We start from the raw sequence: 54,507 nt of genomic DNA, 5'->3' as shown, positions 1-54,507 counted from the left end.
TGGCCGCCCTCTACGGCCTGTTCGACAGCGCCTTCGTCGCCCTCCAGGGCTGGCTCCTGCGCTGGAGGGCCTGAGAATGGCCGAGATCGTGGACACCGCCCCCGTCATCGACATCGAGGGTCTGAGCCTCGCCTACGAGCGGGGCGGCACCCGCAACGTCATCCTGTCGAACCTCGACCTCGCCGTGCCACGGGGCGAGTTCCTGGTCATCGTCGGCGAGTCCGGCGTCGGCAAGTCGACGCTGCTGCGGGTGCTGATCGGGCTCGCGGAGCCGAGCGGCGGGAGCGTGCGCCTTTCGACCCGCCCCGGCTGCCGCACGCCGATGGGGCTCGTCTTCCAGGATTCGCGCCTGCTCGGCTGGCGCAAGGTCGTCGACAACGTCGCCTTCGGGCTCGAAGGCAGCGGGCTGTCCAAGGCCGAGCGCCGGGCGAAGGCGGCCGAGATGCTCGCCTTCGTCGGGCTCGCCGATCTCGGCGGGCGCTGGCCGCATCAGCTGTCCGGCGGGCAGCGCCAGCGGGTGTCGCTGGCCCGCGCGCTCGCCGTCGACCCGGACGTGCTGCTCATGGACGAGCCGTTCTCGGCGCTCGACACCTTCACCCGCGAGGGGCTGCAGGACGAGCTGCAGCGGGTCCAGGCGGAGACGGGCAAGACGGTGATCTTCGTCACCCACGACATCGACGAGGCGGTGACGCTGGCCGACCGGGTGATCGTGCTCGCCGGCAAGCCCGGCCGGATCGCGGCCGAGCTCAAGATCGACGCGCCCCGCCCCCGCCGGCGCCGGGACCCGGCGCTGACGGAGGCCGCCCGCTACCTGCGCTCGGAGCTGTCGAGGCGCTCGGCGGAGCTCTGAGGCGCCATCGCCTCGGCCGGGTGTGCGAGAAGCTCGGCGAGGTAGCCCTTCCAGAGCCCGGCGTAGCGCAGGGACTGGTGGCCGTGGGTGTCCGGCGAGACCGGCACCAGCACGAAGCGGCCGTCCTTCAGCTTGGCCATGGCCGGGTTCATCACGTCGAGCTGCGGCGGGTTCAGCTCGTCGTCGGCGAAGTTCACCGCCAGCACCTTTGCCTCGATCTTTCCGAGATCGGCGAAGGGGTCGTAGTCGTAGGAGCTATCGAACCAGTACATCCAGTCGTTGGCGTCGGCCTTGCCCTCGTAGCTCGTGACGAGCCCGTCGAAGAGCGCGTCCGCCTTGGCCCGCGTCGGCGCCTTGCCCTGGAGGCCGAGCACGCTCTCGGTCATGATGTTGAAGATCGGCAGGATGTGGCTGAGGCCCTTGGGCTGCTCGGTGTAGTCGCCGCCCTTCCAGTCCGGGTCGCTGCGGATGCCCTCGATGAGCAGGCGCCGCCACAGCGCGTTGCGGCCGCTCACCGGGATCGGCTGGCTGGCCACGGCCATGATCAGGTCCATGCTCTTCGGGTAGCGCTCGCCCCACATCCAGGCCTGCATCCCGCCCATGGAGGTGCCGAGGATGAGCCGCAGGTGCTTCACGCCCAGCGCGTCGACCACCGCCTTCTGCCCGGTGACGACGTCCCCGTAGCCGTAGCGGGGGAACTTCGCGCGCAGGCCGTCGGAGGGTTTCGTGGAGCCGCCCCGGCCGAGCCCGTCCGGCAGGATCACGTAGTACCTGCGCGCGTCGAGCGGCGCGCCTTCGCCGAACAGCTCCGGCCCGAGCGTCGGCACGAAGAAGGCCTTGCCGGTGCCCGTGGTGCCGTGGAGCGCGAGCACGGCGTTGTCGATCTCGCCCTTCTCGTTGCGGTGGGGCGTGCCGATGGTGGTGTAGTGCAGCTTCACCTCGGGCAGGCTCTGCCCGTCCGCGAAGCGGAACTCCTTGACCGTGACGTCGCCCTCCTTCTGCTCCGGATAGGCGGCGGGCGCGGCAAGCGCGGGCTGGAGATAGCCCAGCAGTGCCGCGGCGAACATCGCCCCGCGTAGGGTGGCTCTCATCCTTCTTCCTCCCGTTTCCAGCCGAGGGAGCGTTCCACCGCCCGGCCCCAGGCCGAGAACAGCGCCTCCCGCCGTGCTTTCTCCATGCGCGGATGCCAGCGCCGGTCGACGCCCGCCTGCTCGGCGAGCGCCTCGACGCCGGGCCAGAACCCGACGCCGAGCCCTGCGGCGTAGGCCGCGCCCAGCGCGGTCGTCTCCGACACCTTCGGCCGCAGCACCGGCCGGCCGAGGATGTCCGCCTGGAACTGCATGAGCAGGTCGTTGACGACCATGCCGCCGTCGCAGCGCAGGGCCTCGACGGCGATGCCGGAGTCCGCCTCCATCGCCTCCAGCACCTCGCGGGTCTGGTAGGCGGTGGCCTCCAGCGCCGCGCGGGCGATGTGGCCCTTGTTCGAGAAGCGGGTGAGGCCGGCCAGGATGCCCCGCGCGTCCGCCCGCCAGTGCGGGGCGTAGAGGCCGGAGAAGGCCGGCACCAGGTAGACGTCGCCGTTGTCCTCGACGGAGCGCGCCAGCGTCTCCACCTCGGCGCTCGCGCCGATCAGCCCGAGATTGTCGCGCAGCCACTGCACGAGCGCCCCGGCGATGGCGATGGAGCCTTCGAGCGCGTAGACCGGCGGTGCGTCACCCAGCCGGTAGCCGACGGTGGTGACGAGCCCGCAGGTCGAGGCCACGGGCTCGGTGCCGGTGTTCATGAGCGCGAAGCAGCCAGTGCCGTAGGTGTTCTTGGCCTCGCCCGGCCGGAAGCAGAGCTGCCCGAACAGCGCCGCCTGCTGGTCGCCGAGGATGCCGGCGATGGGCACGCCGGGGAACGGCGCCCGCGTCTCCCCGAACACCTCGCTCGACGAGCGGATCGCCGGCAGCACGCTTCGCGGCACCCTGAAGGCGTCGAGGAGCGCATCGTCCCATGCGAGCCGGTCGAGGGCCATGAGCTGGGTGCGGCTGGCATTCGTCGGGTCGGTGACGTGGAGCCCGCCCTCCGGGCCGCCGGTCATGTTCCAGACGAGCCAGGTGTCGATCGTGCCGGCCAGGACCTCACCGGCCTCCGCGCGGACACGGGCCTCGGGCACCGCGTCGAGGAGCCAGGCGAGCTTCAGGGCCGAGAAGTAGCTCGCCAGCGGCAGCCCGGTCCTGCCCCGGAAGCGGTCGATGCCGCCCTCCCGCGCCAACGCGGCCACGGCAGGGTCGACGCGGGTGTCCTGCCAGACGAGCGCGTTGTGGAGCGGGCGGCCTGTGCGCCGGTCCCAGATCAGCGCGGTTTCGCGCTGGTTGGTGATGCCGATGGCGGCGAGCGCCGAAGGGTCGAGCCGGGCGGTGGCCAGCGCCTCGCGCATCACGCTCTGGCTGTTGCGCCAGATCTCGGCGGGGTCGTGCTCCACCCAACCGGGGCGCGGGAAGATCTGCTCGTGCTCGCGCTGCGCGTGCGCCACCGGCCGGCCCTGCCGGTCGAACAGGATGAATCGGGTGCTCGTCGTGCCCTGATCGAGGGCCCCGACATGCGAGCCGCCCGCCATCGGCGCCCTCCTCTCCCGTATCCGTTATTCTACGCCGCTCAGCCTATCGAGCCGATGCGCCGCACGGAAGGGCGATCCCTGACAGGACCTTCAGCCTTGTCCGCCGAGATGGGCGGCGAGGCGCGCCTGCGTCTCCGGCGGCACGTGCAGGCCGAGCTTCGAGCGGCGCCAGAGGATGTCCTCGGGGGTGCGCGCCCATTCCGCCGCGATGAGATAGTCGACCTCGGCCCGGGCCAGGCCCCCGCCGAAATCCTCGCCGAGGTCGGAGAGCGCCGCGGCGCCGTCGAGGAACCGCGCGGCGCGGGTGCCGTAGGCGCGGGCGAGGCGCAGCGCCGTGGCCTCGGGCAGGAACGGGTAGCGGGATCGGAATCCGGCGAGAAAGTCGGAAAAGCCCTTCGGCATGTCGCCGCCGGGCAGCGGCGCGGTGCCGGTCCAGGCCGGGCCGTGCTCGGGAAGATGGGGCCCGAGCCGTTCGAGGACGTGCTCGGCGAGGCGCCGGTAGGTGGTGAGCTTGCCGCCGAACACCGAGAGCACCGGCGCCTCCCCCTCGGGCGCGTCGATGTCGAGCACGTAGTCGCGGGTCACCGCCGAGGCGTTCGCCGCCGCGTCGTCGTAGAGGGGGCGCAGGCCCGCGTAGCTCCAGACCATGTCCCCCGGCTCGACGCGCTTGGCGAAGGCGCGGTTCACGCAGGTGAGCAGGTAGCGCGTCTCCTCCTCCGAGATCTCGACGGGCCCCGGCGCGCCGGCATGGGCGACGTCCGTGGTGCCGATCAGGGTGAAGTCGCGCTCGTAGGGGATCGCGAAGACGATGCGCCGGTCGGGCTGCTGCAGGATGTAGGCGTGATCGCCCGCGTAGAGCCTTCGGGTGACGATGTGGCTGCCCTTCACCAGCCGCACCGCGGCGCGGCTGTTGAGCGAGAGCGTGCCTGACAGGGTCTCGCTCACCCAGGGGCCGGAGGCGTTGACGAGGATGCGGGCGCGGGCCTCCGTCCCGTCCGAGAGGGAGGCGCGCCAGAGCCCGTCCTCCCGCCGGGCGGAGACCGCCCGCGTGCGGGTGCGGATGTCGGCGCCGCGCTCGCCGGCGTCCATCGCGTTGAGCACGACGAGGCGGCTGTCCTCGACCCAGCAATCCGAGTAGGCGAAGCCCTCGGTGAGCCGCGCCTGGAGCGGTGCGCCGAGGCTGGTGCCGGAAAGGCGCACCGCGTGCGAGCCCGGCAGGGTGCGCAGCGCCGAGAGGTTGTCGTAGAGGAACAGCCCGACCCGCAGCATCCAGGCCGGGCGCAGGCCCGTGTCGCGGGGCAGCACGAAGCGCAGCGGCCAGACGATGTGGGGCGCGATGGCGAGCAGGCGCTCGCGCTCGGCCAGCGCCTCGCGCACCAGCCGGAACGCGTACTGCTCCAAGTAGCGCAGCCCGCCGTGGATCAGCTTCGTCGAGGCCGAGGAGGTGGCCGAGCCGAGGTCGCCCTGCTCGCAGAGCAGCACCGAGAGGCCGCGGCCGGCGGCGTCCCGGGCGATGCCCGCGCCGTTGATGCCGCCGCCGATGACGAGGAGGTCGAAGGGCTCGCTCACCGCGCCCTTATGCGAGCCCGGCGAGGCGCCGGGCAAGCGCGATCGCGATCCCCGCGAGGACGAGCCCGCCGAGGAGGCGCCGCCAGGGGTTCGCGCCGGAGACGATCTCGGCGAGCGCCCACCAGCTCAGGCAGCCGGTCGCGGCGAGCGCGAGCGGCTGCGCCAGCGATCCGTCCGAGGGCAACGCGAGACGGGCCGCCGTCAGGCCGAGGAACAGCCAGAGGGCGAGGTTCGGCCACTGCGCGACCGTGATCGCGCCCGTCTCCCGGTTGCGGAACAGCCAGAGGGCGGCGCGGCGGACCGGCCCTTCCGCGCCGCCCGCCACGGGAGGACGGATCAGGCGCCGTCCGCCTTGCGGATCGGCTCGCAGATCTTCGCGGACAGCTTGTCGAGATGGACGCAGGCGTTGTCGCGATACCAGGCGCGCAGCTCCGGCTGGTTCGGCGCCACGTAGATGCCGACGAGGAGGAAGGCGGCGGCCAGCACGACGAGTAGGCCGATGAGGTTGCGCATGGTGGTCTCCTTGTGCCTCGGGCCGCCCCGAGGGCTCGCGGGCCGGCCTGACCGTTTCCCCGCCGGATGTCGAGCCTGCAACGGCCCGCGCGGCGAACCGATCCCTGCCGGCGGCATCGGAACGGGCCCGGACTGGAACGTGCGATCGGGCACCGCGTTAGGGGATCGTTAAGATTAACTCTTCGTTTCAGGCCTCAAAGCTTAACAGCTCGTGAAAAGCGGCTGCGCAAGCTCTGAAGATCGATTAATGTTCGTTCATCCCCGGCGGTCGACGGGGAGTGTAGCGATGCGTAGGAGCTCACCGTGAGCAGGTTCGAAGATCTCAAGTTCATCCTGACCTTGGCCTTCGTCGTCTTCTGCGGCAGCGGCCTCGAAGCGATCCTTCGCTAGGAGCGCGCCTCGCTCGACTCCGCCGCGTCCGACGCGGCGCCGACCTTCGCGGATCGACGCGCAGCGCCCTCCCCGATCCTTTTCGGGCGCCGCGCCGGTTCGACGGCCGGGTCTCCCCGATCCGGCCCTGTGTTCGATGTCCCAGCATAGACTCCGGCCCGAGGCCGGGTGGAGCGGCCGCAGCCCGGCCCTTCCGCCCCGCGTCGGGCCTTTTTCTTGGATCGCCCGAACCGATCCTCAGAGCCCCGGCCCGCGGGCGAAGGCGAGGATGCGGCCGGGGCGGCCGCCGGGCATCGCCTGCACCAGCACGGCGTAGGCGTCGGCGAATCCGGCCCGAGCGGCGGTGCGGGGCACCTCGAAGCGCACGGGCGTGCCCTTCCAGCTTCCCAGGCGGTGCAGCCCGCGGGCGACGTTGACGTAATGCGCCGACTGGCCGGCGGTCTCGCCATGCTCGATGGCGATCCGGCGGCTGCGCAGGACCGGCACCAGGAAGACCTCGCCCCGCGCCGAGGGGTCGGCCGAGGCGCCGACCTCGACGACGAGCCGGTCGCCCTTCTCGGAGACGCTCACGGGCGCGATGGGCGCGTCCGCCGTCCGCAGGCCCGTCTCGATGGCGCTCCGGTCGGAGCCGTTGGCGGAGGTCAGGCCGTCGACCATGGCCTGCGGGGTGAAGACCGGCCGCTCGCCATGGGCGGCGGCGTAGCCCCGCTGCCGCTCGGCGAAGGCGGGCAGCGCCAGGGTGTCCTTCCAGCCGAGATAGTCCCAGTAGGGAACGGGCAGGGTCAGGACCAGCACGCTCGGCCGCCGGGCGAGCTCGCCGGCGACGGCTTCCGCCGAGCGGCAGGCGGCGCAGCCCTGGCTCGTGAAGAGCTCGACCACGACGGCCGCCGTCTCCGCCCCGCCGGCGGGCAGGACGAGGCTGAGGCTTCCCACGAGGGCGGCGGTCACGGCCATGATGCCGAGGAACGGGCCGCGCCGGGCGGCGGAGCGGCGGTCAGCGGGCATCGGCATGGGCGACGCTTCTCGTGAGCGCCTGTTTCCGGATCATGTCCGGGCGCCAGCGCCGATGCATCCAGAGCCACTGGCCGGGGTTCTCCCGCACCCAGGCCTCGACGACGCGCGTCATCGCCTGCATGGCGCCCTGCACGTCGATGAGCCCGTCCGCGTCGCGGGGCAGGTCGAGGGCCTCGGTCAGCTCCAGGCCGAAACGCTGGCCGGGGCGGCGGATGACGCGCACCCCGTGGACCGGGCAGTCGTAGTGGCGGGCGAGCTTTCCGAGCAGCGGGTTGGCGAGGCAGGGCCGGCCGAAGAACTCCACCACGACGCCGCGGGTGAAATGCTGGTCGACGAGCTGGCCGAGATGGCCGCCCCGCTCGATCACCCCCTGCATGGCGAAGACGGCGCCCGGCCCGGCGGCGGCGAGCCCGCCCATGGTCTCGCGGCGGACCTCCTGCACGAGCCGGGCCGCGGCCGGGTTGTTGGGCGGGCGGAACACCGCCGTCGCCTCGAGCCCGTACTTCGCCGCGCAGATCGCGGGCAGCTCCCAGTTGGCGAGATGGGCCGAGAAGATCAGCCCCGGCCGGCCGTCGTCGCGCAGGGATTCGAACTGCGCGAGGCCCTTCACGTCCATGCGCTGGCTCTCGGGCACGGCCGGGTCGAAGTCGAAGAGGGTGTGGAGATGGGCGTACTCCGCCCCGGTGCGGCCGAGATTGTCCCAGGCCTCGCGGGCGATCGCCTGGAGCGCCGCCTCGTCCCGCTCGGGGAAGGCGGCGCGCAGGTTCGCCATGGCCGTGGCGTGAGCGGGCAGGCGCGGCCCGACGCGCCTGAAGAGCGCGCCGCCGGCATCGCTGGCGCGGGCCGGCCCGAGGAGGCGGGCGAGCAGGAACAGGCCACGGATCAGCGGCAGCGTCGCGAGCCCCGCGATGCGGGGCCAGTGGCGCTTGAGAATCAGGGCGAGGCGCAGCAACGGTCCACTCCGGCCGGGGCGTCCCGCGTCCCCCAACGCCGTCCGAAGGCCACGCTTAGCCTATTTCCGCCCCTCTGCCACCGTCCCGATGATCGCCTCACAGCGAGACGAGGATCTTTCCGAACACCTTGCGGGATTCGAGCCGGGCGAGCCCGTCGGCGAAGTCGGCGAGCGGATAGACGGTGTCGACGACCGGGGTGATCCCCGCGGCCATCTTGTCGAGGCTCTGGCGGATGTTGGCGAGCGTGCAGCCGAAGGAGCCGGTGATCCGATACTGCTGCTGGAAGAGCTGCATCAGGTTCATCGTCGTCGAGACCCCGGAGGTCGAGCCGCAGGTGACGAGCCGGCCGCCCCGCTTCAGGCAGAGCAGCGAGCCGTTCCAAGTGTCGGGGCCGACATGCTCGAAGACCACGTCGACGCCCTTGCGCTTCGTCAGCCGGCGGACCTCGCCCTCGAAGCGCTCCTCCCGGTAGTTGACGACGTGGTCGGCGCCGAGCGCCTTCGCCTTCTCGCCCTTCTCGTCGTCGCCGACCGTCGTGTAGACGGTGCAGCCGATGGCCTTGGCCATCTTGATCGCCGCCGTGCCGATCCCCGAGCCGCCGGCATGCACCAGGATGCTCTCGCCGGGCTCCAGCCGCGCGTTGTCGAACAGCATGTGCTGGACGGTGCCGAAGGCGATGCCGGCGCAGGCCGCGTCCGTCATCGAGACGCCCTCGGGCACCGGCACCACGAGCCGAGCCGGCATCGTCACGACCTCGCGGGCGAAGCCGTCGATGTGGAAGCCCATGACGCCGGAGACGTCCTCGCAGAGGTTGTCCCGCCCCTCCCGGCAGGCCCGGCAGACCCCGCAGGTGCGTGCCCCGTAGAGGGCGACGGGCTGGCCGGCGGAAACGCCCTCGACGCCCTCGCCCACCGCCTCGATGGTGCCGGCGGCCTCCGCGCCCACGGTGAGCGGGAGCTTGCGCTTGGCGAAGGCCATGCCGCGAAAGCCCCAGACGTCGATGAAGTTGAGGCCGACCGCGCGCACCCGCACGTTGACCTCGCCGGGACCGGGCGGGGGCGGCGGCGCGACCTCCTCCAGGCGCAGGTCGCGGTCGCCGAAGAGCTGAAGGGCTTTCATGGCGGGGTCTCTCATACCAGCGCGCTTGTCGCCCCGACATCGTCGGGCCGGAGGCGTTCCGCGCACGGGCGCGGGCGCCCGTTCGGGCTTGCCTTGCGTCGTCGAACGATCTCGTTCGACGACGCGGCGGTCCTTACACCGCTACTCCGGCGTCAGGTAGCGCCGTCGCGCCCAGCCGAGCGTTCCGTCGAAGCGGACCCGGCACCAGGTCGTGGCGCTCGGCGTGTCGTTGGTGCAGCCGAAGCCCGTCACCCGCCGGCCGACCGGGATCTGCCCGAGGACGGGACCGGCGGCATCGGGCGTCTCGCGGATGCTCAAGGTCTCGCCCCGGGGCAGGCCGTCGACGCGGTAGATTTCGGCGGCCTGCGCCGGCAGGGCCACCAGCGCGAGGACGAGCATCAGCAGGGCGAGGCGCAGCATGCCTGAGGCCTTCAGGAGCGGTGGACGCCCATCATCGCGGTGAGCCCGCCGTCGACGGGGAGCACGGCGCCGGTGAGGTAGCCGGCCCCCTCCCCGATCAGGAAGGCGGCGAGCGCCGCGACCTCCTCCGGCCGCGCGAAGCGGCCGGCGGGGATCTGGCGCTCCATGCCTTCCCGATGGGAGGCGTAGGGGGCCATCATCTCGGTGTCGACGAAGCCCGGCGCGATCACGTTCACGGTGACGCCGCGCCTGGCCGACTCGACGGCGAGCGTGCGGCAATAGGCGATGAGCGCGCCCTTGCTCGCCGCGTAGGCCGCGTTGCCGGCGTTGCCCCGCAGCGCCGCCACGGAGCCGATCGCGACGATGCGGCCGGTGCGGGCGCGGGTCATCGGCCGCACCAGGCTCTTGGCGAGCCGCGTGAAGGACCAGAAGTTGACCTCCATCGCCGCCTCGGCGCGCTCCCGGTCGAGGAGCGCCGCGAGCCCGTCGCTCGACTGCCCGGCATTGTGGACGAGGCCGTAATAGCCCCGCTCCTCGGCCGACCCGCAGAAGGCTTCCAGCGCCTCCCGGTCGGCGAGGTCGAGGGGTTCGGCGTCGAAATCCGCGCCCGGATGGGCGGCGCGCAATTCGTCTAGCAGCGCCTCGGCGGGCGCGACGGAGGAGCGGTAGGTGAAGTCGACCCCGTGTCCCGCCGCGGCGAGCGCCCGCACGATCGCGGCCCCGAGGCCTGAGGCGCCGCCGGTGACGAGCACCCGGCGGGAGGCGTTCGCCGCGCCGCTCATGCGGGCTCGGCCCCGAGCACGAGGCAGGTGTTCTGCCCGCCGAAGCCGAAGGAGTTCGAGAGCACCGTCCTCACCGGCACGTCGCGGGCCTGCGCCACCACGTCGAGGGCGATCGCGGGGTCGGGCTGCGCATAGTTGATCGTCGGCGGGATGCGGCCGTGGAGGATCGTCAGCAGCGAGACGGCGGCCTCGATGGCCCCGGCCGCGGTGAGCGTGTGGCCGATCATCGACTTGTTCGAGGTGACCGGCAGGCCGGCCGTCCGCTCGCCGAACACGGCGGTGAGCCCGAGCGCCTCCATCTTGTCGTTCTCCGGCGTCGAGGTGCCGTGGGCGTTGACGGTGTCGATGCCCTCGGGGCCGAGCCCGGCGTCTTCCAGGCTCGCCCGGATCGCGGCGACGACCGGCGCGCCGTCCGGCGAGGAGCGGGTGCGATGGAAGCCGTCGCCCTTCTCGCCGCAGCCGAGCACGTAGCCGAGGATCCTTGCTCCGCGCGCCGTCGCGGCTTCGGCGTCCTCCAGCACGAGGGCGGCGGCGCCCTCGCCCATCACGAAGCCGTCTCGGTTCTTCGAGAAGGGCTTCGAGGCGCCCTCGGGCGGATCGTTCTGGGTGGAGAGCGCCGAGAGCAGCGAGAACCGGATCAGCGATTCCGGGTTCACGGAGCCGTCGGTGCCGATGCACAGCGCGGCCCGCGTCTCTCCGCGCCGGATCGCCTCGACGCCGAGCTGGATCGCGGTGGCGCCGGACGAGCAGGCGGTGGAGAGCGAGATCGGCGAGCCCCGCGTGCCGAAGCGCTCGGCGATGCGGTCGGCGACGGTGCCGAAGATGAAGAGGTCGTGCCAGTCGTCGAAGCGCCGGGAGGCCGCCGCCCGCTGCAGGCTCGCGTAGGTGACGTCGCCATTCTCGGCCGCGGCCTCCGCCAGCGCCCGCCGCTGCGGCCACTCCATCTCGACGGGGGGCACCGCCACGAACAGCGCGCCGGGGAAGTCCCCCTTCCCACCGATCCCGGACTGGCCGACCGCCTCCTCGGCGGCGGTCTCGGCGAAGCGCAGGGACAGGGCCGGCGCCACCAGCGGGTCGGTGTCGAGGAAGTCGACGGTGCCGGCGATGCGGGTGCGCAGGCCCTCCGTCGGGAAGCGGCGGATGGCGCGGACGCCCGAGCGCCCCTCGACCAGGGCGCTCCAGGTGTCGGCCTGCCCCTGGCCGAGCGAGGTGACGAGGCCGATGCCGGTGACGGCGACCCGGCGGCGCCCGCGCGCGTCGCGATGCTTCGTTGCGCTCATGGTTGCGCCCATCGGACCCTTTCCAGGGTCGCTCCATAGCAGCCGCAAGCCGGATCGGCACGCAGGGCCTGCATCCGGTGAAGACTCATGCCCCGCGCAGAGCCTGAACCCGCAGCACGCCCTCGCCGCGCCGATGGCCGACGATCGTGACCGCGACCTCCCGGTGCGTGCCCCGCGCCACGAGGCCGGCGGCGAGCGCCGCCCCGAACGGGCCCGCGACCTCGATGCCGTGGCCGATCAGGTCGCCGAGGGCGTGCACCTTCGCGTCGGGCGCCAGCCGGGCAAGCGCGGCGCGCTCCTCCCCGGTCGCGGCCGTGACGCCGGTGGCGGCGGAGATCACCGCGTCGGGCCAAGTCGCGCCGGCCTCGGTCCAGCGGGCGGCGAGCGCCTCGCCGACGTTGCCGGGCTCCCGGCGGCTGCGGCCGCTCGCGACCGCATCGAGCCGGGCGAGCGGCGTCGCGCCGCGGGCCGCGGCATGCTCGGCGGATTCGAGGAGGAGGAATGCGGCGCTGCTGCCGAGCACGAAGCCGCCCTCCCCGTCCCGCTCGAAGACGGGCCGGAGCGGGCCGGTGGCGAGATAGCCGCCCATCTCGTGGATGACGAGCACGTCCGGGCGCTCGGCGTTGTAGGAGCCGCCGACCAGCATCGCCTCGTTCTGGCCGGAGGCGATGCGCGCCTGCGCGATCCGCAGGGCGTCGGTGCCGGCCGATTCCTCGCCCATGAAGGTCCGCGAGGCGCCGGTGACGCCGTGGACGATGGCGATGTTGCCCGCGAGCAGGTTCGAGAGCTGAGCCAGGAACAGGGTCGGGCGCAGGTCGTTCAGGAGGCGCTCGTTGAGGTAGGCGCCCGGATCCTCGGCCGCGCGCAGGCCGGTCAGGATCGCGCCGTCGACGGCGGTGTCGCGCTCGCCGCCGCCGCAGGCGACGACGAGGTGCAGCCCGGCCTTGAACGCGGCGTCGTCCTTGACGCCGGCCGCGTCCAGCGCGAGCCCCGCCGCGTAGACGCCGAGGCGCTGCCAGGCCTCCATCTGCCGCTGGTCGGACTTCTTCGGGATCTGCGCGTCCCAGGAGAGGGAGGCCGCCGGGTGAATGGCGTAGGGGGCGTAGGTCTCGGCATCGACCGGCGCCGGCGTGCCGGCGGCGAGCGCGTCGAGATGCGCGTCGAGCCCCTCGCCCCGGCAGGAGACGAGGCCGGTTCCGGTGACGACGACGTCGCGGTGCGCCTCGCCGCTCATGCGCCCGCCCCGATGTCGAGGCCGATCCGGGCGGCACGCTCGCGCATCGGCGCGTCGAGACCCTCCGGGAAAGGCATGGTGCGGAAGCGCAGCTCCGCGTCGGCAATGAGCTTGCCCTCGTGGCGGACGGCGGCCTTCGTCACCGCGTAGCCCGAGCCGTCATGCTCCAGAGTCGCGGAGACCTCGAGCGTCGCGCCGGGGCCGACGAAGGAGCGGAAGCGCGCCTTGTCCACCGCCATCAGGAACGGCATCTGCGCGAAGCCGAGATGGGCGAGCACGAGGTAGCCGGACGCCTGGGCCATGGTCTCGGTGAGCAGCACGCCCGGCACCAGCGGGTGGCCGGGGAAGTGCCCTTCGAAGACGGGGCTCTCCATCGGCACGCGGGCGATCGCCTCGATGCGGCCGGCCTCGCGGTCGAGCCGCGAGATCGCGTCGATCATCTCGAAGTATTCGAGGCGCATCGGACCGTACCCGTGCCCTGACCCGTCCGGCTCAGGCCTTGGCGGCCTTCTCGGCGACGAGGCCGTCGATGCGCGCGCAGAGGTTCTTGAGCACGAAATACTCCTCGGCCGGGACCTTGCCCTCGTTGACCTCCTGCGTCCAACGCTCCAGCGGCAGCTTGATGCCGAAGGCCTTGTCGACCGCGAAGGCGATGTCGAGGAAGGCCAGCGAATCGATGCCGAGGTCGTCGATGGCGTGGCTCTCGGGGGTGATGGTGTCGCGCGGGATGTCGGCCGTCTCGGCGATGATGTCGGCCACGCGCTCGAAAGTGGCGCTGGTGCCTGCGGTCGGAAGCTCTGACATGGGTTCTCGCCGTTCCCGTGGGGGCCTGCCGGGGGCGCCGCCCACGCCGGTCCGGGGCCGCCTCACGGCGCCCTTGAAGATGGCCGCGACCTCTACACGAGGGGGTCCGGCCCGGCAACCTTGCCGGCTCCGGGGCCGCCTCCCCGCATCGTGACCGCTGCGGCGACGCTCTCCGGCCCGTGACCGCGCGCGGCGCCTTACCTATCTCGCTACCCGCCTCCGGAGTGCGCGTCGCCATGGACACGATCCCCCGCCCCGTCATCACCCCTGCCGATCCGCCGCGAGCCCGCGGCCAGGGCGTGGCGCGGGTGCTGCTCGTCGTGGCGCTCGCGGCGCTCGGCCTCTGGATCCTGCGCGCCTTCCTGCCGGCGCTGGCCTGGGCGCTGATCCTCGCGATCGCCCTCGGACCGCTCTACGCGCGGGCGGAGCGGCGCTGGCCGCCGGGCCGGCACAACGTTCTGCTGCCGGCCCTGTTCACGCTGGCGGTCGCCCTCGTCTTCCTGGCGCCGCTCGCCCTCCTCGCGGTGCAGGCGGCGCGGGAGGCCCACGACGTGCTGGAGCTCGCCCGCGGCCTGGAGCGCGACGGGCTGCCGGTGCCGGATGTCCTCACGCGGCTTCCCTTCCTCAGCGCGCAGGCGGTGGCCTGGTGGCAGGCGAACCTCGCACACCCGGCGGCGGGCTCGGAGCTGCTGCACCGCTTCGACAACGGCTCGGTGATCGACCTCTCGCGCAACCTCGGCAAGCAGATCGTCCACCGCAGCGTATTGTTCGGGTTCTGCCTCGTGGCGCTGTTCTTCCTGTTCCGCGAGCGGGAGGCCCTGGCGGCGCAGGCGCTCGTCGCGGCCGACCGGCTGTTCGGGCCGCGCGGGGAACGGGTCGGCCGGCAGATGGTGGCCTCGGTCCACGGCACCGTCGACGGGCTCGTCCTCGTCGGGCTCGGCGAGGGCGCGATCCTCGGGGTGGTCTACTTCTTCGCAGGCGTGCCTCACCCCGTCCTGCTCGGGGCGCTGACCGCGGTCGCGGCGACGATCCCCTTCGGGGCGCCGCTCGTGTTCGGGCTCGCGGCGGTGCTGCTGCTCGCCGCCGGAAGCACGGGAGCGGCGATCGTCGTCGTCGCGGCCGGCATCGTCGTGACCTTCGTCGCCGACCATTTCGTGCGCCCCGCCCTGATCGGCGGGACGACGAAGCTGCCCTTCCTCTGGGTGCTGCTCGGCATCCTCGGCGGGGTCGAGAGCTTCGGCCTGCTCGGCCTGTTCCTCGGCCCCGCCGTGATGGCCGCGCTTGTGCTGCTCTGGCGGGACTTCACCGGAGCGACGCGCGAACCGGCCTGAGCCGGCCCGGCGAAGGCTCACATCGGAGGCGTCAGGCCGTCCTTGCCGACCGCCACGAACTTGGCGCCGAGCTTGCCGCCCTCGGGGGCGGCGACGACGAAGACCTTCGCTCCGGGCTGGAGGACCGCCTTGTCGCTGGGCTCGAAGGCGACGACCGGAGCCTGGGGCGGCACCACGATCTGCTTCGATCCCTCCTTGTAGCTCACGGTCAGGGTGCGGGAGCCGCCGGCGGCCGCGCTCGACGCGACGGTGCCGTTCGTCATCGCGCTCTTCACCTTCGGGGCGGCGGAGCCCGTGCTCTGCACGGTGCCGTTGGTCATGGCGCTCTTCACCTTGGCGCCGCTCGCCGCGGCCGTATGGTCGGTGATCGCGTCCCAGGCGTAGTGCCCCTCGCCCTGCCCGCGCAGGGCCTCAGGGAAGATCACGACCTCGAGGGCCGTCATCGGGTTCTCGCCCTTGGTGGCGGTGCCGATGAAGACGCCGTCCTTGATGGTGTCGAGACTCGACTTCACCACCCAGGCGTATCGGGCGCCGGCGAGCGAGACGGTCTTCGGTCCGCCCTCGCCCGCGACGGTGAGCGTGTCGCCGTCGACCTTCTCGATTGTGCCGCGCACCCGCTCCAGATCGGCGGCGAAGGCGGTGCTCGACAGCAGCGACAGGCCGGCGACGGCCAGTTTGGTCAGGGTTCTCATAGGGCTTCCTCTCGGTTGAAGCCCAGGGATTATGGGGCGCTCCCCATCGTACGAACAGACTTGCGCGCAACCGATCTGCGCGCGAGCGTCTTATTTCTCGCTCATGCGGTCCGTCACCGCTGAAACGCGAAAGGCCGCGCCGCTCGTGGCGGCGCGGCCTTCCTTGGGGATCGTCCCGGGCTCAGGCAGCCAGAGAGCGCAGCACGTAGGGCAGGATGCCGCCGTTGCGGAAGTATTCCAGCTCGTCGAGCGTATCGATGCGGCAGGTGAGCGGCACCTCCTGCACGCGGCCGTCGGCGGAGGTGATCTCGGCGATCAGCGTCTGGCGCGGCTTGAGGTCGCCGGTGAGCCCGCGGATCGTGACGGTCTCGTCGCCCTTCAGCCCCAGGGACTGCCAGGAGGTCTCGCCCTGGAAGACCAGCGGCACGAGGCCCATGCCGACGAGGTTCGAGCGGTGGATGCGCTCGAAGCTCTCGGCGATGACCGCGCGCACGCCCAAGAGCTTCGTGCCCTTGGCCGCCCAGTCGCGGGACGAGCCGGTGCCGTACTCCTTGCCCGCGAAGACCACGAGCGGCGTGCCGGCCGCGGCGTAGGCCTGGGCGGCGTCGTAGATGAACTGCCGCTCGCCGGAGGGCTGGAGCAGGGTGTAGCCGCCCTCGACCACGTTGCCGGCCTCGTCCTTCACCATCTGGTTCTTGATGCGGATATTGGCGAAGGTGCCGCGCATCATCACCTCGTGGTTGCCGCGCCGCGTGCCGTACTGGTTGAAGTCCTGCACCCGGACCTGATGATCCATCAGGTATTGTCCGGCGGGCGAGGCCGCGCGGATGTTGCCGGCGGGCGAGATGTGGTCGGTGGTGATCGAGTCGAGGAAGAGCCCGAGGATGCGCGCGCCGACGATGTCCTCGACGGGCTTCGGGGTCTTCTCCATGCCCCCGAAATAGGGCGGGTTCTGCACGTAGGTGGAGCCCGGGTCCCAGGCGAAGGTCTGGGCCTCCGTCACCTGCACCGCCTTCCAGTAGGCATCGCCCCCGAACACGTCGGCGTAGCGCGACTTGAACAGCGTCGAGGTGATGGTCTGCTCGATGAAGGCCTGGACCTCGGCGGTCGAGGGCCAGATGTCGGCTAGGTAGACGGGCTTTCCGTCCGAGCCCTGGCCCAGCGGGTCCTTGGTCAGGTCGACCTGAAGGGAGCCGGCGAGCGCGTAGGCGACGACGAGCGGCGGCGAGGCGAGGTAGTTCGCCCGCACGTCCGGGTTCACGCGGCCCTCGAAGTTGCGGTTGCCGGAGAGGACGGCGGCGGCGACCACGTCGTTGTCGTTGATCGCCTTCGAGATCGCCGCCGGCAGCGGGCCGGAGTTGCCGATGCAGGTGGTGCAGCCGAAGCCGACGAGGTTGAAGCCGAGCGCGTCGAGCGGGGCCTGGAGCCCGGCCTTCTCGAGATACTCGGCCACCACCTGCGAGCCCGGCGCCAGCGAGGTCTTCACCCAGGGCTTCGAGGTGAGGCCCTTGGCGACCGCGTTGCGGGCGAGAAGCCCGGCGCCGATCATCACGCTCGGGTTCGAGGTGTTGGTGCAGCTCGTGATCGCGGCGATCACCACGTCGCCGTGGCCGATGTCGAAGTTCGTGTCCTCGACCTTGTAGCGGCTGGCGATGTCGGCGGCGCGCCGGAACTCCCGCTCCATCGCGTCGGCGAAGCCGGTCTTGGCGTCGGAGAGGAGCACCCGGTCCTGCGGGCGCTTCGGGCCGGCGAGCGAGGGCTTCACGTCGCCCATGTCGAGCTCGAGCGTGTCGGTGAAGACGGGGTCCGGCGTGTCGGCGTCCCGCCACATGCCCTGCGCCTTGGCATAGGCCTCGACGAGCGCGATGCGCTCGTCCTGGCGGCCCGTGACCTTCAGGAAGTCGATGGTGCGGCGGTCGACGGGGAAGAAGCCGCAGGTGGCGCCGTACTCCGGCGCCATGTTCGAGATCGTGGCGCGGTCGGCCACCGCCATGTCGTCGAGGCCGGGGCCGTAGAACTCTACGAACTTGCCGACGACGCCCTTCTTGCGCAGCATCTGCGTGACGGTGAGCACGAGGTCGGTCGCCGTGGTGCCCTCCGGCAGCTTGCCCGAGAGGCGGAAGCCGACGACCTCGGGGATCAGCATCGAGAGCGGCTGGCCGAGCATCGCCGCCTCGGCCTCGATGCCGCCGACGCCCCAGCCCAGCACCGCGAGCCCGTTGACCATGGTGGTGTGGGAATCGGTGCCGACGAGGGAGTCCGGGTAGGCGACGGGGAAGGGGTCGCCGTCGCCGCCGGCGCGCGTCCACACCGTCTGCGAGAGGTATTCGAGGTTGACCTGGTGGCAGATGCCAGTGCCCGGCGGCACCACGGAGAAGTTGCGGAAGGCCGACTGGCCCCATTTCAGGAAGGTGTAGCGCTCGCCGTTGCGCTCGTATTCCAGCGCGACGTTGTCGGCGAGCGCCTTCGGGGTGCCGAACTCGTCGACGATCACCGAGTGGTCGATCACGAGGTCGACCGGCACCAGCGGGTTGATCTTCTCCGGGTCGCCGCCGAGCGCCACCATGGCGTCGCGCATCGCCGCGAGGTCGACCACCGCCGGCACGCCGGTGAAGTCCTGCATCAGGACGCGGGCGGGGCGGAAGGCGATCTCGGTCTCGGTCTTGCCGCGGTCGCCGAGCCAGGCGACGGCCGCCTCGATGTCGCCCTTGCGCACGGAGCGGTCGTCCTCGTAGCGCAGCAGGTTCTCGAGCAGCACCTTCATGGAGAAGGGCAGGCGCGCGGCGTCGGCGAGGCCGTTCTTCACGGCCTCGGGAATCGAGAAGTAGGTGTAGCGCTGCTCGCCCACGGCGAGGGTCTGGCGGGACTTGAAGCTGTCGAGGGATGCCACGGCCGGTCTGCCCCTTGATTGGCGGTTGTCGAACACGCGCAGGCAGGACCTGCGCCACGAACGCGGTGTTCGGCTAGGATGCGCCCCGGAGGGCGCGCGCCGCCCCGGGGGTGCCCGGGCAGGATGGTGCGCGAGGAGCGAATTGGACGCCCGAGTGTCGCGCGGCGCAGCCTGGCTCCTCCATAGAACATCTCGAAACTGGCCGCTACGGGGGTGCGTGACAGGGCCGGTGCGCTGTCGGTGCAGGGTGCCGGGGCCGTGTCCCACCGTGGACGGGGGCCATGGCGCATCCTATGAACGCCCGCCGCCGATCGGGCGGTCCGCCCCCAGGACGCGCGTGCGGCTGATCGTCGACAATCTGGCCGTGCGCCGCTCCGGGCGCCGGGTCTTCGCGGGCCTCTCCTTCGCGCTCGGCGCGGGCGAGGCGCTGGCGGTGACGGGCCGCAACGGGGCCGGCAAGTCGAGCCTGCTCGCGGTGCTCGCCGGGCGCCTGCGCCCCGCCGCCGGCCGGGTCGCGGCCGAGGGCGTCGGCGAAGCCTCGATCCCCGAGTGCCTGCACGTCGTCGGCCACCGGGACGGGCTGAAGGGCGCGCTCACGGCCGAGGAGAACCTCGCCTTCGCGCAGGCGCTTCTCGGGGCGCCGCGGCTCGCGCCGAAGGCGGCGCTGGAGCGCCTCGGCCTCGCCCATGCGCGGGCGCTGCCGGTGGCCTATCTCTCCGCCGGGCAGCGGCGGCGGGTGGCGCTGGCCCGCCTCCTGGTCAGCGCCCGGCCCCTCTGGCTCCTCGACGAGCCGACCGCCGCCCTCGACGCCGCCTCGCAAGACCTGCTCGCCGGGCTGATGGACGAGCACCGGGCCGGCGGCGGCCTCGTCGTCGCCGCGACCCACCAGAGCCTCGGCCTCGCCGACGCGCGGGAACTGCGCATCGGCGCCGCGCCTCAGCCGGAGGCGGCGCCGTGATCCGGGTCTTCGCGGCCCTCGTCGCCCGCGACCTGCGGCTCGCCGGGCGGGTCGGCGGCTCGGGCGCACTGTCGCTCGTGTTCTTCCTGATGATCGTGGCGCTGGTGCCCTTCGCGCTCGGGCCCGACCTCAACCTGCTGTCGCGGATCGGCCCGGCGATCCTCTGGCTCGCGGCGGTGCTCGCGACGCTCATCGGCCTCGACCGCCTGTTCCAGGCCGACGACGAGGACGGCTCGCTGGAGCTGATGACGGCCTCCCCGGCGCCCCTGGAGATCGTGGTCCTCGCCAAGGTCTGTGCCCATTGGCTCACTACCGGCCTGCCGCTGGCGCTGGCCTCCCCGCTCTTCGGCCTCCTCGTCGCCCTCGACGGGCCCGCGACCGCGGCCACCGCCCTGACGCTCCTCGTCGGCACGCCGGCGCTCACCTTCGTCGGCGCGGTGGGGGCAGCCCTCACCGCCTCGATCCGCCGGGGCGGGCTGATCCTGGCGGTGCTGGTGCTGCCCCTGATGATCCCGACCCTGATCTTCGGGGTCTCGGCGGCCCAGGCGGCGCTCGGCGGCACCATCCCCTTCGCGACGCCGCTGACGATCCTCTCCGGTCTCAGCCTGATCGCGGCCGTCGTCGGCACGCTGGCGGCGGCGGCGGCGCTGCGCTGGGGAGAGTGAGCGCGGCGCGGCCCTCTCCCGCATTGCCGCCGCCCAGCCGCCTGCGCTAGGGCTTACGGGTCATGTGGACACGCCTTGCCAATCCCGGCCACTTCCTGCGCTGGTCCGTCGCGCTGACGCCCTGGCTCGCGGGCGCCGCGGCCCTGACGGGCGCGCTCGGGCTCTACCTCGCCTGGTTCGTGGCCCCGCCCGACTACCAGCAGGGCGAGACCGTGCGGATCATGTTCATCCACGTGCCGGCGGCCTGGCTCGGGGTGTTCTTCTACGGCTCGATGGTGCTCTCGGCGATCGGCACCCTGGTCTGGCGCCATCCGCTCGCCGACGTCGCGCAGCGCGCCGCCGCGCCGATCGGGGCAGCCTTCACCCTGATCTGCCTGGTCACCGGCGCCCTCTGGGGCAAGCCGATGTGGGGCACCTACTGGGTCTGGGACGCGCGCCTGACCTCGATGCTGGTCCTGTTCCTGATCTACTGCGGCATCATCGCCTTGTGGCGGACCGTCGAGGAGCCGAACCGGGCGGCCCGCACCGTCGCGATCCTCACCCTCGTCGGCGCGGTGAACCTGCCGATCATCAAGTTCTCGGTGAACTGGTGGTCGACGCTCCACCAGCCCGCCTCGATCCTGCGGATGGGCGGCCCGACCATCGACCCGACGATGCTCTATCCGCTCATCGTGATGATCGTCGCCGGCACCCTCACCGGCATCGCGCTTCACCTCTACGCCATGCGCACGGAGATTCTGCGCCGCCGGGTGCGGACGCTGACGATCCGCGAGGCGGAGCGCCTCGATCCGGGCGCCTCCGTCATGGTCGCTTACCCGGCCGGCCCCTCCGCCTGAGCGGGAGCAGTCTCATGGATCTCGGCACGCATGGCGGCTTCATCCTCGGGGCCTACGGCTTCACCGTCCTGACCCTGGCGCTCCTGATCGGCAACGCCGTCCGGGACCGCCGCGCCCAGGAGCGGGCGCTCGCCGCCTTCAGGGACGGGGAGCATCGGTGACGGCGCCCGTCGAGGAGACGGCGCGGGAGGCCGCTCCCGGACGCCGCCCGCTCCTGCTCGTCCTGCCGGCCCTCGTCTTCGCCGTCCTGGCGGCGCTGTTCCTGGTGCGCCTGCGCTCGGGCGCCGACCCGGCGGCGATCCCCTCGGTGATGATCGGCCGCGCGGCGCCTGCCTTCGCGCTGCCGCCGGTGCCGGGGCTCGAGGCCGACGGAAAGGCCGTTCCAGGCCTCGCGAGCACCGACCTCAAGGGCGGCGTCACCTTCGTGAACTTCTGGGCTTCCTGGTGCGCCCCCTGCCAGGTCGAGCACCCGATGCTGATGCGGCTCGCCCGCGAGCCCGGCCTCCGCGTGGTGAGCGTCAACTACAAGGACGCGCCGGAGAACGCCCGCCGCTTCCTGTCGCGCAACGGCCTGCCCTTCGCGGCGGTCGGCCGCGACGAGACAGGCCGCACGGCCATCGATTTCGGCGTCTACGGGGTCCCGGAGAGCTTCATCATCGGCCCGGACGGCGTGATCCGCGACAAGCTCGTCGGGATCGTCACGCCCGAGAACTTTTCGGACGTGCTCGCCAAGCTCCGCAAGGCCGGCGAGCCGGCGGCCAAGCGTTAGGAACCTCTCCGAACGCCGCGAGGTCGGATGGCCTCCTTCGAGGCAAGCCCGCCCCTATCGGCGGAGAACCCATGCCTCATGAGGGCAAGGGAAAAGCACTTCAGATCAGCCCGCGCTCGTCAGCCACGGCGGCCTCCTTGCGCTCGTAGCGGGCCAGCAGCGGCGTCTGCGAGAGGGCGAAGAGGATGGTCAGAGGCATGATGCCGAAGACCTTGAAGTTCACCCAGAAATCCTCGCTCTGCGTGCGCCAGACGACCTCGTTGAGGGCGGCGAGCGCGAAGAAGAACAGCGCCCAGCGGAAGGTCAGCTTCCGCCAGCCCTCGTCGGTCAGCCGGAACATGCTGTCGAGCACCACCGAGAGCAGCGGCTTGCCGAAGGCGAGGCCGCCGAGCAGCACGGTCCCGAACAGCGTGTTCACGATGGTCGGCTTCATCATGATGAAGGTCTTGTCCTGGAGCGCCAGGGTCAGGCCCCCGAACACCAGCACCACGAAGCCGGAGACGAGCGCCATGATCGGCAGGCGCCGCACCAGGGCGTAGTGCACGGCGAGCGACGCGACGGTCGCCGTGATGAACACGCCGGTGGCGACGAACAGCTTGCTCTCCGCCGTCACGCCGAAGCGCTCGGCATAGGCGTTCGTGAGGAAGAACAGGACCAGCGGCCCCATCTCCAGGGCGAGCTTCGGCAGCGGCGCCAGATGACGGCCGGATGCCTGTCGGGGCGGGACGGTCTCGATGATGCCGGTCATGCCCGGTTGTGGTCGCGCCGGGGCGCCGCGGTCAACCGGCATCGCGCTCTCCGAGCCCGGCGATGGCGCGGGCGAAGTCCCTGGCCGCGAAGGGCTCCAGATCCTCGACCCCCTCGCCCACCCCGATGAAGTGCACCGGCAGCGCGTGCTTGGCGGCGAGCGCCACGAGGATGCCGCCCCGCGCGGTGCCGTCGAGCTTCGTCATCACCAGCCCCGAGACGGGGGCGGCCTGCGAGAACAGCTCCACCTGGCTGAGCGCGTTCTGGCCGACGGTGGCGTCGAGGACGAGCAGCGTCGCGTGAGGGGCGCCGGCGTCGACCTTGCGGATCACGCGCACGATCTTCTCGAGCTCCGCCATCAGCCCGGCCTTGTTCTGGAGCCGGCCGGCGGTGTCGATGAGGAGAATGTCGGTGCCCGCCGCCCGCGCCTCGGTGAGCGCATCGAAGGCGAGGCCCGCCGCGTCGCTGCCGGCGGGCCGCGTCACCACCGGCGTGCCGGTGCGGTCGCCCCAGACCTTGAGCTGCTCGACCGCCGCCGCCCGGAAGGTGTCGCCCGCCGCCAGCATCACGCTGCGGCCTTCGGCCTTGAGCTTCAGCGCGAGCTTGCCGATGGTCGTGGTCTTGCCGGCGCCGTTGACGCCGACCGTGAGGATCACGAAGGGCTTGGCCGAAGAATCGATGGTCAGCGGCACCGCGACGGGATCGAGCGCCCGCTCGACCTCCGCGGCCAGGATCGCGCGGACCTCGTCGGCGGAGATCCCCTTCTCGTAGCGGCCCTTGCCCACGGCTTCCGAGACGCGCATCGCGGTCTCGATGCCGAAATCGGCCTGGATCAGCGCGTCCTCCAGCTCTTCCAGCGTCGTGGCGTCGAGCTTGCGCTTGGTGAAGAGCCCCGTGACCCGGTCCGAGAGCTGCGTCGAGGTCCGCCGCATCCCCTGCGTGAGGCGGCTCCACCAGCCACGAGGCTCCGTCTGTACGGTGTCCTCGGCGGCGTCGCTCGCCAGCGCCGCGGCGGAATCGATGGGCTGGATGTCGGGCTCGGCCGGCCCTGCGGCCGGTTCGATCTCGGCGGCGGGTTCGGGAGCGTGCGGCTCGGCGCCGGAGAAGCGGCTCCACCAGCTGCGCCCCTCCGGCGTGGCGGCCGCCGCGTCCGCGTCCGTCAGCGGCTCTCGCTCCAGAGGCGACGGGGTGGCGGGCTCGGCGCCCCGCTCCGGGTCGTCGCCGGCGGTGCCGGGGGGCGGCTGCTCGGGCTCGCCCTCGACGGGCAGCATGTCGGCGCCCTCGACCGCGTCGGGCACGGCGTTGCCGGCCTCTCCGGGGCCGGGCTCGCTCGGCGGCAGCGGCGCGGTGGTGACGTCGTCGGCGCCGGTGGCAAAGTCCGGCCGACCCTCGGATTCCGAGGCCGGCGAGTCGACGGGAAGCGTCTCGGCCGAAGGCGCCTCGGCCTCCGCGCCCTTTCGCCCGAACAGGCGGCCGAGCCAGCCCGGCTTCTCGTCTCGACTCATCCGTGACCTTGCTCCGGCGCGGCGGCTCCGATAGCCGACGCGCATGTCCCCGCACCCGGCGAACCCGCATCGCACGGACCCGCAACACATAGGTGTCCGGCTCCTCTACCGCGATGCCCTGCTGCTCGTCATCGACAAGCCGGCGGGGATGCCGGTGCATCCGGGGCCGAAGGGCGGCGAGACCCTCACCGACCATCTCGACGCCCTGCGCTTCGGCCTGCCCCGGCGGCCGGAGGCGGTGCATCGTCTCGATCGCGACACCTCGGGCTGCCTGGCGCTCGGCCGCCACGCCAAGGCGCTCGCCCGGCTGAACCGCCTCTTCGCCGGCCGCGAGACCGAGAAGGTCTACTGGGCGCTGGTCGAGGGAACGCCTCCCACCGAGGAGGGCCGCATCGACCTGCCCCTGATGCGCCGCTCCGACGACCCGCGAAGCTGGTGGATGAAGGCCGACCCGGCGGGCGATCCTGCCCTCACGCATTGGCGCATCCTCGGTTGCACGGGCGACGGCAGCTCGACTTGGCTGGAGCTTCGCCCGGTCACCGGCCGCACGCATCAGCTGCGCGTCCACTGCGCCGCCCTGGGCTTCCCGATCCGGGGCGACGCGATCTACGGCTCCGGGCCCCGCACGAGCGGGCCGGGCCTCCAGCTCCACGCAAGGCGGCTCGTGCTGCCTCTCTACCCGAAGCGCCAGCCGATCGCCGTCGAGGCGCCGGTGCCCGCGCACATGCGGGCGGGACTAGAGGCCTGCGGGATGGCGGCCGGGGACGCGGAGATGTCTTAAGCGGCGCGCAGTGAGCGCCCGTCGTGGCCTGTGATCCTCACGTCGAGGATGGTGCCCGGCTCGGCGGAAAGCCGCACCGGCGTGAACGCCTCCGTCCGGCCGGTGCCGCCGCGCTCGGCGAGGATCCGCCGGACCTGTCCGATCTCGCCGTCGAGATGGGCGATCCGGGCCCGGTCGCCCGCCTCGCGCAGGCGGGCGGCGCGCTCGCGCACGGCCTCGGGCGCCACCGGCGGCATCCGCGCGGCCGGCGTGCCGGGTCGGGGCGAGTAGGGGAAGACGTGGAGATGCGTCAGCCCGCATTCGGCCACGAGGTCGAGGGTGCGGGCGAACTGCGCCTCGGTCTCGGTGGGGAAGCCGGCGATGAGGTCGGCGCCGAGCACCAGCCCCGGCCGCAGCCGGCGCGCCTCGGCGCAGAAGCGGACCGCGTCGGCGCGGGAATGGCGGCGCTTCATCCGCTTCAGGACGAGGTCGTCGCCGGCCTGGAGGGAGAGGTGGAGATGGGGCATCAGCCGGGGCTCCCCGGCGAGCGCCTCCGTCAGCTCCGGGTCGGCCTCGACGGAATCGATCGAGGAGAGGCGCAGCCGCGCGAGGCCCGGCACGCCCCGCAGGATCGCCCGCACCAGCCGCCCGAGGGTGGGCGCGTCGGGCAGGTCCGCGCCGTAGCTCGTCAGGTCGACGCCGGTGAGCACCGCCTCGCGGCCGCCGCCCTCGACGATCCGCGCCACCTGCTCGACCACGGCCGGGAGCGGCACCGAGCGGGAGTTGCCCCGGCCGAAGGGGATGACGCAGAAGGTGCAGCGGTGGTCGCAGCCGTTCTGCACGGGCACGAAGGCGCGGGTATGCCCTTCCATCCCGGCGATCCGGGAGGGGGGCGCCTCGCGCACCGCCATGATCCGCCCCGGCCCCTGCTCGGGGGCCGCCCGGCTCCAGGTCTCCGGCAGGAGCTTCGCGCCGTTGCCGACGAGACGGGCGACCTCCGGCATCGCGGAATAGTCCGACGTCTCGACCTCGGCGCCGCAGCCGGTCACGACGATCTCCGCCCTCGGCCGGGTGCGGGCGAGCCGCCGGATCGCCTTGCGGGCCTCGCGGCCGGCGGCTGCCGTGACGGCGCAGGTGTTGACGATGACGAGGTCGCCCTGCGCCGTCGCGCCGGCATGCGCCCGCATCGTCTCCGCCTCGACGGTGTTGAGGCGGCAGCCGAAGCTCAGCGTCTCGACGGCCATCAGGCGCCCGGCCTGAACAGGTCCGGCGCGAGCGTGCCCTCGGCTTCCAGGAAGACCGGGCCGGTCATCATCACGTGATCGTCGGCGCGCCACTCCACCGCGAGGTCGCCGCCGGGGAGCGAGACGGTGGCGTGCCGGTCGATCATGCGCAGGCGCGACGCGGCGACGACCGTCGCGCAGGCGGCCGTGCCGCAGGCGAGGGTGAGCCCGGCGCCCCGCTCCCAGACCCTGAGCTTGATTCGGTCGCGCCCGGTCACCTGCGCCACCGAGATGTTGGCGCGCTCGGGGAAGATCGGGTGGTTCTCGAGAAGCGGCCCGATCCGCGCGAGGTCGTAGGTGTCGGGATCGCGCTCGGTGAAGAAGACCGCATGGGGGTTGCCCATGCCGACCGCGCCGGGCGAATGCAGGATCGGATCGTCGATCGGCCCGATCTGGAGCTCGATCCGCCGGGTGTCGGGGAAGGGGTCGCGGAGCGGGATCTCGTTCCAGGCGAGGCGCGGCCGGCCCATGTCGACGGTGAAGGAGCGCTCGGCCACCCGCTTCACCTCGACGAGGCCGGCGCTGGTCTCGAGCGTCAGGCGCCCGCTCTCGGCGGGGCGCGCCATGGCGGGGTCGTCGAGCATGGCGAAGGCGACGCAGCGGGTGCCGTTGCCGCAGGCGCCCGATTCCGAGCCGTCGGTGTTGTAGATGCGCATGAACGCGTCGGTGCCTGGGCTCCGCGGATCGTGCACGACCATGAGCTGGTCGAAGGCCGAGCCGGGGTCGGCGGCGATGGCGCGCGCCTCCTCCGGCTCGACCGTGATCGCGGTGCCGCGCAGGTCGAGCACGACGATGGCGTTGCCGGCGCCGTGCATCTTCAGGAAGCGTCTGTGGGCGAGTGCGCTCATGCGGGCCTTGATCGGGCTTGAGGTCTCTCGGCGGGAGGCGGATGGGGCGCCCGTATAGGGCAAGGCGGCCGGCCATGCACGCGGTCGCCGATCACGAGACCCGGCGGGCCCCTCGCGGCAGGCGGCCTTCGCCACTACCTTCCGGGAGACCATCCGCCGCACCGCGATTCGCGGCTGCCGCGAGCCCTGGAGAGCGTCGCCCGTGAAGCGTCCCGGTCCTGCCCTGTTCGGCCCGATCCTCGCCGCGCTCTGCGCCGGCCTCGCCCTGCCTGCGAGCGCGCAGAACGCGCCGCCTCCACCCTCCAACACGCCGCCGCCGGCCGTGACCAACCCGCTCTCCACGACGACCCAGCCCGACCCGCCGAAGGACCCGGACAAGTCGGCGGCGCCCGCGGCCGACAAGGCGCTCGCGCCCTCCGCTCCCCTGCCCGCGCCGGGCGGGACGTCGCCCGCCGCGAGCGCGCCCACGGCGACCCGCTCGACCCTCGTGGCGACGCCCGGCGACGCCAACGACGTGGACGAGGTCTCGCTGCCGGCCAAGCCCGCCGCGATCCTGGCCGGGCGCACCAAGTGGGAGGAGGCGGTGCCGAGCCTCAAGGGCGCCTTCGCCCGCATCGAGGCGGACCTCGCCAAGGCTGGCATCGCGCCGACCGGCCGGCCGATCGCGGTCTTCACCCGCACCGAGGATGACGGCTTCCAGTACGAGGCGATGGTGCCGATCGAGCGGGCGCCGGATGCGAAGCCGCCGGAGGGCGACGGCGTCCGCTTCGGCACCACCCCGAGCGGCAAGGCCCTGCGCTTCCCGCACAAGGGCTCGTACGATGCCATCGACGGCACCTACGAGACCCTGACCGCCTATCTCGACGCCAAGGACGTGGTGGTGCAGGACCGCTTCATCGAGGAGTACGTCACCGACCTCTCGGATAAGGCCGACGACAAGCTCGACGTGAACATCTACGCCCTGGTGAAGTAGTCCGCGACGAGCGGATCTGGGAACAACCGCGACTCCCGGCGGATTCCGCCGGGATGCCGATCCCATCGCCCCAAAAGTCCTTCCTCGACGCTCCGCCCCCGCGCCGCTCCCGCGCGGCGGCGCCCTCTCCCTCGCCCGACCTGCGCGAGAAGGCGCTCCTCGTCCACCGGAGGCTCTGCGCGGTCTACGACTGCCCGATCCCGTACTTCCACAGCCTCGACCCGTTGAGCGAGCTGATCTCCTCGCTCCTCTCCCACCGCACCCGCAACGCCGATTCCGGTCGCGCCTTCAAGGCTTTGCGAGCGCGCTTTCCCGATTGGGCCGAGGTTCTGGAGGCGCCCGTCTCCGAGATCGAGGCGCTGATCGCCGGCGTCACCTGGCCGGAATTGAAGGCCCCGCGCATCCGCGCCGTGCTCCTGGCGGTCCGCGAGCGGGTGGGCGCCCTATCCCTCGATTTCTTGGCGGAGTGGCCCGTGGAGGAGGCCCGCACCTGGCTCCAGGCGATCCCCGGCATCGGCCCGAAGACGAGCGCGGCGGTGCTCTCCTTCTCGACCCTGCGGATGCCGGCGCTGCCCGTCGACAGCCACCACCACCGGGTGGCGCAGCGCCTCGGGCTCATCCCGAGGAGCGTCGACGTGGGACCCTCGCACCCGATCCTGCGGGCGCAGCTTCCCGCCGACTGGAGCGCGCAACAGCTCTACGACAATCACGAGGTCCTGATGCTGCACGGGCAGGACACCTGCCGGCACGCGCGGCCCGCCTGCGGCCGCTGCCCGCTCGCCGACATCTGCCCCTCCGCCTCCGCGACGCGCCCGGCCTCGCCCGCGCCTTGACCGGCCGGGATCGCGCGGTAGAGAACCCCGCCGCCGCAAGGTCGCGCCCACCCTGCGGGCGCGGTGCCGCGGCCCAGGGACAGCGCCCGATGGCCGCCTTCAACGAACTCGTCTTCTCCGGCGTGCAGCCGACCGGGAACCTGCACCTCGGCAACTATCTCGGCGCCATCAAGCGCTTCGTGGAGATGCAGGAGCGGGACGCGCAGTGCCTCTACTGCGTGGTCGACCTCCATGCGATCACCCTGTGGCAGGACCCGGAGGCGCTGAAGGGTCAGATCCGCGAGGTCACCGCCGCCTTCCTCGCCGCCGGCATCGACCCCAACCGCTCCATCGTCTTCAACCAGAGTCAGGTCTCGGCCCATGCCGAGCTCGCCTGGGTGCTCAACTGCGTCGCCCGCCTCGGCTGGCTGAACCGCATGACCCAGTTCAAGGACAAGGCCGGCAAGGACCGGGAGAACGCGAGCGTGGGGCTCTACGACTACCCCGTGCTGATGGCGGCCGACATCCTCGCCTACCGCGCCACCCACGTGCCCGTGGGCGAGGACCAGAAGCAGCATCTCGAGCTGACCCGCGACATCGCGCAGAAGTTCAACACGGATTTCGCCGGCTCGATCGCCGCGCATGGCCACGGCGAGGCGTTCTTCCCGCTCACCGAGCCGCTGATCGGCGGGCCGGCGGCGCGGGTGATGAGCCTGCGGGACGGGTCGAAGAAGATGTCGAAGTCCGACCCATCGGACTACTCGCGCATCAACCTCGCGGACGATTCCGACGCCATCGCCCAGAAGGTGCGCAAGGCCAAGACCGACCCGGAGGCCCTGCCCTCCGAGGTCGAGGGGCTGAAGGGCCGGCCCGAGGCGGACAATCTGGTGGGCATCTTCGCGGCGCTCTCCGGCACCACCCGGGAAGCGGTTCTCGCCGAGTATGGCGGCGCCCAGTTCTCGAGCTTCAAGCCGGCGCTGGTCGACCTCGCCGTCGACAGGCTCGGGCCGATCGGCGCCGAGATGAAGCGGCTCTGCGCCGATCCCGGCCATATCGACGCGGTGCTCGCCGACGGCGCGGAGCGGGCCGAGGCCATCGCCGCGCCCACCCTCGACGCGGTCAAGGACATCGTCGGCTTCGTGCGCCGGGGCCCGCGGCTTCAGGCGGTCTGAGAGGTGCGGCGCCCCGCGCTCAGTTCTGCGAGATAGTCCCGCAGCAGCGCCGCACGCCGCGGCCGGAAGCTCGCCGGCGTCGCCTCGACCGAGGCGATGCGGTCCGCGATGAACATGCGGAAGGCCTCGCGCAGGCAGCACCAGGCGAGCACCGCCATCCGGTCCTCCAGGTAGACGATGGCGAGCGGCAGGATCGTGCGCGCGGTCGCCGTTCCGTCCCGGTCGCGGTAGCGGATCGCCACCGCCCGCTCCGCCCAGCAGCCCTCCCGGATCGTGCCCATGTCGACGGCCGGCGCGTAGCGCTCCCGGAAGCGGTACACGTGCGAGACCGCGTGCATGAGGTGCTGCTCGCTGCGGTCGGGCAGGGTCGCGGCGACCTTGGCCAGCACGGAAGCGGCGGCGGTGGCAAGCGCCGGGTCGCCCATCCGCCCCACTTCCGCCAGGCCGAGCACCAGCGCCTCGATCTCCAGGCGGTCGAAGGTCTGGGGCGGGAGCGCCGGGTCCTCGACCAGGCGGTAGCCGTAGCCGCGCTCGCCGTCGATGCGGGCGCCGGCCGCCCGCAGGCCGTCGATGTCCCGGTAGATCGAGCGGAGCGACACGCCGGTCTCCTCCGCGAGCCGGGCCGCGGTGACGGGCGCCGGCAGCACGCGCATGGCGTGGAGGAGGCGGAAGAGCCGGTCGGTCCTGGCCATCGCGCAACTGACGGAAACTGACAGGAGTGGCCCGGTATAGCGCCCCTCGTCAGCCAACGACAGGGGCCAGCCGATGCTCACGCTCTTCCACTCTCCCAACAGCCGCTCGACCCGGATCGTCGCCCTCCTCAAGGAGCTCGACGCCCTCGACCGGGTGCGGATCGAGATCGTCACCATCCCGCGCAGGGACGGCTCGGGCGGGCGCGACCCGCGCAACCCCCACCCGGACGGCAAGGTGCCGCTCCTCGTCGAGGACGGCGTGCAGATCTGGGAGTCGAGCGCGATCGTGCAGCACCTCGCCGACCTGTTCCCGGAGGCCGGGCTCGCCATTCCCGTCGGACACAAGCTGCGGGGCGCGTATCTCAGCTGGCTCGCCTGGTACGCGGGCGTGGTCGAGCCGGTCTTCGTGCTGGAGACCACGGGCCTCAAGCATCCCGTCCTCGACGCCACCTTCCGGGGCCGGGCCGAGATGGAGGCCCGTCTGACGCAGGCGCTCTCCGAGAGCCCCTACCTGCTGGGCGAGCGCTTCACGGCGGCGGACCTGCTCCTGCACTCGCCCTACGCCTGGTTCGGCAAGCCCGGCGTGCCGGTCATCGAAGCCTGGGTCGACCGCTGCGCGGACCGCCCCGGCGCGGCCTATGCGGCGCGGTTCGACGCGGAGGCGGTGAAGGCGTAGCGCCCGGAGGCCGTATCCGGCTCAGTCGACGCGGCCGGGGCCGGCATCCGCCCGGTCGCGCTTGTCCCGGTCCGCGCGGGCGAGCCACGCCATATAAACGAGGAAGCCCGCGAGCCCGAAGTCGATGACGAGGCCGATCGGAGTGATGCGGCCGAGGGCGTAGAGCGTGGCCGCGGCGACGGGGAGCGTGAGGCCGGAGGCCGCCAGGACGCGGATCGGCCCCGGGGCGTCGAGGGCGAGGCTCGTCCTTCCCTCCCACTCGACCCCCTCGGACAGTCCCGCCCCGGCCGCTCGGGCGTCCGGATCGATCCAGACACCGGACTCCTCGAAGGCCCGGCGCCGGAGCGTGCCGCGCGGGGCTTCCGCCCGAACCGCGAGGACGATCGCCGCGATCATCGTGGCCGTCAGCCATGCTCCTCCGCCCATGATGGCGACGGCGTCGTTCTGGCCTTCGCCGAGAACGAGCACGCCCCCGGCGATCGACCCGAAGATCAGCGCGATCGTGCCGAACACCGCGAGAACGAGGAGGACGGTGCGCCGCCCCTCGGCCTCGGTTGCGGGAGGCTCTCCGGCGCTGGGGTCGCTCACGCCTCCCCGCGGGCGACGAGGGCCTGATACTCGGAGACCTCCAGGCGGCCCTCCTTGGCGACGCGGGCCTTGTCCTCGTCGCTGATCACGTCGCCGGCAAGCTCCAGGCGCTTCCAGGCGGCGAGCGGCGTCTCCTTGCCGGGGGTCGGCACGTACTTGTTCAGCCCGATGCGCTGGTGCTTGTGGATGTAGCGCGGGCAGTTGACCCAGATCTTCGTGACCTCGACCTTCACGAGGTACTTGGCCTCCTTGTAGCCGGCCATCAGGGGATCGTCCCGCAGCATCCTCGCATGGCCCTGGACGCGCACCCGGTGGGGCGTCTCGAAGTCGATGAACAAGAGCCCGACCTTGGCCTGACCCTCGATGTTGCCCATCGAGTAGAACATGCCGTTGCCGTCGTAGCCGGGGAAGGCGAGCGTCGCGGCGTCGACGACGGTCACGAAGCCCGGCCCGCCGCCCTTATAGGAGACGGTCGGCATCCCGTCCGGGTCGACGGTCGAGAGGAAGAAGAAGTCGCGGCTGCCGATGAAGGCCGCCTCGTCCTCCCTGACGGTCTCGTGAACCCAGTCGGTGTCGAGCCGGTCGGCGAGCTTCGTCGTACCGAACTCGGCCTGCAACGCGCGGTGCGCGTCGGTGTAGAGCGATGCCATGGATGTCCTCCCGGACCGCGGGTTGCTCCCGCATGTCCGGGGCCATCGTGGCGGCAAAGCCGGCACCGGGCAACCGATGCCGGGGCGGTCGGGCTCACGCCGCGAGCTGGCCGACGGCGTCGCGGGCGGAGGCGAGGGCGCGGCTCTTGTTGTGCTCGCCGGAGGCGATGCCCTCCGCCAGGACGAACTCGGGATCGCGCACGCCGACGAAGCCGAGGACCGTACGCAGGTAGCTCTCGACGTGCTCGGCCGAGACCTGCGCCGTGCCGGGCCCGTAGAATCCGCCGCGGGCGAGCGCCACGATCACCCGCTTCTCCCCTGCGAGCCCTTCCGGTCCGTTCGCGCCGTAGCGGAAGGTCCTGCCAGGGACGAGGAGCCGGTCGATCCAGGCCTTGAGCTGCGTGGGCAGGCCGAAATTGTACATCGGCGCGCCGATCACCACCGTGTCCGCAGCGAGGAACTCCTCCAGCAGCCGGTCGCTCGTCTCGCGCACGGCGCGTGCCGCGTCGTCCTGCGGCTCGGCCGTGGCGGAGAGAGGGTGCGCGCCGGGCAGGCTCGCCGCGCTCATATGGGGCAGCGCTTCGGCCGCAAGGTCGCGGTAGATCACCTCGGCCCCGCCACCCGCGGTCAGTCGCGCCATGATGAGCGCCGTCAGCTCCCGCGAGACCGAGCCCGGCCCGAGGATGCTGCTGTCGACGTGGAGAAGTTTCATTGCGGTACCCGGTTCCTTTCCGATACCGCGGGATGATATGGACGCCCGTGCCCGCCGCAAGGCGGCACAGAAATGTGACCAAGGTTACATCGATGTGACCGAGACGCCCCAACATCAGACCAGCGACTGTCTCAAGGTGTCGCGCGTGCTGTCACGCATCGGCGACAAGTGGAGCGTGCTCGTCATCATGCTTCTGCGCGCGCAGCCGCGGCGGTTCAGCGAGCTGAAGCGCGGGATCGACGGCATCTCGCAGCGGATGCTCTCCCTGACCCTGCGCAACCTCGAGCGCGACGGGCTCGTGAGCCGCAAGGTGACGCCGTCGATCCCGCCGCGGGTCGACTACGCGCTGACCGGGCTCGGGCGCTCCCTGGCCGAGCCCGTGGAGGCGCTCGGCGCCTGGGCCTTCGCGCACATGGCGCAGATCGATGCCGCCCAGGCCCGCTACGACGCCGGTCGGCCCGAGGACGTGGCCCCCGCCCTGGCGGAGGGCTGAACGAGAGAAGCCGGCCCCTCTCGGGACCGGCTTCGCGTCGTACGGGACTGTTGCGGCTCAGTTGCGCGACTTGTCGACCAGCGCCTTCTCGGAGATCCACGGCATCATGCCGCGGAGCTTGGCGCCGACCTCCTCGATCGGGTGGGCGGCGAGCTTGGCGCGGGTGGCCTTGAACGAGGTCTGGCCGACCTTGTTCTCCAGCATCCAGTTGCGGGTGAAGATGCCCGACTGGATGTCGTTGAGGACGCGCTTCATCTCGGCCTTGGTCTCCGGCGTCACGATGCGCGGGCCGGTGACGTACTCGCCGTACTCGGCGGTGTTCGAGATCGAGTAGTTCATGTTGGCGATGCCGCCCTCGTAGATGAGGTCGACGATGAGCTTCACCTCGTGGAGGCACTCGAAGTAGGCCATCTCGGGGGCGTAGCCCGCCTCGACGAGCGTCTCGAAGCCGGCCTTGATCAGCTCGACGAGGCCGCCGCAGAGCACGGCCTGCTCGCCGAAGAGATCCGTCTCGCACTCCTCCTTGAAGGTCGTCTCGATGATGCCGGCGCGGCCGCCGCCATTGGCCGAGGCGTAGGAGAGGCCGAGGTCGTGGGCGTTGCCCGAGGCGTCCTGCGCGATCGCGATCAGGGTCGGCACGCCGCCGCCCTTGAGGTACTCGCCGCGCACCGTGTGGCCGGGGCCTTTCGGGGCGACCATGAGCACGTCGAGGTCCTTGCGGGGCTCGATGAGGTTGAAGTGCACGTTGAGGCCGTGGGCGAAGAGGAGCGCGGCGCCCTCCTTCATGTTGGCCTCCAGCGACTCCTTGTAGATGTCGCCCTGGAGCTCGTCGGGGGTGAGCATCATCACCACGTCGCCCCATTTGGCGGCGTCCGCGACGTTCATGACCTTGAAGCCCTCGTGCTCCGCCTTCTTGGCGGTGGCCGAGCCCTCGCGGAGCGCGATGGCGATGTCCTTCACGCCGGAGTCGCGGAGGTTCAGCGCGTGGGCGTGGCCCTGGCTGCCGTAGCCGACGATGACGACCTTCTTGCCCTTGATGAGGTTCAGGTCGGCGTCGCGATCGTAATAGACACGCATGGTTGGTCTCCTTGGTTGGCGTTTCAGGGGTTGGAGGGTGCCCGGCCGTGGAGGGCCAGGAACTGGGCGACGGCGCGCTCGGCCTCCCCGGCGATCGCCGCCTCGTCGAGGCCGAGCGCGTCGCCGAGGAGCAGCCGGATCTGGATGTCGCGGCCGACGAGGCCGAAGAAGGTCCGGAAGGCCTCCTCGCTATCCTCGAAGGCGAGGAGGCCGGCGGCGCGGCCCGCCTCCAGAACCGGCTTCAGGCGCTCGCCGATGGCGAAGCGGCCGTTAGACAGCACGATGCCGCCGAGGTTGCTCTTGCGGGCGGCGGCGTGGCCGATGGCGATTCGGTTCAGCGCCACCGAGGTCTCGCTGGCGATGACGCTGAGCCAGGTCGCGGCGAAGGCCTCGAGGCTCTCGCGCAGGCTCGCCACGTCGAGGGCCTGGCCGTCGTAGCGGTCGGCCCGCACCTGGGCGGCCTGCCACTGCACCGTCGCGGTGAGCAGGCCGTCGCGGTCGCCGAACCACTTGTAGAGCGTCTCCTTGGAGCAGCTCGCCCGGCGGGCGACCGCATCCATGGTGAGCTGGTCGCCCTCCTCGACCATCAGCGCGAGGACGGCGCCGAGCACCGCCTGCCGACGGGGCGAGGGCGTCTGCGGCTCCGATGGAGAGGGTGAAAGCATCCGGCGAGGTCCGTACCGTACCGTACGGTTCGGCTTCTACCGCCGTCGGGATCCCGCCGCAAGACGCCCCGCGACCGATCGCATCCGAATCGGACGCGCGGTCAGGCCGGCAGCGCCAGCCCCTCGCGGGCGAATACCGCCCGCACCGCCGGGCGCTCGGCGAGGCGGCGTGCATGCGCCGTCCAGGCGGGGAAGCGGTTCGCCATGTCGAAGCCGCAGGCCGGGCCGCGGCCCCAGTTCCAAAACACCATCAGGTAGGGATCGACGACGCTGTAGCGCTCGGCCAGCGCCCAGCCGCCGTTCGAGAGCCTCACCTCCGTCATGGTGCAGAGGTCGGCATAGGTTTCGAGGCCCTTGGCCACGATCGCCGGATGCATCGTCTCGTCGTCGCAGTAGCGGCCCGCGCGGCGGATATGGGCGTAGGCGGTATGGTGGCTGGTCGAGAGCCAGCCGAGCCACTCGTCGGCGACCGCCTGCCCCCGCTCGTCCTCCGGCCAGAGCCCGGCCTGCGGGTGCGCGCGGGCGATGTGGCGCAGGATGGCGGTATTCTCCGTGAGCACCCAATCGCCCTCGACGAGAGCCGGCACCCGGCCGCGCTCGTTGACGGAAAGATACTGCGCCGAGCGCTGCTCCCCCTTGGCGAGGTCGAGGCGCACGGCCTCGAAGGGCGCGCCCGCCTCCTCCAGCGCGATGTGGGAGGCCAGCGAGCAGGCGCCGGGCGCGTAGTAGAGGGTGGCGGTCATGGCGTCGGCTATCGATCCAGAGGCAGGCCGATGATCATCGCGATCTTGTGGCGAACGGCATCGAGGATTTCGTCCGGGACGCGGCCGATGAGCCGGAATCCCCGTGCCGCACGGTCGACGCTTCTTACCTGATCGGCGAGGATCGCGCCTTCGACCGCGAGCCCCGGCGGCAGGACGACTTTCGTCGGCCAGAGAGCGAGGTTTCGCGTGATCGGGCAGATGATCGCGGTCGCGTTGCGCAGATGAAAGGCGCGGCTCGTTAGTACGACGACCGGTCGGACTCCCGCCTGCTCCCTCCCAAGTGTGGGCCGGAGATCGACCCATGCGAGGGCGCCAGCCTCCGGGAGCTCAGCCGGATCGAGGTCAGTCATCACGGACGATTTCAGCTCCGACGTCCGGGCCCCAATCCACGGTCTCGGGACGATGGGACGGGCCGAGCCGATCCATCTCGGCGATCATGTCCGCGAGGGTTTCCCGTCGCGCCAATCGCGGGGTGATCTCCACCGTCTGTCCCTCGCTCAGCCCGAGCGCCCGGACCTCCTCGGCGGAGAGCCGCACGGCGAGGCCGTCGCCCCAGCGCACCACCTTGGCTTCCATCGTGTGCTCCTCCGGCCGCTCCGCGCCGCCATGGTAGCATGCGCCGCCGGCAAGGACCTCAGAGCGGCTCCGCGCCGCGGTTCATGGCGGCGATGCCGGTGCGGCAGATCTCCACGAGGCCGATCACCGACATCAGGCGGATGAAGCGGTCGACCTCCTCGGTCGAGCCGGTCAGCTCGAAGACGAAGGAGTTGAGCGTCGCGTCGATGGTCTTGGCGTTGAAGGCTGCGGCGAGCCGGAGCGCCTCGCTGCGGTGCTCGCCCTGGCCGACCACCTTCACGAGGCAGATCTCGCGCTCCAGCGCGTTGCCCTGGAGGGTGAGGTCCACGACGCGGTGGACGGGCACCAGCCGGTCGAGCTGCGCCTTGATCTGGTCGATCACCGCGTCGGTGCCGGCGGTGACGATGGTGATGCGCGAGATGTGGCGCGCCTCCTCCGTCTCCGACACCGTGAGGCTCTCGATGTTGTAGCCGCGCCCCGAGAACATCCCCGAGATGCGGGCGAGCACGCCGGGCTCGTTGTCGACGATCACGGCGAGCGTGTGCCGCTTCACCGGCTCGACGCGGACCGGCTCGGGGTAGTGGGTGTTCATGGCGTTCATCGCTCAGCCGTCCTCGTCGTCCAAATGTCTCGCATCCACCCCCCGCGTCCGTGGCGCGAGGCTCGCGACTGCGCGTCGCCGCGCGCGGGGGCAGCACGCGGCCCGACCTGAGGCCGGGCCGCACGGAAACCCTCACACCAGCATCTTGCCTTCCGCGGAGATCACGTCGCCGAGCTCGACGCCGGTCTCGCCGAGGTAGTCGGAGAGCAGCATCTCGTTATGCGCCTTGCCCGAGGGGATCATCGGGAAGCAGTTCTCGGTCTTGTCGACCACGCAGTCGAAGATCACCGGCCCGTCGTAGTCGAGCATCTCCTTGATCGCGGCGTCGAGCGCGCCGGGCTTCTCGCAGCGGATGCCCTTGGCCCCGTAGGCCTCGGCGAGCTTCACGAAGTCCGGCAGGCTCTCCGAGTAGCTCTGCGAGTAGCGCGAGCCGTGCAGCAGCTCCTGCCACTGGCGGACCATGCCCATGTACTCGTTGTTGAGGATGAAGATCTTGACCGGCAGGCGGTACTGCACGGCCGTCGACATCTCCTGCATGTTCATCAGGATCGAGGCCTCGCCGGCGATGTCGATGACGAGCCCCTGCGGATGGGCGAGCTGCGCGCCGATGGCGGCGGGCAGGCCGTAGCCCATGGTGCCGAGGCCGCCCGACGTCATCCAGCGGTTCGGCTCCTCGAACTTGAAGTACTGGGCGGCCCACATCTGGTGCTGGCCGACCTCCGTGGTGACGTAGGTCTCCCGGTCCTTGCAGGCCTCGTAGAGACGTTGCACGGCGTATTGCGGCTTGATGAGCGTGCCCGACGGCCAGTAGGCGAGGCACTCGCGGGCCTTCCAGGTGGCGATCTTGGCAAACCACGGCTCGAGGACGGCCTTGTCAGGCTCGGTCGGCAGGGCGCGCCAGGCCTCCAGCATGTCGGCGAGCACGCTGGCGCAGTCGCCGACGATGCCGACATCGACCTTCACGACCTTGTTGATCGAGGAGGCGTCGACGTCGATGTGGATCTTCTTCGAGTAGGGCGCGAAGGCGTCGAGGCGGCCCGTGATGCGGTCGTCGAAGCGGGCGCCGACGCAGATCATCACGTCGCACTCGTGCATGGCGAGGTTCGCCTCGTAGGTCCCGTGCATGCCGAGCATGCCCAGGAACTTCTCGCTCGAGGCCGGATAGGCGCCCAGACCCATCAGCGTGGAGGTGACCGGGAACCCGGTCTCCTCGACCAGCTCGCGCAGCAGGCGCGAGGCCTCGGGGCCGGAGTTGATGACGCCGCCGCCGGTGTAGAAGATCGGCCGGCGGGCCGTTGCCATCAGCTCGACCGCCGCGCGGATGCGCTCCGCGTCGCCCTTCACGGCGGGACGGTAGGTCTTGTGACCGTCGAAAGTCGGGCGCTCGTAGAGGCCGCTGGCGAACTGCACGTCCTTCGGCAGGTCGACGACGACGGGGCCGGGCCGCCCGTGGCTCGCGACGTAGAACGCCTCGTGCAGGATGCGCGGCAGGTCCTCGATCGATTTCACGAGGTAGTTGTGCTTCGTGCAGTGGCGGGTGATGCCGACCGTGTCGCATTCCTGGAAGGCGTCGGTGCCGATGAGATGCGTCGGAACCTGCCCCGTGATGCAGACGAGCGGGATCGAGTCCATCATCGCGTCGGTCAGGCCGGTGATGATGTTCGTGGCGCCCGGCCCCGAGGTGACGAGCACGCAGCCGACCTTGCCGGAGGAGCGGGCATAGCCCTCCGCGGCATGGACGGCGCCCTGCTCGTGGCGCACGAGCACGTGCTTGAGGGCGTCCTGGTGGAAGAGGGCGTCGTAGATCGGCAGCACCGCGCCGCCCGGATACCCGAACAGCGTGTCCACACCCTGATCCCGGAACGCCCGGATGACCATCTCGGCCCCGGTCATGACCTCGCCGCCCATCGTCTCCTCCTTCACAACCTCTCGCATCCGCCTCGCGCCGCTTGCGCCGTCGCCCCCGGCGTCCGGGGTCTCGGGCAACAAAAAAGGGCCCCGATCGGGACCCTGCATGCGCCACCTCCCGGATCGCGGCCCTGCGTTCAGGGCCGCCCCGTCAGTGGCGCTTCGACTACGATAAGGACCTTGCGCATCTGTCTTTCCCGCTCGCGCGGGGTGCTGCCCCGGCGTATCGCGTGTCGGGCTGCATAGCGGAGGCGGCGGGCAGGGTCAACGGCCGTCGTGCCCGCGCATTGCCGGGGCGGGGCCCCCGCCCTATCAAAGGGCGTTCCCATCGCGACGAACCGGAGCCGGACGCGGGTGCCAGGAAGAACCGTTCCCGCCCTGGGCTTCCTGCTGCTCGACGTCGCCGGCACGACCTGCGCCCTGCCCCGCGAGGCGGCGAGCGAGATCCTGCCCCTGCCCCGCCTGTCGCCGGCGCCCGTCGCGGGTCCGGTGCTCGCCGGCTTCCTCGACCTCGGCGGCGTCCCGGTCCCCGTGCTCGACCTCGCCGGGCTGCTCGGGCTGCGCGAGGGGGCGGCGCGGCCGGGGCTCTACGCCCATCTCGTCCTCGCCGCCGACCGTGGGAGCGCGCTCCTCGTCGATCGGGTCGGCGACCTCGTCGGCGCCGATCCGGAGGCGCTCGGCGCCGTCCCGGAGGAACGCACGCTCAACGGCTGCGTCGTCGCCGGGCTGCCCCATGAAGGCCGGCTGGTGCCGGTCCTCGATCCGGCGCGCATCCTCAGTGCGGAGGAGCGGGCGCGTGTCTCGGCGCTGACCCGCGCCGCCGCCGCCCGTCTCGAATCGCTTCCCGTCGCCTGAGGCCCGGCGGATGAGCCGGGCCCGGATCCGAGACCCCTTTGCCGATCCGGGCTACGCGCCCCTGAAGGCGCGGATCATCGCGCGCACGGGCCACCACTACTACGCCGACAAGGACGACCTCCTCCTCGACCGGCTGGTGCGCCGCTACCGCGCCTGCAGCGTTCCGGATGCGGCCGCCTATCTCGTGCGCCTCGACGATCCGTCGCTGGGAGCGGCGGAATGGAAGGCGCTCGAGGCCGAGATCACCATCGGCGAGACGTTCTTCTTCCGCTACGCGGAGCAGTTCGTGGCGCTGCGCAACACCATCCTGCCGGGGATCGTCGCGGGACGGTCCACGGAGCGCAGCCTGAAGGTCTGGAGCGCGGGCTGCTCGACGGGCGCCGAGCCCTACTCCGTGGCGATCCTGCTGCGCGAGATTCTCGGGCCGGCCCTTCCCGGCTGGCACGTCGGCATCCTCGGCACCGACATCAGCGCGGAGGCGCTGGCGACGGCGCGGGGGGCGGTCTTCGGGCGCTGGGCGCTGCGCACCATGCCGACCGAGGAGCGCCTGCGCTACTTCCGCGCCGTCCCCGGCCGCGACGGGGCGACCCGCGAGGGCGGCTACCGGCTCCGCTCCGACTATGCGCGGATGGTCCGGTTCGAGCGCCAGAACCTGCTCTCCCTGCTCGAGGGCGGCGGCCCGGCGCTCGGGGAGTTCGACCTCATCCTCTGCCGGAACGTGCTGATCTACTTCGACGCCGCCACCGTCACGGGGATCGTGCGGGCGCTCGGCGAGCGGCTGCGTCCCGGAGGCTGGCTGCTGATCGGCCATGCCGAGCCCAATCCGAGCTTCGCGAGCTTCCTCGCGGCGGTCAGCCTGCCGGGCACCGTCGCCTATCGGCGGCCGGAGGACGGCGCCGCGCTTCCCCCGGTACCGGCCTGGCCCCCCGCATCGCCGGCCTGGGCGCCCGAGGTTCCGCTCCCGTCCTGGACGCTTCCGCTCCCGATGCCCGAGCCGCCTGCCGTTCCGGAGGCGGAGAGCGCAGCGGTCCCGGCTGCCCTGCCCCCGCCCGAGCCCGTCGCGGAGCACAGGGAGCCGCCCTCCCTCGACCGCATCCGGGCGCTGGCCGATTCCGGGGCGGCCGGGGAGGCGTGGCGCGCGCTGCGGCTGGCGCTCTCGGCGACGCCCTTCGATCCGGCCCTGCGCTTCTACGAGGGGCTTCTCGCCCGCAGCCTCGGCCGCGACGCCGAAGCCGAGCGGGCCCTGCGCGGCGCGCTCTACCTCGACCGGGACTTCGTGATGGCCCATTACCATCTCGGCCTGCTGCTTTCGGCACTCTCCCGCCCCGAGGAAGCGCGCCGGGCCCTCGACAACGCCGCCGCCTTGGCCGAAACGCTGCCTCCGGGCGCCCTTCTCCCCGAAGGCGACGGCGCCGCCGCGGCCGATGTCGCGCGGCTCGCCCGCGCCGGCCTGGGAGGACGTGTGGCAGGAGCCGAACCGTGAGCCCGCAGGCGACGCCGAAGCTCGATCCGGACAGCCTGCTCGCCGCCCGCGCCGCGCGGCTCGCCGCCCGCGGCGGCGCGGCGGCGCGCGCGGAGGCCGGCGAGGAGGTCCTCGTCTGCGACTGCGCCGGCGAGCGCTACGGCCTGCCCGTCGCCGGCGTCGCCGAGGTGCTTCCCGCCCGGCCCTGCACCCCGATCCCCGGTGCGCCCGCCGCCCTCGTCGGCATCGCCGCCCTTTCCGGCGGCGTGGTCAGCGTCCTCGATCTCGCCGCCGCCCTCGGCCGCCCTTCCCCCGGAGAGCGGCCCGGCACTGGCCATTTCGTGGCGCTGCGCGGCGGCGCCGCGCCGGTCGTCCTGCGGGTCGACCGGGTGCTCGGGCTCGCCCGCGCGACGGGCGCGGATGCCGCCTCCGGCTACGTCCCCGCGGACGGCCGGGAGGATTTCGTGCTGGTCGACCTCGCCCGGCTGCTCCGGCGCTTCCGGCCGTGAGGGCTGGCGCCGCCACCCATTCCCCGAACCCGGCGGGCATCGTCCGCCCCACCGGACCTGGAGCCTGACACGTGTCGATCTCGATCGGAAAACGGATCCTGCTGGGCTTCGCCGCCGTCACCCTGGTGATCCTGGCGCTCGGCATCTACGCGCTCGGCCAGATCGGCAGCGTGCGCGACACCACCGACGCCATCGTCGCCCGCGACCTCACCGTGATGCGCCAGCTCGACGAGCTCGGGAACCGGGCGCGCAACATGGGCATCCTGCGGCGCAACGCCGTCATCGCCACGCTGATGAAGGCGCAGGGCCACGCCGTGAAGGAGGAGGACACCTTCGCGATCTGGCGCCGGACGGCCGCCGCCACCGAGACCCTCTACAAGGAGCTGCTGCGCGAGGCGGCCGAGTATCGCGGCCGCGCGGTCTCCCAGGAGCGGGCGGCCTCCTGGGACCGGATGCATTCGGTGCTGACCACGGCCTTCGAGGTCTATCACCGCTACCGGGACGGCAGCGAGGCGCAGCTCAACGCCAACGCCGCCGGGGACGTGATGGGCGTCGAGAACCGCAACGCGGACGTCTCGCGTCTCTACGAGGAGACGGTCGCCGGCATCGAGCGGGCCCGGGAATCCCTCGACGAGAACGTCGCCGCCGGGCAGCGCGGCGTCGCCGACCTCTACGAGCGCAGCCGCGTCTCGATCGGGCTGACCCTGGCGGCGGCCGTGGCGCTGAGCCTGCTCATCACCGTCATCATCAGCCGCGCCGTGGTGCGCCCCCTCGAATCGGTGATGGGGTTCGCCGAGCGCGTCGGCGCCGGCGACCTGTCTCAGACCCTCGACGCGCGGGGCGGCGACGAGATCGCCCGGCTCGGCCGCGCCCTCAACGGCATGGTCACCGGCCTCGCCGACCTCGCCCGCACCAACCGGGCGGCGACCGCCGACCTCAACGCGGCGGCCGCCGAGATCCGGGCCTCGGCCCAGGAGCAGGCGGCGAGCGTCGAGGAGCAGTTCGCCGCCGTCCAGGAGACCGCCGCGACGGTCGACGAGATCACCCATTCCGGCGCGCAGATCGCCAAGCGCGCCAGCGAGGTCATCGGCGCCGCCCAGGCCACCGCCCAGACCTCCCGCCAGGGTCTGCGGGCGGTCGCCGACACCGCCCGCGCCATGGAGGCGATCCGCGAGCAGGCCGAGGCGGTCGCCGGCAACATCGTCGCGCTCTCGGAGAAGACCCAGGCGATCGGCGACATCATCACCACCGTCAACGACATCTCGGAGCGCACGCACCTACTGGCGCTCAACGCCGCCATCGAGGCCGCCGCCGCCGGCGAGGGCGGGCGCAGCTTCGCCGTCGTCGCGTCCGAGATGAAGCTGCTTGCCGACCAGGCTAAGGCCGCCACCGGCCAGGTCCGGGGGATCCTCTCGGAGATCCAGCGGGGCATCAACACGTCGGTGATGCTCACCGAGGAGGCCGTGAAGCGGGCCGCGGCCGGCAAGTCGCGCTCCGACACTACCCAGCGCACCATCGAGGAGATCACCGCCCGCGTCGAGGAGAGCACCCAGACCTTCCAGCAGATCGTCGCCTCGACGAACCAGCAGCAGCTCGGCATCGAGCAGGTGATGGGCGCCCTTCAGAACATCCGCCAGGCGAGCCAGCAGACCGCGGCGGGCACGCGGGAGGTCGAGACCGCCTCGGCTAACCTCACCGAGCTCGCCCAGGCGCTTCTCACCCTCGCCGACCGCTACCGCCACTGAGGCGGGACGGGACGCGCCATGGACATCCGCCAGCAGCTTCTCGCCGCCTTCGAGGTCGAGCACCGCGAGCATCTCGACGCGATCCGCGCCCAGATCGCCGAGGGCCGCGAGGGCCGCGCGCCGGACTGGAACGACGTGTTCCGCCGCGCGCACAGCCTCAAGGGCGCGGCGCGGGCCGTCGATCTGCCCCCCGTCGAGGCGGTGGCGCATCGGCTGGAGAGCCTGTTCGAGCGGGTCGCGGGCGGCAGCGCGCTGGAGCCGGAGGCCGAGAGCGCCGCCCAGCTCGCCCTCGACCGCATCGAGGCCTTCGTCGCCGCCCTCAAGACCGAGGCGGCGCCGACGATGCCCGGCGACGCTCTCGGCGCCCTCGACCGCTGCCTCTCACCGGGGGAGCGGGCCCCCGCGCCGCCCGCCCCGCCGGCCGCCGCGGTCTCCCCTGCCCCTGCCCCCGCGCAGGCCGAGGAACCGTCGCGGGCGGCGCCCGAATCCGCCTCCCTGCTGCGGGTGCCCGCCGACGCCGTCGAGGGATTGCGCCGGGCGACACACGATCTCTTCACGGCGCTTTCCGGCGAGGCGGCGGTGGCCGAGGGGATCGCCGGCATCGGACGCACCGCCGCCGATCTCCGCCGCCGGGCCGACGGCCTTCGTGGACAGGGCGCGCTGGCGAGCCTCGCCCGCGGTCTCGACGACGAGACGGACCGCGCGGCGGTCGAATCCGTGCGGGCGGACCTGCGGGCGCTGTCGGCCGCCCTCGACGGGCTCGCCCGCGAGGCCGCCGACCTCGCCCGCCGCCAAGCCCGTCTCTCCGGCGCCGTCGAGGGCGCGACCTCCCGCGTCCGGGAGGGGGCGGAGCGGCTCGCCCTCGTGCCCGCCGAGACGGTGTTCGGCGGCTTCGCCCGCTCGCTCCGCGAGACCGCCCGCGAGCAGGGCCGCGAGGTCGCGGTGACGGAGCGGGGCCTCGACCTGCCCGTCGACCGCGCCCTGCTCCAGGCCCTCAAGGACCCGGTGCTGCATGCCCTGCGCAACGCGCTCAGCCATGGCGCCGAGCCGCCCGAGGCGCGCCGCGCCGCCGGCAAGCCGGAGGCGCTGGCGATCCTGTTCGAGCTGTCGCTGCGCGGCGGCCGCCTGAGCGTCGCCGTCCACGACGACGGCCGCGGCCCCGATCTCGCCGGGATCGAGGAGACCGCCCGCCGCCGGGGCCTTCTCGCCGCGGACGAGGCGGCCGATCCCGAGACGCTTCTCGGCCTCGTGTTCGAGCCGGGCTTCAGCACGGCCCGCGCCGTCGACGCGCTCTCCGGGCGTGGCTTCGGCCTCTCCGTCGTCGCCGATGCCGTACGCGCCCTGCGGGGCGGCGTCCGCCTCCAGGCGCGCGAGCCCCACGGCACCTCCCTGGTGATGAGCCTGCCGCTCTCGGCCGCACGGCGGCCGGTGCTCCTGGCGGAGGATGGCGGCGCCCTCTACGCCCTGCCCGGCGACGCCGTCGCCCGGCTGGTGCGGGTGGCCCCGGACGATCTCGGCCGGGCGCTCGGCCGCCCCGTGCTGCGGCTGCCGGCCCCGGCGGGCGTGCCGGAGACGGCGCTCCCCGTCTTCGCCCTCTCCGAGCTCGTCGGGACGGGCGCGGCGGCCGAGGACGGACCCGTCAGGACCGTCGTCGTCCTGCGGGCAGGTGCGACGCTCTGCGCCGTCTCCGTCGCCCGGCTGGAGGACGTGCGCAGCCTGCTCATCCTGCCGCCGCCGCCGATCGGCGCCGAGCGCGCGCCGGTCTCGGGAACGGTGGTGCTCCCCGGCGACCGGCCCGTCCTCGTCCTCGATCCCGAGGCGCTGGCCGCCCGCGCCGCGGAGACCGCCGGCGCCGCCCCCGCATCGGGAGCCGAGGAAGGGGCCGGCCGGGCTGGAACGATGCCCGGCGCGCCACGTTCGACCATTCTCGTCGTGGACGATTCCATCACCACCCGCACGTTGGAGAAAGGCATCTTGGAAGCGGCCGGCTACCGGGTGGTGGTCTGCGTGGACGGGCAGGACGCCCTCGACCGTCTGCGCGCCGAGATCGAACCCGTGAATCTCGTCCTCGCCGACGTTGAGATGCCCCGTCTCGACGGGTTCGGGCTGCTCGCGGCGCTGCGCGCCGACCAGCGCTTCGCCCGCATGCCCGTGATCCTGATGACCTCGCGGGGCGATGCCGAGGACGTCGCCCGGGGCCTGGAACTCGGCGCGGACGCCTACCTCACCAAGCAGAAGTTCGACCAGCGCGGGCTTCTGGACACCATCGGCCAGCTTCTGTGAGCGCGGGAATGGGGACGGACGCCGCCGTGAGCGGACGGGTGCGGGTGATGCTCGTCGAGGACAGCCTCGTGGTGCGCGAGCTCCTCGCCTACATCGTCTCCCGCGACCCGCGCCTGCAGCTCGTCGCGGCCGTGCCGTCCGGAGAGGCGGCGCTCGAGAGCCTGGAAACGGTGCGGCCGGACGTGATCTCCATGGACATCCGGCTTCCCGGCATCGACGGCCTGGAGACCACCCGGCGGATCATGGCCGAGCGGCCGACCCCGATCGTCGTCGTCGCCGACGCGGTCGAGGATTCCTCCCTCAAGATCTCCATGAGCGCGCTGCGCGCCGGGGCCCTCTCCGTGGTCGAGAAGCCCGTCGCGACGACGCATGCCGGCTACGAGGCGGTGGCGGACCAGATCTGCACGCAGCTGCGCATCATGGCGCAGGTGCCGGTCATCCGCCGCCGGCCGATCGGTACGGAATGGTCGGGCCGCACCGTCCCGCCCGTCCCCCCGAAGGTCGAGGCGTTCGCCGGGCATCCGACGGTGGTCGCGATCGCCGCCTCCACCGGAGGTCCCCCGGCGCTCGCCCGCGTGCTCGGCAGCCTCAGCCGGGAGTTTCCGCTGCCGATCCTGCTCGTGCAGCACATGGGCGCGGCCTTCATGGAAGGTTTCGCCGGCTGGCTCGACGGCGTCGTCCCGCTTCCCGTCTCGATCGCCCGCGACGGCGAGGCGATGGAGCGGGGCCGGGTCTACGTCGCGCCGGGCGACCGGCACCTGGAGCTCGGCGCGCAGCGCATCCTGCGCGTCCTCGACGCGGCGCCCGTCGGCGGGCAGCGCCCCGCCGCCACGGTGCTGTTCCGCTCCGTCGCCCGGCAAGCGGGGGCCTCGGGCATCGGCGTGCTCCTCACCGGCATGGGCGAGGACGGCGCGACGGGGCTCCTCGACATGCGCCGGGCCGGGGCCGCGACGGTGGCCGAGCACGAGAGCACGGCGGTCGTCTACGGCATGCCGGCGGCGGCGGTCCGCCTGTCGGCGGCCGCGGCCGTGCTGCCCCTCGACAGGGTCGCCGGCCACCTCCTGCGCCTTGCCGCCCCGGAGACCGCACCATGAGCGCGGCGGCGAATCCCGACGCCCCGATCCGCATCCTCCTCGTCGAGGATTCGGAGACCCAGGCCCTGGAGCTGCGCCTGTTCCTGGAGAGCCAGGGCTTCGCGGTGGAGCGCTGCGCCACGGCGGAAGCCGCCCTCGACCGTCTCAACACCGCCCTGCCCGATCTCGTCGTGGCCGATTTCCACCTGCCGGGCATGAAGGGCGACGAGTTCACCCGGCAGCTCCGCCTCTCCCTGCGCACCCGCGCCCTGCCGGTGCTGATGCTCACCGGCGCCCGCGACGGCGAGCGCCAGGGCCTCGAGAGCGGCGCCGACGCCTATGTCGAGAAATCCGCCGACCGGGACCTGCTGGCCCTGCGCATCCGCGCCCTGCTCCGCGAGCGCCGCGGCGGAGGCGACGGGCCGGGCGTCGCGGGCTTCCGCCGCGGCCGCGTGCTGGTCGTCGACGGCAGCGCCACCTACCGCACCTTCCGCGCCGGGCTGCTCGCCCAGGAGGGCCACGCGGTGACGACCGCCGCCGGCCCCGACGACGCGCTCGCCGCCCTCGCCGGCCCCGACGCGCCCTTCGACTGCGTGACGATCGACCTGCTCGGGCCCTCCTTCGACGGGGTGGCCCTCTGCCGCAAGGTCGACGCCCATCGGCGCGCGGCGGAGGCCGGGCCGGCGTTCCACCTCGTCGGCGTCGCCGGCAGCGCGCCCGACAAGGACTTCCTCGTCGGAGCCTTCGATGCCGGCGCCGACGACGTGGTGCCGAAGACCGGCGGCGAGATGCTGGCGCTGCGCATCCGCGGCCTCGTCCGCCGCAGGCTGCTCGAAGAGGACGACCGCCGCATCGCCGGGGAGTTCGGGGATCGGGAGCGCGCCCTGGTGCGGGCCCGCGCCGAGGCCGAGGCCGCCGAGGCCCGCGCGGCGCTGGCCGGGGCGCTGGCGCGCGCCAACAGCGATCTCGAGGAGGCCAACCGGCGCCTCACCGAGGCCCAGGCCAAGCTCGTCCAGGCGGCGAAGATGGCCTCCCTGGGCGAGTTGGTGGCCGGCATCGCCCACGAGATCAACAACCCGCTGGCCTTCATCCTCGCCCATCAGGAGACCGTGGAGCGGCTGCTCGGGAGTGTCGACGGGCAGGACGACGAAGGTGCGGGCCGGGCGCTGGCCAAGGCCCGCGACCGGGTCGGCTCGATGCGCATGGGCCTCACCCGCATCCAGGATCTGGTGCTCAACCTGCGCAAGTTCTCCCGGCTCGACGAGGGCGAGCGCTCCCTCGTCAACGTGCCCGAGGCCATCGAGACCGTGCTCTCGCTGATCCAGCACAAGCTCGGCACCCGCATCGGGGTCGAGACGGCCTTCGAGGGCCGGCCCGAGATCTCCTGCACGCCGGCGCTCCTCAACCAGGTGGTGATGAACATCCTCGGAAACGCGGCGGACGCCATGCCCGAGGGCGGCGCGATCCGCGTCGCGACGCGCAGCACCCCGGACAGCGACGTGATCCGCATCAGCGACACCGGTCCCGGCATTCCCGAAGACCTGCGCGAGAAGATCTTCGAGCCGTTCTTCACCACGAAGCCGGTGGGATCGGGCACCGGACTCGGCTTAGCGATTGCCTACAGCGTCGTGCAGGCGCATAGCGGCTCCCTTTCGGTGGAGGCGGCGCCGCAGGGGGGGGCCTGCTTCGTGATCAGCATTCCGAGGCAGGACGCCGGGGCGAGATCAGAGGCATGACCAGGGGCACCATCCTCGCCGTCGACGACGAGCCCGACATCCTCATCGCCCTCGAAGACCTGTTCGAGGACGATTACCGGGTGCTGACCACGCCGAAGCCGGCGGAGGCCCTGCGCATCCTCCGCTCCGAGCCCGACATCGCCGTCATCCTCTCCGACCAGCGGATGCCGGGCATGACCGGCGACGCGCTCCTCGCCGAGGCCCGCGCCTTCCACGAGGCGCAGGCGATCCTGCTCACGGGCTACGCCGACATCAGCGCCGTCATCGCGGCGCTCAACCGCGGCGGCATCATCGGCTACGTCGCCAAGCCCTGGGACGCGGCGCTGCTGCGGGCGACCGTGCGCAACGCCTTCGACCGGCACGCGCTGGGCCGGGACCTCGCCACGGAGCGCGCCCTGCTGCTCGGGCTCCTGGAGCATTCCGGCGACGCCATCTCCTTCAAGGACCCGCAAGGGCGGTTCGTGCGCCTCAACGCCCGCAAGGCCGAGCGCCTCGGGCACGACCTGCCCGCCTGCCTCGGCCGCACCGAAGCCGACCTCCTCGGCGAGGACGTCTCCGAGGCGGCCGAGGCCGACGCGGCGGCCCTGGCCTCCGGCGAGCCTTCCGAGATCCTGGTGGCGGACGGGCCGGCGCGCGCCGAGCGCTGGAGCCAGGTGGTCCGGGTCCCGATCCGCGACGCGGCCGGCGGCCTCAGCCATCTCGCCACGATCGAGCGGGACGTGACCGAGCAGCGCATGCTCGAGACGCGACTGCGCCAGTCCGACAAGATGCAGGCGCTGGGCACGCTTGCCGGCGGCATCGCCCACGACTTCAACAACCTGCTCACCGCGATCCTCGGGAGCCTCGAGCTCGCCGCCCCGAAGGTGCAGGACCAGCCGCGGGTGAAGCGCCTCATCGAGAACGCCGCCGGCGCGGCCCATCGCGGGGCGAACCTCACGAAGCGCCTCCTCAGCTTCAGCCGCGCCGACGACCTTTCGGCGCGGATCACCGACGTGAACGCGCTGGTCGAGGGTATGGACGCGCTGTTCGGACGCAGCCTCGGCGGCCTCGTCTCGGTCACGACCCGCCTGTCGCCGGAGGCGCCGGCCGTCCTCGTCGATCCCGACCAGCTTGAGCTGGCCATCCTCAACCTCTGCATCAACGCCCGCGACGCCATGCCGGAGGGGGGCCGCATCGAGATCGCGACGGCCTCCGTCCGGGTCGAGGCGGATCCGGAGATCGCGGCGGGCGAGTTCCTCCGCCTCAGCGTCACCGATGGCGGTTCGGGCATCCCGCCGGAGATCCTGGCGCGGGTCTGCGAGCCGTTCTTCACGACGAAGGGCGTCGGCCAGGGCACCGGGCTCGGCCTCGCGATGGTCTTCGGTCTCGCCCAGACCGCCGGCGGCCGGCTCACCATCGACAGCGAGGTCGGCCGCGGCACCCGCGTCGAGCTTCTCCTGCCCGCCGCCGGAGAGGCGCCGGCGGCGAGCGAGGACGGCGAGGCTGCCGCACCGGAGGCCCCGCGCCCGGCCCGCATCCTGGTGGTCGACGACGACGCGGAGGTCCGGCACGTCACCGCCTCCTTCCTCGTCGATTTCGGCTACGCCGCCAGCGAGGCCGCCGATGCCAGCACCGCCGTCGCGATGCTGGAGGCCGGCGGCTTCGAGCTGGTGGTTGCCGACCTCGCCATGCCGGGGATGACCGGCGCCGACCTCGCCGAGACCGTGCGCCGGCGCTGGCCGGCGCTGCCGGTGCTGATCCTCACGGGCCACGCCGAGGCGATGCAGATCCCGCCCGACGTGCCCGTGCTCGACAAGCCTTTCCGCTCGGCGGAGCTGGCCGCCCGCGTCTCCGCTCTCCTCGGCCCGGCCGCCTGAACCGGATCCCCGAATGCGAGAAGGGCGGCCCGTTGCCGGACCGCCCTTCAGAGGTTCGTTCGTGCGAAGGCGCTCAGGCCTCGGCGGCGGCCGCCTGGCTCGGGCCGGAATCCTTGCCACGGGCCTCGACGTCGCGATCCACGAACTCGATCACCGCCATGGCGGCGTTGTCGCCGTAGCGGAAGCCCGCCTTCATGATGCGGCAGTAGCCGCCCGGGCGGCCCTTGTAGCGGGGCCCGAGCACCGTGAAGAGCTTGCGGACCATGTCCGCGTCGCGGATCTGCGACATGGCGAGACGCCGGGCGTGGAGCGAATCGGTGCGGCCGAGGGTGACGAGCTTCTCGATCACCGGGCGAAGGTCCTTGGCCTTCGGCAGCGTGGTGACGATCTGCTCGTGCTTGATCAGCGCGGCCGACATGTTGGCGAACATCGCCTTGCGGTGCTCGGGGGTGCGGTTGAAGCGGCGATGGGCGAAGCCGTGACGCATGATGGCTGTTCCTTAATCTGCGATGGCCGCCGTGCCACGGTACGGCCATGGGCCCTCAAGGGGCTGTTCTGACGATCCGCTTCACCCCGCGGCGGGTTCTTTGTGAGGGGCGCCCCGGCTTGGCTGGGGCGCCGCGTCGCGCCGTATCGTCCGAGGATCGGACGACGGCTCGCCTCAGTAGTGCTCCTCGAAGCGCTTGGCGAGGTCCTCGATGTTCTCCGGCGGCCAGCCGGGGATGTCCATGCCGAGATGCAGGCCCATGCCGGCGAGCACTTCCTTGATCTCGTTGAGCGACTTGCGGCCGAAGTTCGGGGTGCGCAGCATCTCGCCCTCCGACTTCTGGATGAGGTCGCCGATATAGACGATGTTGTCGTTCTTCAGGCAGTTCGCCGAGCGGACGGACAGCTCCAGCTCGTCGACCTTCTTGAGCAGCGCCGGGTTGAAGGGGAGCTGCGGCGCGAGCGGCGCGGCCTCCTCCTTGCGGGGCTCCTCGAAGTTCACGAACACCTGGAGCTGGTCCTGGATGATGCGCGCGGCGTAGGCCAGCGCATCCTCCGGCGAGACCGCGCCGTTGGTCTCGACCGTCATGGTCAGCTTGTCCTTGTCGAGGTCCTGGCCCTCGCGGGTCGTCTCGACGCGGTAGCTGACCTTGGTGACCGGCGAGAACAGGGCGTCGACCGGGATCAGGCCGATCGGCGCGTCCTCGGGACGGTTGCGCTCGGCCGGGACGTAGCCCTTGCCCGTGGCGACCGTGAACTCCATGCGGATCTCCGCCCCGTCGTCGAGGGTGCAGATCACGAGGTCGGGATTCAGGATCTGGATGTCGCCGACCGCGCCGATGTCACCGGCGGTGACGAGGCCCGGGCCCGTCTTGCGCAGGGTCATGCGCTTGGGGGCGTCCGTCTGCGAACGGATGGCGATGGTCTTGATGTTGAGGACGATGTCGGTGACGTCCTCGCGCACGCCCGGGATCGAGGAGAACTCGTGGAGCACGCCGTCGATCTGCACCGAGGTCACGGCCGCGCCCTGGAGCGAGGACAGCAGTACCCGGCGCAGCGAGTTGCCGAGCGTCGTGCCGAAGCCGCGCTCGAGGGGCTCGGCCACCACGGTGGCGACGCGCTTGGGGTCGTCGCCCGCCGAGACCTGGAGCTTGTTCGGCTTGATGAGCTCTTGCCAGTTCTTCTGAATGACCACGATCCTACCTCTCGCAATACGGGCGCGGGCCGCTCGTCGTGGTCCGCGCCGGGTTCCGGTCCGCCTGCCCCCGCAGACCGGCTCCCGAATGAAATCTCACGGTGTCGGCGTCACTGGGCGGCGACCCAGAGCTCCGGCACGAAGGCGTAGGCGGCCCCGTCGCGCACGACGTAGCCGAGGGCCGGGAACTCGAGGTGAGACCCGGCGATGAAGCTGCGCTCGCTGGCGACCTCGTCCAGCACGCGGCGGCGCACCGCGCGGGCCTGGTCGCCGTCCACGTCGAAGCTGACGCCGGCCTCCGGCTGCTTGAACTGGATGGCCGGCAGGTGGACGATGTCGGTCCACATCATCAGCGAGGTCGAGCCCGAGACGATGCGAAAGCCGGTATGGCCCGGCGTATGGCCCGGCAGCGGCACCGCGGTGATGCCCGGCAGCAGCTCGCCGCCCCGGTGGCGCCGGGTGCGCGCGGCGTAGGGCGCGGTCGCGTCGCGGGCGATCTCGAAATAGGGCTTCGCGTCGTCCGGCGCCCGCTCCAGCGCGCCCTCCCCGAGCCAGAACGCGGTCTCGTCCTCGTGCAGGACGATCTCGGCGTTCGGGTAGGCCGGCTTGCCGTCGGCGAGGAGGCCGCCCGCGTGATCGGGGTGGAGATGCGTGAGCAGCACCGTCCCGATCTCGTCCGGACGGACGCCGGTGGCGGCCAGCGCCGCCGGAACGCGCCCGAGCGTATCCCCGCCGAAACCGCCGAAGCCGGTGTCGATCAACACCGGCTCGCGCCCCGGACCGGTGATCAGGAAGGCGTTCAGCGTGATGCGCGGCGCCTCCGTCGAGCGGAAGCCGGCGGCCTGGAGCCGGCCGGCCTCGTCCTTCGGGATGCCGGTGACGAGGTCGAGCGATCCGGGCAGGTAGCCGTCATTGAGCACGGTGACCGTGAGGTCGCCGATGCTCCAGCGCAGCACACCCGGAAGCGGCTTCGATCCGTCCGCCACTGATTCCTCTCCGCTCTCGCCGAGCCCGGCTCAGACGCGCCGGCGCTTGCGCGGGCGGCAGCCGTTGTGCGGGATCGAGGTCACGTCGCGGATCGAGGTCACGGTGAAGCCCGCGGCCTGGAGGGCGCGCAGGGCCGACTCGCGGCCGGAGCCGGGACCGGAGACCTCGACCTCGAGGGTGCGCATGCCGTGCTCGGACGCCTTGCGGGCGGCATCCTCGGCAGCAACCTGCGCGGCGTAGGGCGTCGACTTGCGCGAGCCCTTGAAGCCCATCGCGCCGGCAGAGGACCACGAGATCGTGTTGCCCTGGGCGTCGGTGATGGTGATCATCGTGTTGTTGAACGACGCGTTCACGTGCGCGACGCCCGAGACGATGTTCTTGCGCTCGCGGCGGCGAATGCGGGTCGGTTCCTTGGCCATGCTACCTGTTCTCTTCCTTCAGGCACGCCCGTAACACCAGGCGCTCGGGATTCTTTTTGGGACTTGGCGGTGCGGCCTCGGACAGCCGATCCGCCACACCGGCTCCCGTAGCGGGACGCCCGGCGCGACGGGGAGGCCGAGCGAAACGCGGCCTCCCAATCGGAAAAAATTACTTCTTCTTGCCGGCGATCGGCTTCGCCTTGCCCTTGCGGGTGCGGGCGTTGGTGTGGGTGCGCTGGCCGCGCACGGGCAGCTGCTTGCGGTGACGCAGGCCGCGGTAGCAGCCGAGATCCATCAGCCGCTTGATGTTCATCGAGACTTCGCGGCGCAGATCGCCCTCGACGAGGTAGTCGCGGTCGATGGTCTCGCGGATCTGGAGAACCTCGGCGTCGGTGAGCTGATTGACCCGGCGCTCGGCGGGGATGCCGACCTTCTCGGTGATCTCCTCGGCCTTCTTCGAGCCGATGCCGTGGATGTACTGGAGCGCGATGACGACGCGCTTGTTGGTCGGGATGTTGACGCCTGCGATACGGGCCAAGGTCTCACTCCATATGCGCCCGGCGCGGCGCCGGGCTTTCGGGTTTCGAGCGCGCGTCCGGTGGAGGCCGGCCCCTGCGCGCTCTCCGTCAACGACAAATCAGCCCGCGGCCGTCCCTTGAAGGACGCCCCGGACCGAATTCGCCTGGACGAAGTGCGGCCTGCTAGCGCGGGCCGCACTTCGTCCAGGC

58 protein-coding genes (1 of these 58 only partly in view) are annotated in these 54,507 nt (G+C 72.2%); 22 read left to right on the top strand and 36 right to left on the bottom strand.

The genetic code is table 11. The features are described from left to right. Together MFF04_RS05850 and MFF04_RS05845 are read left to right on the top strand one after the other, a co-directional pair. Positions 1-74 carry the end of an ABC transporter permease gene (locus tag MFF04_RS05850; protein WP_238274512.1) on the top strand. Its footprint begins 679 nt before the window's first position, so only the last 74 of its 753 coding nucleotides appear in the window; its start codon lies beyond the left edge, outside the window; the stop codon is at positions 72-74. A gap of 2 nt (positions 75-76) precedes the next feature. After that, entirely contained in the window at positions 77-850 is a 774-nt protein-coding gene (locus MFF04_RS05845) for an ABC transporter ATP-binding protein (RefSeq protein WP_238274511.1), read from the top strand. On the opposite strand, the gene MFF04_RS05840 is transcribed toward MFF04_RS05845, so the two are convergent. The 14 genes from MFF04_RS05840 to MFF04_RS05775 form a co-directional block, all read right to left on the bottom strand. Next, on the bottom strand, positions 808-1,941 hold the full coding sequence (locus MFF04_RS05840) for an alpha/beta fold hydrolase (protein WP_238274510.1): 1,134 nt from the start codon (positions 1,939-1,941) through the stop codon (positions 808-810). The genes MFF04_RS05845 and MFF04_RS05840 overlap by 43 nt on opposite strands. Then, positions 1,938-3,452, bottom strand: a complete 1,515-nt coding sequence (glpK, locus tag MFF04_RS05835; protein WP_238274509.1) for a glycerol kinase GlpK — start codon at positions 3,450-3,452, stop codon at positions 1,938-1,940. Before glpK ends, MFF04_RS05840 begins: the two co-directional genes overlap by 4 nt. Positions 3,453-3,542: 90 nt before the next feature. After that, a complete protein-coding gene (gene glpD, locus MFF04_RS05830) occupies positions 3,543-5,021 on the bottom strand; it encodes a glycerol-3-phosphate dehydrogenase (RefSeq protein ID WP_238274508.1) in 1,479 nt (492 codons plus the stop codon). A 7-nt stretch (positions 5,022-5,028) separates the two neighbouring features. Beyond that, a complete protein-coding gene (locus MFF04_RS05825) occupies positions 5,029-5,346 on the bottom strand; it encodes a hypothetical protein (RefSeq protein ID WP_238274507.1) in 318 nt (105 codons plus the stop codon). Positions 5,347-5,357: 11 nt separating this feature from the next. Then, positions 5,358-5,534: a hypothetical protein gene (locus MFF04_RS05820; protein ID WP_238274506.1), complete on the bottom strand. Its 177-nt coding sequence runs from the start codon at positions 5,532-5,534 to the stop codon at positions 5,358-5,360. 627 nt (positions 5,535-6,161) lie between these two features. Next, the gene (locus MFF04_RS05815) at positions 6,162-6,935 is read right to left on the bottom strand and encodes a DUF1223 domain-containing protein (RefSeq protein ID WP_238274505.1); all 774 of its coding nucleotides are present in this window, start codon (positions 6,933-6,935) and stop codon (positions 6,162-6,164) included. Further along, a complete protein-coding gene (locus MFF04_RS05810; protein ID WP_238274504.1) occupies positions 6,919-7,890 on the bottom strand; it encodes a lipid A biosynthesis lauroyl acyltransferase in 972 nt (323 codons plus the stop codon). Before MFF04_RS05810 ends, MFF04_RS05815 begins: the two co-directional genes overlap by 17 nt. Positions 7,891-7,987: 97 nt before the next feature. After that, entirely contained in the window at positions 7,988-9,010 is a 1,023-nt protein-coding gene (locus tag MFF04_RS05805; protein ID WP_238274503.1) for a zinc-binding dehydrogenase, read from the bottom strand. 141 nt (positions 9,011-9,151) lie between these two features. Beyond that, positions 9,152-9,430, bottom strand: a complete 279-nt coding sequence (locus MFF04_RS05800; protein ID WP_238274502.1) for an SH3 domain-containing protein — start codon at positions 9,428-9,430, stop codon at positions 9,152-9,154. 11 nt (positions 9,431-9,441) lie between these two features. Beyond that, positions 9,442-10,212: an SDR family oxidoreductase gene (locus tag MFF04_RS05795; protein WP_238274501.1), complete on the bottom strand. Its 771-nt coding sequence runs from the start codon at positions 10,210-10,212 to the stop codon at positions 9,442-9,444. Beyond that, positions 10,209-11,492: a beta-ketoacyl-ACP synthase gene (locus tag MFF04_RS05790; protein ID WP_238274500.1), complete on the bottom strand. Its 1,284-nt coding sequence runs from the start codon at positions 11,490-11,492 to the stop codon at positions 10,209-10,211. Before MFF04_RS05790 ends, MFF04_RS05795 begins: the two co-directional genes overlap by 4 nt. An 85-nt stretch (positions 11,493-11,577) precedes the next feature. Further along, positions 11,578-12,726 carry a beta-ketoacyl-ACP synthase gene (locus MFF04_RS05785; protein WP_238274499.1) on the bottom strand — a complete coding sequence of 383 codons (1,149 nt, stop codon included), beginning with the start codon at positions 12,724-12,726 and terminating at the stop codon, positions 11,578-11,580. Beyond that, positions 12,723-13,187 carry a 3-hydroxyacyl-ACP dehydratase FabZ family protein gene (locus MFF04_RS05780; RefSeq protein ID WP_238274498.1) on the bottom strand — a complete coding sequence of 155 codons (465 nt, stop codon included), beginning with the start codon at positions 13,185-13,187 and terminating at the stop codon, positions 12,723-12,725. The genes MFF04_RS05785 and MFF04_RS05780 overlap by 4 nt, the downstream gene beginning before the upstream one ends. 31 nt (positions 13,188-13,218) lie before the next feature. Further along, complete coding sequence (locus MFF04_RS05775; protein WP_238274497.1) at positions 13,219-13,530, bottom strand: acyl carrier protein; 312 nt, start codon at positions 13,528-13,530, stop codon at positions 13,219-13,221. A 236-nt stretch (positions 13,531-13,766) separates the two neighbouring features. Here MFF04_RS05775 and MFF04_RS05770 point away from each other — a divergent pair, with 236 nt between their 5' ends. Further along, the gene (locus MFF04_RS05770; protein WP_238274496.1) at positions 13,767-14,861 is read left to right on the top strand and encodes an AI-2E family transporter; all 1,095 of its coding nucleotides are present in this window, start codon (positions 13,767-13,769) and stop codon (positions 14,859-14,861) included. A 17-nt stretch (positions 14,862-14,878) separates the two neighbouring features. Here the strand turns inward: MFF04_RS05770 and MFF04_RS05765 are convergent, their stop codons facing one another. Further along, positions 14,879-15,553: a metal ABC transporter permease gene (locus MFF04_RS05765; RefSeq protein ID WP_238274495.1), complete on the bottom strand. Its 675-nt coding sequence runs from the start codon at positions 15,551-15,553 to the stop codon at positions 14,879-14,881. A gap of 181 nt (positions 15,554-15,734) precedes the next feature. After that, the gene (gene acnA / locus MFF04_RS05760; protein ID WP_238274494.1) at positions 15,735-18,443 is read right to left on the bottom strand and encodes an aconitate hydratase AcnA; all 2,709 of its coding nucleotides are present in this window, start codon (positions 18,441-18,443) and stop codon (positions 15,735-15,737) included. A gap of 337 nt (positions 18,444-18,780) precedes the next feature. On the opposite strand from acnA, the gene ccmA reads away from it, so the two are divergent. The 5 genes from ccmA to MFF04_RS05735 all read left to right on the top strand — a co-directional run bounded on the left by ccmA (position 18,781) and on the right by MFF04_RS05735 (position 21,671). After that, complete coding sequence (gene ccmA / locus MFF04_RS05755; protein ID WP_238274493.1) at positions 18,781-19,401, top strand: heme ABC exporter ATP-binding protein CcmA; 621 nt, start codon at positions 18,781-18,783, stop codon at positions 19,399-19,401. Further along, complete coding sequence (ccmB, locus tag MFF04_RS05750) at positions 19,398-20,066, top strand: heme exporter protein CcmB (RefSeq protein ID WP_238274492.1); 669 nt, start codon at positions 19,398-19,400, stop codon at positions 20,064-20,066. The genes ccmA and ccmB overlap by 4 nt, the downstream gene beginning before the upstream one ends. 62 nt (positions 20,067-20,128) lie before the next feature. Continuing rightward, the gene (locus tag MFF04_RS05745; RefSeq protein WP_238274491.1) at positions 20,129-20,902 is read left to right on the top strand and encodes a heme ABC transporter permease; all 774 of its coding nucleotides are present in this window, start codon (positions 20,129-20,131) and stop codon (positions 20,900-20,902) included. Positions 20,903-20,916: 14 nt separating this feature from the next. Then, a complete protein-coding gene (gene ccmD / locus MFF04_RS05740; RefSeq protein WP_238274490.1) occupies positions 20,917-21,063 on the top strand; it encodes a heme exporter protein CcmD in 147 nt (48 codons plus the stop codon). Further along, on the top strand, positions 21,060-21,671 hold the full coding sequence (locus tag MFF04_RS05735) for a DsbE family thiol:disulfide interchange protein (RefSeq protein ID WP_238274489.1): 612 nt from the start codon (positions 21,060-21,062) through the stop codon (positions 21,669-21,671). The genes ccmD and MFF04_RS05735 overlap by 4 nt, the downstream gene beginning before the upstream one ends. A gap of 100 nt (positions 21,672-21,771) precedes the next feature. On the opposite strand, the gene MFF04_RS05730 is transcribed toward MFF04_RS05735, so the two are convergent. Beyond that, positions 21,772-22,419, bottom strand: coding sequence for a septation protein A (locus tag MFF04_RS05730; RefSeq protein WP_238274515.1), 648 nt, complete (start codon positions 22,417-22,419; stop codon positions 21,772-21,774). A gap of 31 nt (positions 22,420-22,450) precedes the next feature. After that, complete coding sequence (gene ftsY, locus MFF04_RS05725; protein ID WP_238274488.1) at positions 22,451-23,923, bottom strand: signal recognition particle-docking protein FtsY; 1,473 nt, start codon at positions 23,921-23,923, stop codon at positions 22,451-22,453. A gap of 43 nt (positions 23,924-23,966) precedes the next feature. On the opposite strand from ftsY, the gene MFF04_RS05720 reads away from it, so the two are divergent. Continuing rightward, on the top strand, positions 23,967-24,704 hold the full coding sequence (locus MFF04_RS05720; protein ID WP_238274487.1) for an RluA family pseudouridine synthase: 738 nt from the start codon (positions 23,967-23,969) through the stop codon (positions 24,702-24,704). Here the strand turns inward: MFF04_RS05720 and mtaB are convergent. Next, positions 24,701-25,927: a tRNA (N(6)-L-threonylcarbamoyladenosine(37)-C(2))-methylthiotransferase MtaB gene (gene mtaB / locus MFF04_RS05715; protein ID WP_238274486.1), complete on the bottom strand. Its 1,227-nt coding sequence runs from the start codon at positions 25,925-25,927 to the stop codon at positions 24,701-24,703. The two genes, MFF04_RS05720 and mtaB, sit on opposite strands and share 4 nt — an antisense overlap. After that, on the bottom strand, positions 25,927-26,814 hold the full coding sequence (gene dapF, locus MFF04_RS05710) for a diaminopimelate epimerase (RefSeq protein ID WP_238274485.1): 888 nt from the start codon (positions 26,812-26,814) through the stop codon (positions 25,927-25,929). The genes mtaB and dapF overlap by 1 nt, the downstream gene beginning before the upstream one ends. 202 nt (positions 26,815-27,016) lie before the next feature. Here dapF and MFF04_RS05705 point away from each other — a divergent pair, with 202 nt between their 5' ends. The 3 genes from MFF04_RS05705 to trpS all read left to right on the top strand — a co-directional run bounded on the left by MFF04_RS05705 (position 27,017) and on the right by trpS (position 29,771). Further along, entirely contained in the window at positions 27,017-27,787 is a 771-nt protein-coding gene (locus tag MFF04_RS05705) for a GyrI-like domain-containing protein (protein WP_373319963.1), read from the top strand. A gap of 53 nt (positions 27,788-27,840) precedes the next feature. Continuing rightward, complete coding sequence (locus MFF04_RS05700) at positions 27,841-28,620, top strand: endonuclease III domain-containing protein (protein WP_238274484.1); 780 nt, start codon at positions 27,841-27,843, stop codon at positions 28,618-28,620. A gap of 89 nt (positions 28,621-28,709) precedes the next feature. Further along, positions 28,710-29,771, top strand: coding sequence for a tryptophan--tRNA ligase (trpS, locus tag MFF04_RS05695; RefSeq protein ID WP_238274483.1), 1,062 nt, complete (start codon positions 28,710-28,712; stop codon positions 29,769-29,771). Here the strand turns inward: trpS and MFF04_RS05690 are convergent. Beyond that, positions 29,759-30,463 carry a helix-turn-helix transcriptional regulator gene (locus tag MFF04_RS05690; RefSeq protein ID WP_238274482.1) on the bottom strand — a complete coding sequence of 235 codons (705 nt, stop codon included), beginning with the start codon at positions 30,461-30,463 and terminating at the stop codon, positions 29,759-29,761. The two genes, trpS and MFF04_RS05690, sit on opposite strands and share 13 nt — an antisense overlap. A gap of 73 nt (positions 30,464-30,536) precedes the next feature. Here MFF04_RS05690 and MFF04_RS05685 point away from each other — a divergent pair, with 73 nt between their 5' ends. Beyond that, on the top strand, positions 30,537-31,139 hold the full coding sequence (locus MFF04_RS05685; protein ID WP_238274481.1) for a glutathione S-transferase family protein: 603 nt from the start codon (positions 30,537-30,539) through the stop codon (positions 31,137-31,139). Positions 31,140-31,160: 21 nt separating this feature from the next. Here the strand turns inward: MFF04_RS05685 and MFF04_RS05680 are convergent, their stop codons facing one another. The 3 genes from MFF04_RS05680 to MFF04_RS05670 all read right to left on the bottom strand — a co-directional run bounded on the left by MFF04_RS05680 (position 31,161) and on the right by MFF04_RS05670 (position 33,089). Further along, positions 31,161-31,727: a hypothetical protein gene (locus tag MFF04_RS05680; protein WP_238274480.1), complete on the bottom strand. Its 567-nt coding sequence runs from the start codon at positions 31,725-31,727 to the stop codon at positions 31,161-31,163. Next, a complete protein-coding gene (locus tag MFF04_RS05675) occupies positions 31,724-32,377 on the bottom strand; it encodes a pyridoxamine 5'-phosphate oxidase family protein (RefSeq protein WP_238274479.1) in 654 nt (217 codons plus the stop codon). Before MFF04_RS05675 ends, MFF04_RS05680 begins: the two co-directional genes overlap by 4 nt. Positions 32,378-32,471: 94 nt before the next feature. Then, the gene (locus MFF04_RS05670) at positions 32,472-33,089 is read right to left on the bottom strand and encodes an FMN-dependent NADH-azoreductase (RefSeq protein WP_238274478.1); all 618 of its coding nucleotides are present in this window, start codon (positions 33,087-33,089) and stop codon (positions 32,472-32,474) included. Between the two features lie 37 nt (positions 33,090-33,126). Between MFF04_RS05670 and MFF04_RS05665 the strand changes: the two genes are divergently transcribed. Continuing rightward, complete coding sequence (locus MFF04_RS05665; RefSeq protein WP_238274477.1) at positions 33,127-33,582, top strand: winged helix-turn-helix transcriptional regulator; 456 nt, start codon at positions 33,127-33,129, stop codon at positions 33,580-33,582. A 57-nt stretch (positions 33,583-33,639) separates the two neighbouring features. Here MFF04_RS05665 and ilvC read toward each other — a convergent pair whose 3' ends face one another. From ilvC to MFF04_RS05630, 7 genes are all read right to left on the bottom strand, one after another. Next, positions 33,640-34,659, bottom strand: a complete 1,020-nt coding sequence (gene ilvC, locus MFF04_RS05660; RefSeq protein ID WP_238274476.1) for a ketol-acid reductoisomerase — start codon at positions 34,657-34,659, stop codon at positions 33,640-33,642. A gap of 23 nt (positions 34,660-34,682) precedes the next feature. Then, positions 34,683-35,324, bottom strand: a complete 642-nt coding sequence (locus MFF04_RS05655; RefSeq protein ID WP_238274475.1) for a TetR/AcrR family transcriptional regulator — start codon at positions 35,322-35,324, stop codon at positions 34,683-34,685. A 101-nt stretch (positions 35,325-35,425) separates the two neighbouring features. Next, positions 35,426-36,067, bottom strand: coding sequence for a glutathione S-transferase family protein (locus MFF04_RS05650; protein WP_238274474.1), 642 nt, complete (start codon positions 36,065-36,067; stop codon positions 35,426-35,428). An 8-nt stretch (positions 36,068-36,075) separates the two neighbouring features. Then, on the bottom strand, positions 36,076-36,438 hold the full coding sequence (locus MFF04_RS05645; RefSeq protein WP_238274473.1) for a type II toxin-antitoxin system PemK/MazF family toxin: 363 nt from the start codon (positions 36,436-36,438) through the stop codon (positions 36,076-36,078). Next, positions 36,431-36,664: an AbrB/MazE/SpoVT family DNA-binding domain-containing protein gene (locus MFF04_RS05640; RefSeq protein ID WP_238274472.1), complete on the bottom strand. Its 234-nt coding sequence runs from the start codon at positions 36,662-36,664 to the stop codon at positions 36,431-36,433. Before MFF04_RS05640 ends, MFF04_RS05645 begins: the two co-directional genes overlap by 8 nt. A 58-nt stretch (positions 36,665-36,722) precedes the next feature. Then, a complete protein-coding gene (gene ilvN, locus MFF04_RS05635; protein WP_238274471.1) occupies positions 36,723-37,265 on the bottom strand; it encodes an acetolactate synthase small subunit in 543 nt (180 codons plus the stop codon). 132 nt (positions 37,266-37,397) lie between these two features. Further along, the gene (locus tag MFF04_RS05630; protein ID WP_238274470.1) at positions 37,398-39,173 is read right to left on the bottom strand and encodes an acetolactate synthase 3 large subunit; all 1,776 of its coding nucleotides are present in this window, start codon (positions 39,171-39,173) and stop codon (positions 37,398-37,400) included. 354 nt (positions 39,174-39,527) lie between these two features. Here MFF04_RS05630 and MFF04_RS05625 point away from each other — a divergent pair, with 354 nt between their 5' ends. The 8 genes from MFF04_RS05625 (at position 39,528) to MFF04_RS05590 (ending at position 50,692) form a co-directional block, all read left to right on the top strand. Next, a complete protein-coding gene (locus tag MFF04_RS05625; protein WP_238274469.1) occupies positions 39,528-40,028 on the top strand; it encodes a chemotaxis protein CheW in 501 nt (166 codons plus the stop codon). A gap of 10 nt (positions 40,029-40,038) precedes the next feature. Beyond that, on the top strand, positions 40,039-41,511 hold the full coding sequence (locus tag MFF04_RS05620; RefSeq protein ID WP_238274468.1) for a CheR family methyltransferase: 1,473 nt from the start codon (positions 40,039-40,041) through the stop codon (positions 41,509-41,511). Next, positions 41,508-41,999 (top strand): chemotaxis protein CheW, encoded by a 492-nt coding sequence (locus tag MFF04_RS05615; RefSeq protein ID WP_238274467.1) that lies wholly within the window; start codon positions 41,508-41,510, stop codon positions 41,997-41,999. Before MFF04_RS05620 ends, MFF04_RS05615 begins: the two co-directional genes overlap by 4 nt. A gap of 71 nt (positions 42,000-42,070) precedes the next feature. Beyond that, complete coding sequence (locus MFF04_RS05610; RefSeq protein WP_238274466.1) at positions 42,071-43,744, top strand: methyl-accepting chemotaxis protein; 1,674 nt, start codon at positions 42,071-42,073, stop codon at positions 43,742-43,744. 18 nt (positions 43,745-43,762) lie between these two features. Continuing rightward, on the top strand, positions 43,763-46,027 hold the full coding sequence (locus tag MFF04_RS05605) for a hybrid sensor histidine kinase/response regulator (protein ID WP_238274465.1): 2,265 nt from the start codon (positions 43,763-43,765) through the stop codon (positions 46,025-46,027). A 47-nt stretch (positions 46,028-46,074) separates the two neighbouring features. Then, positions 46,075-47,121, top strand: a complete 1,047-nt coding sequence (gene cheB / locus MFF04_RS05600) for a chemotaxis-specific protein-glutamate methyltransferase CheB (protein ID WP_373319967.1) — start codon at positions 46,075-46,077, stop codon at positions 47,119-47,121. Further along, positions 47,118-48,836, top strand: coding sequence for a response regulator (locus MFF04_RS05595; RefSeq protein ID WP_238274463.1), 1,719 nt, complete (start codon positions 47,118-47,120; stop codon positions 48,834-48,836). Before cheB ends, MFF04_RS05595 begins: the two co-directional genes overlap by 4 nt. Beyond that, positions 48,833-50,692: a response regulator gene (locus MFF04_RS05590; protein ID WP_238274462.1), complete on the top strand. Its 1,860-nt coding sequence runs from the start codon at positions 48,833-48,835 to the stop codon at positions 50,690-50,692. The genes MFF04_RS05595 and MFF04_RS05590 overlap by 4 nt, the downstream gene beginning before the upstream one ends. 73 nt (positions 50,693-50,765) lie before the next feature. Here MFF04_RS05590 and rplQ read toward each other — a convergent pair whose 3' ends face one another. The 5 genes from rplQ to rpsM form a co-directional block, all read right to left on the bottom strand. Continuing rightward, complete coding sequence (gene rplQ / locus MFF04_RS05585) at positions 50,766-51,179, bottom strand: 50S ribosomal protein L17 (RefSeq protein WP_238274461.1); 414 nt, start codon at positions 51,177-51,179, stop codon at positions 50,766-50,768. Between the two features lie 174 nt (positions 51,180-51,353). Further along, a complete protein-coding gene (locus MFF04_RS05580) occupies positions 51,354-52,391 on the bottom strand; it encodes a DNA-directed RNA polymerase subunit alpha (protein ID WP_373319966.1) in 1,038 nt (345 codons plus the stop codon). 92 nt (positions 52,392-52,483) lie between these two features. Further along, positions 52,484-53,359 carry an MBL fold metallo-hydrolase gene (locus MFF04_RS05575; RefSeq protein WP_238274459.1) on the bottom strand — a complete coding sequence of 292 codons (876 nt, stop codon included), beginning with the start codon at positions 53,357-53,359 and terminating at the stop codon, positions 52,484-52,486. A gap of 30 nt (positions 53,360-53,389) precedes the next feature. Then, positions 53,390-53,779, bottom strand: coding sequence for a 30S ribosomal protein S11 (gene rpsK / locus MFF04_RS05570; protein WP_151004820.1), 390 nt, complete (start codon positions 53,777-53,779; stop codon positions 53,390-53,392). Positions 53,780-53,948: 169 nt separating this feature from the next. Continuing rightward, the gene (gene rpsM / locus MFF04_RS05565) at positions 53,949-54,317 is read right to left on the bottom strand and encodes a 30S ribosomal protein S13 (protein WP_238274458.1); all 369 of its coding nucleotides are present in this window, start codon (positions 54,315-54,317) and stop codon (positions 53,949-53,951) included. Between the last annotated feature and the right edge of the window lie 190 nt (positions 54,318-54,507).

This window comes from Methylobacterium jeotgali (assembly GCF_022179345.1).
GTDB lineage: Bacteria > Pseudomonadota > Alphaproteobacteria > Rhizobiales > Beijerinckiaceae > Methylobacterium > Methylobacterium jeotgali.
Note: the sequence above shows the minus strand (reverse complement) of the source record. Positions and strands in the feature narration are given on the sequence as shown.

Bases quoted from the DNA above. Each gene is read 5' to 3' on its own strand.
- ccmD (WP_238274490.1), top strand. From the start codon at position 20,917: ATGGATCTCGGCACGCATGGCGGCTTCATCCTCGGGGCCTACGGCTTC.
- MFF04_RS05690 (WP_238274482.1), bottom strand. From the start codon at position 30,463: ATGGCCAGGACCGACCGGCTCTTCCGCCTCCTCCACGCCATGCGCGTG.
- MFF04_RS05655 (WP_238274475.1), bottom strand. From the start codon at position 35,324: ATGCTTTCACCCTCTCCATCGGAGCCGCAGACGCCCTCGCCCCGTCGG.
- MFF04_RS05595 (WP_238274463.1), top strand. From the start codon at position 47,118: ATGAGCGCGGCGGCGAATCCCGACGCCCCGATCCGCATCCTCCTCGTC.
- MFF04_RS05780 (WP_238274498.1), bottom strand. From the start codon at position 13,187: ATGCGCCTCGAATACTTCGAGATGATCGACGCGATCTCGCGGCTCGAC.
- trpS (WP_238274483.1), top strand. From the start codon at position 28,710: ATGGCCGCCTTCAACGAACTCGTCTTCTCCGGCGTGCAGCCGACCGGG.
- MFF04_RS05840 (WP_238274510.1), bottom strand. From the start codon at position 1,941: ATGAGAGCCACCCTACGCGGGGCGATGTTCGCCGCGGCACTGCTGGGC.
- rplQ (WP_238274461.1), bottom strand. From the start codon at position 51,179: ATGCGTCACGGCTTCGCCCATCGCCGCTTCAACCGCACCCCCGAGCAC.
- MFF04_RS05770 (WP_238274496.1), top strand. From the start codon at position 13,767: ATGGACACGATCCCCCGCCCCGTCATCACCCCTGCCGATCCGCCGCGA.
- MFF04_RS05790 (WP_238274500.1), bottom strand. From the start codon at position 11,492: ATGAGCGCAACGAAGCATCGCGACGCGCGCGGGCGCCGCCGGGTCGCC.
- MFF04_RS05630 (WP_238274470.1), bottom strand. From the start codon at position 39,173: ATGGGCGGCGAGGTCATGACCGGGGCCGAGATGGTCATCCGGGCGTTC.
- rpsK (WP_151004820.1), bottom strand. From the start codon at position 53,779: ATGGCCAAGGAACCGACCCGCATTCGCCGCCGCGAGCGCAAGAACATC.
- MFF04_RS05795 (WP_238274501.1), bottom strand. From the start codon at position 10,212: ATGAGCGGCGCGGCGAACGCCTCCCGCCGGGTGCTCGTCACCGGCGGC.
- MFF04_RS05590 (WP_238274462.1), top strand. From the start codon at position 48,833: ATGACCAGGGGCACCATCCTCGCCGTCGACGACGAGCCCGACATCCTC.
- MFF04_RS05765 (WP_238274495.1), bottom strand. From the start codon at position 15,553: ATGAGAACCCTGACCAAACTGGCCGTCGCCGGCCTGTCGCTGCTGTCG.
- MFF04_RS05775 (WP_238274497.1), bottom strand. From the start codon at position 13,530: ATGTCAGAGCTTCCGACCGCAGGCACCAGCGCCACTTTCGAGCGCGTG.
- MFF04_RS05845 (WP_238274511.1), top strand. From the start codon at position 77: ATGGCCGAGATCGTGGACACCGCCCCCGTCATCGACATCGAGGGTCTG.
- dapF (WP_238274485.1), bottom strand. From the start codon at position 26,814: ATGAGCGCACTCGCCCACAGACGCTTCCTGAAGATGCACGGCGCCGGC.
- MFF04_RS05650 (WP_238274474.1), bottom strand. From the start codon at position 36,067: ATGACCGCCACCCTCTACTACGCGCCCGGCGCCTGCTCGCTGGCCTCC.
- MFF04_RS05700 (WP_238274484.1), top strand. From the start codon at position 27,841: ATGCCGATCCCATCGCCCCAAAAGTCCTTCCTCGACGCTCCGCCCCCG.
- MFF04_RS05800 (WP_238274502.1), bottom strand. From the start codon at position 9,430: ATGCTGCGCCTCGCCCTGCTGATGCTCGTCCTCGCGCTGGTGGCCCTG.
- MFF04_RS05605 (WP_238274465.1), top strand. From the start codon at position 43,763: ATGGACATCCGCCAGCAGCTTCTCGCCGCCTTCGAGGTCGAGCACCGC.
- mtaB (WP_238274486.1), bottom strand. From the start codon at position 25,927: ATGGCCGTCGAGACGCTGAGCTTCGGCTGCCGCCTCAACACCGTCGAG.
- MFF04_RS05675 (WP_238274479.1), bottom strand. From the start codon at position 32,377: ATGGCATCGCTCTACACCGACGCGCACCGCGCGTTGCAGGCCGAGTTC.
- cheB (WP_373319967.1), top strand. From the start codon at position 46,075: ATGCTCGTCGAGGACAGCCTCGTGGTGCGCGAGCTCCTCGCCTACATC.
- MFF04_RS05685 (WP_238274481.1), top strand. From the start codon at position 30,537: ATGCTCACGCTCTTCCACTCTCCCAACAGCCGCTCGACCCGGATCGTC.
- MFF04_RS05785 (WP_238274499.1), bottom strand. From the start codon at position 12,726: ATGAGCGGCGAGGCGCACCGCGACGTCGTCGTCACCGGAACCGGCCTC.
- MFF04_RS05620 (WP_238274468.1), top strand. From the start codon at position 40,039: ATGAGCCGGGCCCGGATCCGAGACCCCTTTGCCGATCCGGGCTACGCG.
- MFF04_RS05670 (WP_238274478.1), bottom strand. From the start codon at position 33,089: ATGAAACTTCTCCACGTCGACAGCAGCATCCTCGGGCCGGGCTCGGTC.
- MFF04_RS05730 (WP_238274515.1), bottom strand. From the start codon at position 22,419: ATGACCGGCATCATCGAGACCGTCCCGCCCCGACAGGCATCCGGCCGT.
- ilvC (WP_238274476.1), bottom strand. From the start codon at position 34,659: ATGCGTGTCTATTACGATCGCGACGCCGACCTGAACCTCATCAAGGGC.
- glpK (WP_238274509.1), bottom strand. From the start codon at position 3,452: ATGGCGGGCGGCTCGCATGTCGGGGCCCTCGATCAGGGCACGACGAGC.
- ilvN (WP_238274471.1), bottom strand. From the start codon at position 37,265: ATGAACGCCATGAACACCCACTACCCCGAGCCGGTCCGCGTCGAGCCG.
- MFF04_RS05640 (WP_238274472.1), bottom strand. From the start codon at position 36,664: ATGGAAGCCAAGGTGGTGCGCTGGGGCGACGGCCTCGCCGTGCGGCTC.
- MFF04_RS05665 (WP_238274477.1), top strand. From the start codon at position 33,127: ATGGACGCCCGTGCCCGCCGCAAGGCGGCACAGAAATGTGACCAAGGT.
- MFF04_RS05815 (WP_238274505.1), bottom strand. From the start codon at position 6,935: ATGCCGATGCCCGCTGACCGCCGCTCCGCCGCCCGGCGCGGCCCGTTC.
- MFF04_RS05720 (WP_238274487.1), top strand. From the start codon at position 23,967: ATGTCCCCGCACCCGGCGAACCCGCATCGCACGGACCCGCAACACATA.
- ftsY (WP_238274488.1), bottom strand. From the start codon at position 23,923: ATGAGTCGAGACGAGAAGCCGGGCTGGCTCGGCCGCCTGTTCGGGCGA.
- MFF04_RS05745 (WP_238274491.1), top strand. From the start codon at position 20,129: ATGTGGACACGCCTTGCCAATCCCGGCCACTTCCTGCGCTGGTCCGTC.
- MFF04_RS05805 (WP_238274503.1), bottom strand. From the start codon at position 9,010: ATGAAAGCCCTTCAGCTCTTCGGCGACCGCGACCTGCGCCTGGAGGAG.
- MFF04_RS05645 (WP_238274473.1), bottom strand. From the start codon at position 36,438: ATGACTGACCTCGATCCGGCTGAGCTCCCGGAGGCTGGCGCCCTCGCA.
- MFF04_RS05820 (WP_238274506.1), bottom strand. From the start codon at position 5,534: ATGCGCAACCTCATCGGCCTACTCGTCGTGCTGGCCGCCGCCTTCCTC.